Below are 57,671 nucleotides of genomic sequence, written 5' to 3'. Positions count from 1 at the left end.
TTGGCGGTTACTTGAGCAAAGATGTGGAGAATTATGGTCTACTGAAGGTAACGGAAGAAGGACACAAATTCCTGAAGAAACCAAAATCATTCAAGATTACTGAAGATAATGATTTTGAAGAAACGGAAGAAGAAGTACCGGCACGTGGCGGTGGTTCTTGTGCGGTGGACCCGGCTCTTTACTCAATGCTGAAGGACTTGCGGAAGAAGCTTTCCAAGAAGCTGGAGGTTCCTCCATATGTTATTTTCCAGGATCCGTCGTTGGAAGCAATGGCTACCATCTATCCGGTGACACTGGATGAACTGCAGAATATCCCGGGCGTAGGTGCCGGAAAAGCAAAACGCTATGGTGAAGAGTTTTGTAAACTGATCAAGCGTCATTGCGAAGAGAATGAAATTGAACGTCCGGAAGATTTGCGTGTACGTACGGTTGCTAATAAATCGAAAATGAAAGTGGCTATCATTCAGGCTATTGATCGTAAAGTGGCATTGGACGATATCGCTCTTTCCAAAGGAATTGAGTTTGGTGAGCTATTGGATGAGGTGGAAGCGATCGTTTACTCCGGAACCAAACTGAATATTGATTACTTCCTGGAAGAAATTATGGATGAAGACCATATGCTCGATATCTATGATTATTTCAAGGAATCTACGACAGACAAAATTGATGATGCTCTTGATGAACTGGGTGATGAATTTACCGAAGAGGAAGTCCGACTGGTGAGAATCAAGTTCATCTCTGAAATGGCTAATTAAAAAAGCGAAAAAAATAGGCGTGCAGGTATGCTGTTTTGAATAAAAACCGTATGTTTAGATTGGGTACTGTTTGTCAGTAACTTACAAAGTTAGTTCCTCAAATTTGTACTTATCTTGCCTTGTTTGAACGACACAAAGATAGGATTAATTATGTATAAGGCATAATTTTGAGATTAGAATTTTAGTCTGCATTTAGATGTGACAATTCATATTTAGATAAAAAGCCAGCTATCATCTCGATAACTGGCTTTTAATTTTTAATCATTTATTTGCTTAGTATATCTTCATAATACTCGGCAAAGTTCTCTGCATAATTCTTAGCTTCGGGACTTCCTTTAGTTTATGTACATCTTTATCCATTATTCTGCTTATACGCTATCTACCACCTTGACATTTTCTTCCAATACAAACACATACCTCAATAATCCAGAATGTATCTTTTACATTAGATTGGACAGATTCTTATCAGTACCTTTGCTGTAGATAAATCAATTACCAACCTATTTATTTCCACACAAATATGCAAGTAGCACCAAAGAAGACTAACACAATTCATTATTTACCACAAGAGATTAGAGAAACTAGATTAACAGAGGTTACATACCTACCTATTACAAGGGAAATGTTAGAACAACTATTCTCAAATTCAGCTAAGAAGAATAAACATAACTTAGTTAAGAAGAGAAGAAGATGAACTAAAAAGGCGACATATGATAGATAGTTCAAATGCCGCCTTCTTGTATAATAGATAATTAGTTGAATCAGTTTTTAAGGGTGCAATTAATTTGTCCCCTTTTTATTCGTTCATATATTAATGCATCTATTAAATCTAAGTTTTTTGATAAAAAGATATTATTCATATAATTAATAATTATTATATTTGTAATTGAATTAGTAAAACAGAAGCGTTATGCTACCTTGTTGCAAAATGTGGGAAATTATTCAAAGGGGCAAAGATAGCATTACAGTTTCACGCTTCGATGTATTGTATTGATGTTCTTGTAGAAACTGAAGAACGGAAAATTTTGATAATATGAAAAAACTACTATCAATTACAATGTTGCTCATATCTTCAATAGTGATTTATGCGCAAGAAGACGTTACTAAATTTCTAGGTATTCCTGTGGATGGGAGTAAATCTGAAATGATTCAGAAATTAAAAGCTAAAGGTTATACAAGCAGTCAACACAATAAGGATATTCTAGTTGGTGAGTTTAATGGTACGGATGTCAATATACATATTGCCACAAACAACAATAAGGTTTGTCGAATAATGGTTTGCGATGCTAATAACATTGATGAAAGGTCTATTCAAATAAGGTTCAATAAACTTTGTGAGCAGTTTAAAAATAATTCTAAGTATCTTTCATTGGAGGAGAATCAGACTATATCCGAAGATGAAGATATTTCTTATGAAATGACTGTGCATAAGAAACGTTATGAAGCTATTTTTTATCAAAAAACAGATACTATTGCTGTTGCGAAAATGTTAATGTCAGCTCTATCGCCTAAATATACAACCGAGCAGCTTGCAAATCCAACAGAAGAATTACAATCAGAAATGGTTAAACTTTCCATAGAGTATTTAATGAAGAGACCTGTTTGGTTTATGATTTCTGATTTTCAAGGAAAATATTACATAACAATGTACTATGATAATGAATACAATAGGGCAAATGGTGAAGATTTATAATTAGATTATGAAAAAGGTATTAATATTTATTGCAGGCATTGTTACAGGTGCTATTTTAATGCTTGTTATTGCTGCACTTATTGGAAATTCGTCAAATGGAGAATCTTCAAATAATGGAATGACATTCTTTGAAAAAGAAGGGGATTGCATTAGTGAAAATAATTTTGAGGTCTTTCAGGTTCTTGATTCAGGTGACGCTTTAGCTAATGAAATTGACGAACTCTCAATATCAACAGGACTAATGGTTTTATTTTTGTGTGATGAAGGGAAATCGTATTATGACGACCAAGTTATCAAAGTTCCTGAAGGAAAATGTGCAAAGCAGATTGGGACATTCAAATACTCAACAAAGGCAGGTTTTGATAAGACTGTTCCTATTGTAAGCATACTCAATAAATAGGATAAAAAAATAAAGCGTGTATGAGGGGCATTAATTTGCACCCTTCTGTAAAAAAAAGCAGCAAATGAATGTTACTTCAAATGCTGCCTTTCTTCTTTTTGATTATATGTTATTGTTTACCTTCCCCATTTAGGATTTGTTCTTTGGTAGGATTATAGCCATTAGAATATGTTAAGAAAGTACCTTGATATGAAGTTAATGCTTGCTTTAAAGGAGTGAAATCTTTTAACTTGTAACACCCTTTTATTTTGAATTCACTACCTTCTACAGTTTCTAAATTTGTTAACGCACTAATATCAGATAATCCCCAAAAACTATCTTCAATTTCAATAGTGAAATCACCTTTTATTTGTCTCAAATTCTCCAATCCTGCAAAAGATGTAAACTTGGAAAAATCACCATAGTTAATACTCATTCGAAAACCACCAATGGATGATAAATTGTTGAAGCCTTGAAAGGATTGTATATTGCTAAAACTGGTATAAGTGCTAACACTACCAGCAGAACTCACACCTGTTCCCCATATTAATCTTCCACCAATTGTAGTCAAACTTTCGAATCCTGTGAAAGATTGCAAATTATTTCTTTCACTTCCACCAATATCAAATATCAAATCTCCTCCCACAAATGACAAATTTCTAAGAGGTTCAAAAGATTCTATACCAGAACAGTCGATTCTTAAATCCTTACCAACATAAGTAATCGCAGAAAGACCATTCAGAATTTCTTGTGCATTTATACTCCCAACTTTTGATGCCGCTACTCCAATATATAATTTTTCATCAATCCTTTTTAACTTGGGGGCATTGAGGATTGTATAGGATTTACATTCAAAACCTCCCAATTTTTCAAGATTTTCAAGAACAAGATTCATCCGATTTCTATTTCCCATATAGAAACCATTTCTCATATAGATATAACCATTTATCTGCTTTAGGGTAGGTAATTCAATTGTATTTAATTGAGCAATTTCGTACTCTGGAGCATATATTTCAAAGTTACCACCTATGCTTGCTAGATTAGTTAAATTGTTTAAAGAGGAAAGTTTCTTAAATGATATATACTTATCATTTCCTTCAGAAGAAATTTTAAAGTTCCCTCCAATAGTAGTTAATCTTTCCAACCCTTCAAATGATTCTAATTCGTTAAACGAAGTATAGTAATAAGGAGAATTTTGATATCGAAAATATCCTAATCCAATGAGTTGGAAATTGCCACCTATCTTCTTAAGATTTTCTAATCCTTTAAAGTCCTTTAGCTGTGAAAAATTACTATTTACAGTAGATTTTTCACCGTTATATGGTAATCTGTCTTTCATTATAAAATCTCCACCAATCTCTTCAAGATTATCTAGCCCATTAAAAGACTCTATTCTATTGAAATTATTCAGCGATTCAATCACAAAATCCCCTTGTATTTTTCTCAATTGATTCAGTCCATTAAAGTTCTCAATATCACAATTATTGAGTAGTAAGTCTCCATTAATTTGTGTAATTGAGTTTAAAACCTCTAAAGAGGTTATCATATCTTCTTTGTTATTATTAAAACAAAGAATATCAAGATTTCCATTTATTTGTTTATATCCTCTTTCCCCTATCTCTTGCAATTTCCGATTTCCCCGAATAGAAATATTTCCTTCATGAATGTATGATTCTTGTTCAACTGTAATAATTGATTCCGTTTCTTCATTTTCACTAATAATTTTTATTTCTCCAGTCCGCTTATCACCATTGTTTTCAGATATAAAGAAAGATAAGATATCTTCTCTAAAGCCTCTTGTTTGTGGTTGAGTTATCCATTCTTTTGCATCTCCAAGAATTTCCACTGTATAATTAGTATTGGTGGACAAGGAAACGGAGATTTCTCCACCTTTAGGATAAGTATGATATGTTTTGCTGCTAGGCGACAAGCTTGGTACACCTAATTGACTAATGAATACAGTGTCCGCTACATTACTCTGTGTATGTTTGATTGCAACTTTGGCAGAACGTTCATAAGTAGAGGTATTCTCATTTATTTTTAGATAGACTTTATGAGAAGTAAGACCTCTAGTTTGAGTAGTAGTTATATTCTCTATCCATTTACTTGCAGCACTGGGAATAGAAACATTAAAATCAATATTTGAGTTTACTTCAAATTCAATTGTATTTTCTTTTGAGTTTACTTCATATTCTTTCTTAGATATGATAATAGCATCCTTTTGCGCTTGTATAATTTTTAATGTATCTGCAAGTTTGACATTGCTCTTATCATAAAAAATGATTTCACTTTCACGACTATCATATTCTTCATTTGGACTGATTATATAATAAAGAGTGTGGCTGGACATTGATTTGGTTGAAGGTGCAATAGAAATCCAATCCACATTAGGCATTTTAACCTCAAAATTAAAATTGCTTTTTATGTCTACAGCAATAGTTTGCTCCTTATCACTTATAAAGTATTCATTTTTAGTCAACATGACAACTCCACCACTAGCTTGGTAGACGTGTACAGTCTCTGTTAGCTCACCATTTGTAATATAAATTACTCCTTCTCGTTTTTCATATTCTTCATTGGGAGATATATCAAAGGTTAACGTGCTACTTGATAAAGCTCTAGTATTACTACCTACTTGTTTTATCCACTTTTTGTCTGTTTCATTTATTGTAACAGTATAGTTGACATTGGTTTTTACCTCCAAATTAATCTTGCCACCTTTATTGTCTAACTCATATTTGTTCGCAGTCAGCAATATAGCATCCTTTTGCTTTTGAGTTACAACAATTGTTTTCTTTATATTTCCAACAGTGAGAGTTATGGTAACATTTCTATCATCATATCCTTTATTCTCAACTATATTCACAGTAAACCCACCTTCTCCTGCTTTGCCATTTGCAGGAGTAACAGTGCACCATGTCTCTCCTCCAATTGTATTAGCTACAGAAACGTTCCAGTCTCCATTACAAGTAAATTCTATATTTTCACTTCCAGATTGTGAAGTAAAAGTTAGCCCATTATCGAAATATCTTTGAGAATTTCCCAAAGGGGTAATAGTAATGACTTCATCATTTTTCTTATTGCTATCATCGTTACTACAAGCGATGATACTCATACATGAGATAATGCTCAATAAGGTTATTGGTAAAAAATGTAATGCTTTCATAATCTGTTACTCTTTATTTAAAATACATTTCTCCATTAAATTAAAGACTTCTTTTTCATTCTTGTCATCGTAAACAATTTCTCCATTTGTAAGTACACCTAATTTAAGCCTTTCAAGCTCTGCTATAAAATGAGCTAACGCTTCTGCATCACACCGTTCTGGGGAAATTATTAGTTTGAATTTCTTTTCCATGTAATCATAGTTATCTGTAATCTTCTCATTCCCTTTAAAGATAATAGTTTATTGATAAAGTGGGGAATTCACAGCAAAACACTGTCACTTTATATTAAATCATTGATTCCACTGCATTTAAGTGTTGATAAGTAATAATTGTTTTTCTTTTTGTGTCTATAGAATATTTATTATAGCCAGAGTTCCCTGCTGACTGTTATACAATACAAAAAAGCGTGGAAACTATTGAATATTACCGTTATGAGGCTCTGGACTGCCCAAGAATGAGTAATAAACAATAGCCCACGCCAGAAAAATATATAGTTCATCCCTTAAGATGAATATATAACACTGACGTGAGCGTTCTTGCCTACTATCCTCATTCTTTGAAATTGTCCAGATTTCATAACAGGATAATATATCAAACGCTCTTCGTTAACTATGTCCTTTCAGAACTATCTCCATAGAAGTCTGAAATTGCTACAAAGTTACTAAAAGCTGTTTAATTTGCAAGAACTATTGTTTATTAAAAGTTGAGAGCTGTCTCTACTCAATAATTCAGGATTGGTATGAAACTTGTCAAATCTCCATATAAGTAGAAATTCTGAATTTTCATACCAACCCAATTATCATTATCAGAAGCTAAGGCAATCATAGGTATTTAATAATTCCTCTTGCCTTAATCCCAAGTATCTCTTAGTAATTGACACACTGGAATGATTGAATAGCTCCATGAGCTTAACAAGTGCAAGCTCTGAATTATCGTTATTCATGTTGTAGACCTGTCTGCCAAAGGTCTTCCTAAGAGAATGGCAACTGAAATTGCCTATATGCAACTTGTACTTCTTCTTTATCTCCTTCAACATGACATTGATTCTCTGAACTGTGTACACTGTCCCCTTCTGACTTATCAATGCAGGAGCATTTATGCCAACTGGATTTATATGCTCATAACAATCTCTGATATGTTGCTGTAGCTGCATGTTAATCCTAATTGTCCTCTGCTTCCCTGTCTTAATCTCTGTAATGGTAAACTCTTCCGCATCTAATATCTGATTCCACCTTAAAGCGAGAATATCAGAAATTCTTAGACCTGTGAAGCAACCTAAAGCAATAAGAAGTGACATCTTATAATTATTATCCCTTGCCAATTTTCTTACTAAGTTCATTGCTTCGCTCCATTGCAGATAATCTGCTGTTGTACTTGAATATTTAAGTGACATAACGTTCTGTTTTATAGTGAAACTAATATAAGTGAATATTAATTTTGAGTTGGAATATCTAACCTACTGATTATTAGCTAAACATTCACTAATTAACAAAGTGAATATTATAAAGCAAGGACACTAAGCAAATAATGTCCTTACTTCATTCAACCTATATAAAAGGTAGGTGAGCTTCATCTAATACGCCACTGTCAACTATTCGTTGACAGAGTTCGTGTGATGCCTGATTCCTAAGGTCTGTACCATAGTCCTTACTACCAACCATGCGGATAATCTCCACAATGGTCTTTATTAATTCCTGCTGTAGTGTACGGTGATAACACCTTGTACTCTCTGCAAACCTTTGGGGATTCCAACTATAATCGTTCAAGGCTCTTTCAAGTTCTTGCGCTGCCTTGTATTCGCGACTGCCTTCTATTACCATATTCTTTAATATTTAAGAGGTTTATAAATAAAAAGAGCACCTGTATGGATGCTCTTTGTTTTTTCTGCATTTTAATGTACTACTTCACCGTAATAATCTTGTATATAGTCCAGATAATCATCAAGAAGAATACAATAGGTGAGATTGCACACGCAATAAAGTACATGATAATCCAAAATGTAACGACTACTAACGTTTGTAACATAAATCTTTGATTATTAATAAGTGATAGAATAAAGAAAGGACACCTATACTTTATTATATAGATGCCCTTTTTCTGTATTTGACAATCCTATGTATTCTCAAATACCACTAACTAAGAAACCACTGATATTTGTCATCTATTCCACGTAAAACGTTGTTAATTCCAACACTGATTTCCGTTGCATTAACTGCCCGTTGCAAATAAGTGTCCACGTAACTATTTTTGTTGGATTGGGTAAGCAAATTGTGAAAATCGAAAAGAGAAATAGCATTATCTTTCATTCCAAACGCTTCGTTGTGATAGAAGTCACGGCAAACACTGTTTATCTGGCTGTCAGTTATCAATAGTTTAGGTATTGATTTCTGATAACCAATTGGCAATGCTTGATAGCAACGACAACGACCAATGATTTGTGCAAACTGTGATTCACTAAGTGAAGTGTTGGATAAAGTTTGCATCAAATGGATTTCTTTGGCAGGATTGAAATTGTTAAACAAGTCAAGCACATTTCTATAGAGTTCACCAATATTTGAAACTTCCATAGAGAACTTAACTCCTTCTCCTGTGAGTACCTGATTACTACAAATGCGAACACGCCACCCAATAAAGCAAGAGAATTTCTCCAAACCTTTTGTTGAACGATAGAGGTTCAAGTCTGAATAGTTCCTTACTCCACCCACGCACAATTCAAGTTTCTGCCTATTTATTGTCTCATAAATAGTTGGAATGGTAAAGGCAAAAGCAAGTCTTTGATAGAATTGTGTTTTTTCACATTCCAACAGTTCAGAAGCTTTCTTGCCCAAACTTTGGGGAGTTCTGCCACGTACAATATGACTGCAACGAATATCAGGCGCATTTACTGTCTCCCCTGCATAAAAAGAACTGGCTGCATCATGCACACATGATATAAAATCCTGATGTGCGATTGTCAACTCTTGGTTTGCCCATGTAGGTACAACGCATTGAGTTGTCAATTCTTCCAATGTAACGGGATTTGTGTTAGCATCTAAAAACGATACACTTGATTTAACAACAGGCTCTTCTACTACTATAGTTGCATCTTCTGCAAATTCACCAAAGTTTCTACTAGTTCTTTGTACTGGCATAATCTGTAATGTTGATTCCATAATCTGTAATTTATTAAGTTAATATTAGAAATTCCTCTGTCTGAAAGCTAAGCAAGCCACAATCAGTATTAATAATCCAATAAAGAACTGTGGCATTAAGACTACTGGCACAATTAGAATTATTCCAAACGTCAATAAAATCTTTAAATTCTCCATACGCATAATAATAGATTAGTAAATAGTGTATTTAAGGACAAAATGAGGGCTTGACATGAAGTACTATTCATTCACTTTCCTTTGTGCATCTTTATATGTAGACATATACCAATCGTTGATAAGTCCGCACATTTCAGAAGTTCAAAAGGTTTGTGGGCTGAATGGCAATTCATGTTATCCTTTCATTTTTCCTAATAATGGGTAAGGGGGTGTTAGTAGTTACACCGCTATAGAGTGCATAATATATACCTCATGCTCACTGTCTGACTAATAAATCCATTTTATCAAAGCATAGTATCTCAATAAGATGGATTTTCTAAAATTAAAGAGAGGGGAATAATAGTAGGTATTCTATCTATATGCCCAAATAAGTACTGTGTTTTTTATTTTGATTTAGAACAGTTTGGCTTAGTTCTTTTCCAATAAATGTACTATATTTGTGTGTTAGATATTAAATGAATTCTTATTACATAAGGGAAAGCAATAAATGAAACTAACAGACAAAAGATTGTGGTGGTTTGAAGGCATAATGTTAATATGCGGTATCTTATCTTCATATTTGTATGCTTTGAATTTTGGTATATGTATTTCACAAATACCAAGCATTGTTGTATTCTATACATTAAGTTGTTTACTAGGTAGTATAATAGCTTGGAAAGTTTATAAAAATAATGGTGTTTGGAAACTGCTCTGTTACGTTTTCTTGTTCTCCACCATTATATATTGTACTATCGACATGATACTAAGGGTTGTATATCCCAATCCCTATGGAAATTTATTTATGTTATTTGCAAACGGACTTCTTTATTGGTGCTTGTGTTCCATATTTCCAATAATTATTCTTGTATTTGGGGCTAAAAGAATCTTAAGGCTATGAAACTAACTGATAAAAATATCTGGAAGTATGAGGGTATAATATTACTTTGTTGTATAATTGCGATGTTACTTCATCCTCTTTCATTCATGGAAATTACTTGGCTGATAGAGGGTTCTGTTATTCCAACCTATCTATGCTCATACTTATTGGGTAGTATTATTGCATGGTTATTTTACAAAGGTAATTCTTGGTGGAAGTTGGCTTTACTTACATTTTTCTCCATAAACATTTTGTTCACATGTTTAATGCAAATAGAAGTCTATGACTGTGGGGATGCAATGACATGGCTCATGTTTACAACAATGAATATTTTTAATACATTGCTATCTGCTGTATTAATATGTGGGTGTTGTTACTATATCCAAAAACGATATAATATATGGAATTAACGGGTAAAAGATTCTGGATATTAGGATTACAATTGATAGTTATTGTATCAATCCTGTCATGTACAACAAAGAAAATAAGCTCTCCTGTTGCTTTAGGGAATATATTTACACCTGCGTTTTTTCAAACAGAGGAATACTTATCTGTAATAGACTATTTAGGTAAGAACTTGTGTTTACAGGATGAAATGGAACGATATACATACAAAATTTGTGTAAAGATTGATAGTTTGGGATTTGTTAAACAAGCTACGTTAATAGACGTAGTTCAACATTCGCATAATGATTCTATTTTATTATATACACTACTCAATATGCCCCAATGGCAACCTGCTAAAGAAAACGGTAAGAATATTCATTCGTCTGTTAAATTTCTCTTGCACTTATCTCCAAATCACTAAAAATAAGTATGAATTGTTATTTTAGGGGATTAATAGATTAAATATTTCACTTTATCAAAGCATAAACTCCAAATAAAAAACACTTCCTCAATAAAAGGGGGGGGATGAATTTCAGGTACCTATATTCTTGGGTGGGGGATATACATAAAAAGCCCCAAACCTGATTAATGGTCTGGAGCTTTATTCTTGTCCTGTTCTGTCATATTGGTAGATTCTTATTCAAAGGTAAATATCATCTTGCCAAGTTCATAGCCACTAACAGTTTTTCCATCTATCTTCCTGCTTGCCTTCTCCACATTGTAAAGAGTACAATTCTCTATCAGGGTAGCTTTGGGGGATAACTTGATTCCCAATCTGCCAAACTCATCCTTCAATTTGCTTTTCAAATCCTTATTGCTGATAAAGCCAGGCTGATATATAGCCAAGAAAACTTTATCAACTTGTTTCTTGTCCTCTACAGCTTTTAGCATCTTCTCCCTGTTCCATCTAAGAGTATTCATTTCAGATTCCTTCAAATATCTTTTGATTAGTGGAAATTCTGGATATTCCTGTTCATAAGATTCAGAAGGGGAATCCAGATAATCTTTTAGTAATTGCTCATAACTGACAGTCATAGCCTTTGCCAGTTTTATGTTGAAATCTTTCCATTTATTCTGGTTGGTAAGCTCAAATTTCTCTGATTGCATAAAACTGTCCCTGATGCTGATTCCATCCTTGTATGTCTTCCTTAGTGCCTGCTTATAAATGAAGGATTGTTTTTTCAGATTGTTATACACCATCTTGCCATTAATGATGGAGACCAGTTCAGTGTCTAGGTTCATCCTCTTAATATAGGTCTGTCTCTCTTCCTTATCCAGCTTGCTCCATCCGCTTAGCAACTTGTCAGCTTCCTTCTCTTTGTCCTGCATCAACATCTCAAACTCTTCATCGCTCATAACATTCTTATTGGTGGAGAACAGATGGACTATTACATTCCTAAAGATGTTCTGGTATTCATCATTGATTCTGATTCTGCCTGCTATCTGTTCCATAGTAGTACTTATATCCACCAAAGTCTGTGTTCTGTATGCGTCACTGGCTACTATTATCAGCCCGTTATTGGTGAAAAGGTTGCATCCCTGAAAGCATTTCTTTGTAAAGAAATTAATCTTCTTATTGTGACTACTGACTGATTCAATCTGGTATTCGCCCAACAGTTTGTTATTTCTAATCCTGTCAGCACAACATATCTTCACATCATCTGGATTCAGTTTCAACGTATCTGCTATCTGCTTGATACTGGTCACAGAATTGATAAAAATATATAGTTCTTCCACTTTGCTGACATTGCCGTTTATGTCTGGGAGTGATATGCCTTCATCCAAAAATATCTGTATGAATCTAGCCAGTCCTTTGGTTAATTGCGTGACCTTGTATCTGATAGGGGTTATTTTCGTCACTCCATTCCATTGGACTTTGTAATGTGGAAGCTGTTTCAGGAAATCTATCTCAAAGTCAAGGTCAATTGGAGTGGCAGACAGAAAAGAATAATGCCTGAACTTCTGTATTTCTTCCATCAAGCCGTTAATTGCATCATATCTGAAATCCATGTCTTCCAAAATTAAATGGTATTCATCTACCAAGACTTTCCACCCTTCTGTACCGCTCAACCATCCAATTAATTTTGGCAGGCTGTCATAGGTCACGGCTATCTTATATGTGGTATTGTTTTTGATATATTTCCTGAACTGGTATTCTCTTACACCACCATAACATTTGAATACCTCATACCTGTTATTCTTATCTGCTGCTATGCTATCCACCAAATCCTTGAATGGGCATACGATAATATAGTTACTACTGCAATTTGCAGCCACATAAGTGCCACCTACATCTGTCTTTGTCTTGTTTACGATGCCAAAAGGAATACCATCTTTAAATCTTTCTAATTCGCCCAAATATCGGGCATTGCCACCATTAATGATTTCTTGTTTCATTGTGTTTAGATTAACTTAGATTTATAAAATTGTAATCTGTGTATTTGAAATATCTGACTTTAGATTAAGTTTAAGTAGGGTTATTTTTTTCTTCCTATATAGGGACGCTTTGAAGAAAAACTCGTCCATAAGAATAAAATAATAAGCGTATTACTACGCCTATTACTTTACCGCTGACTTAGCATAGTCAAGCAATCTAAATGTTATGTCTTGTATTATATCGTTTATGGCGGAAGCGTCTTTTAAAACTTTAGTTTAAAAGTTTTATGAAGAAAACACCTCTTATTATGTTAGCTTGGCAACAGGGTTAGAACTAAAAAATCATTCCTGTTCCTGTTTATGATGCGGTAGGTAGATTGTGTAGGTCTTGCCTTGAACCATTTTGCGCTTTTTGATGTATCGGTCAGTAGCCCAAAGTCCAATGTGCAGCCTTGTGTCCTTGATACCGTGCTCTAGTGCCACTTTACGAATGTCTGCGTAGGTCAGTTCTTTCATTTGAAGTAGATTTAGGTTTGTAGTGGTGAATCTGGGTGATGAGAAACTCGGTCATTTCTGACTTTCAATCACATTGCAAAGGTATAAAGTCCCGACCGCATCACCAAACGACAAGTCGAAATTGTGGAATATTTGAGTTGAGGATGCAATAAAGCAAAAATTCTCCCCTTAACCGTAGCTGTTCGGGGAGAATATGATGTTCAGGCTTACCAGAAGCCTTGATTTCCAAAAAAGCTTGTCAGCCCTGATTCCTTTTATCCAATAAGGCTGTAGTGATTTCTTTTATATTGGTGAATCTTTCCTTATCCAACAAGCCTATTTCCAAAGCCTTATTGATAAATTGCATAATTGCATCCTTACTGATACCAATCTTAACACACTTGATAATCATTTCTCTAAAACAGTCATGCAAGTCTGACTGCTTCCCAACAGATAACTGTTTCACATATTGTTTTGCCACATCAGAATCAGGAGTGGAAGATTGGGAGAATTTTTCTATCTCGCTTATAAGGGACGTGATTTCATTGTCATAGCTACACAGTTTCCCATTTTTCAAATGACCTACCTGTGATTGTAGTTCAACAGCCTTATTGATTTTAGATGCAAAAAATTGAGTGTCCAACAGAGTATCGAAGGTGATATTATTAGTTGCATCGTTTGTAGGCTTTGCTTCATTGAGAGAATTTGTCTCCATCTTGCCCATATTAAAAATGCCATTATTTAAACTTTTGAAAGCATTAGAGACTTTCTTTGCTTTATCTTTACTGTTTAAATGAGAATAAACTTTGTCTATCATTTTTGTATCTTCATGTCCTGTCGCTATAATAACAGTTTCCTTTGGGATGCCTTTTCTACACAATATTGTGATAAAAGTATGCCTTGCTGTATGTGTATGCAGTAATTTATAAAGAGGTTGGGTTTGTTTAATCCCGTTTTCTTCATAAGTGATAGGCTCGTCTAATCCTGCTTGTTCTGCTACTTCTTTTAAGGCTTCATTGACAATGGACTTTCTTTCTTTATAATATAATAATTCTTTATTCTCATATTTGGATATAATTTCTTTGGCTAATGGCAATAGTGGAATTATAGCTCTGGCTTTTGTCTTTTGTTGTATAATGGAGATGGTTCCTGCTTCTTCGTCCATTTCATTATCTCCATTAAAGAATTTTTGCATATCGCCAATTCGTTGCCCAACTAAACATTGTAGTATGAATAAGTCTCTGATTTCTGTGTATTTCTTTATTTGTCTTTCTGTTCCTGTGATGATATGCTTGTAGAATTTATTCAGTTGCTCTTCTGTTAATGAAACTTTTTTGTTGTCTGCTAATTCTTTGTTGGACTTATCTTTCACGAACTCAAAACTGTTTAAATTGCTGTCAGACCATTTGAAAGGAATATCCAGTCTTTTATCTGCTATCCCTAGTAAATTAAATATAGTTCCTTTGATTATGTTACGTAAAGTGTTATGAGGATGCAATGGGTTTTCTTTTATGATTTGCTTTTGGTAGCGATTGATAGTATCTAAATTCATGCTCTCCCATGTATTGGGAATTTCATTCTCTTTGAGAAAACGCTCAAACTTGTCTATGTTAGAACGATATTGTTTCTTACTGCTTTCTGCACAAGTCTTTGCTTCTATAATTTGTTTCATTATAAAAGTTGCGGGTTTCTGTAATTCTTTCTTCATCCTATCTTTATATATGTGTTGTTTTAATAGTTTCATACTTTCTCCAATCTCGTCTGGATGCATACAAAGATAATGCTTAAATTCGATGAAATATTCTTTTAGTTTTGTGATTTTCTTGTTCACTATAGTGTTATTTATATTATCTATCTCTGATAGGCGTACGCTGATATATGCTTCTTGTCTTTTTTCATTCCAGTGGTCTGGATATATCTTTACCCCTGTAGATAGTTTAACTTGTTTGTTGTTTATTCTGCATACTAAATAGAGATTGGTTGGCTTCTCGCTACGTGGTTTTCTTAAATTGAAACGAGCTTGCATCTCATTAATAAAAATCTGCCTTTCCATAATCTTGTTCTTTAAAGTTGTTCTTTAATTCGGTTCTTTGAATGTGTTCTTTTAAGGCAATTCTTTCTGATAAGTATTAATTAGCTCCCCTCATTAAATATTCTGGTGCACAGTTTGCGCATTTTGAATAAAAACCGTATATTTGCACGCAATAAATTTTTAAACGCACAGCCCTATGTCATTTATTGCTGATAAGATTGTAATGGATGGGTTAACTTACGACGACGTATTGTTGATCCCCGCTTATTCTGAAGTTTTACCGCGCACTGTCGATCTCTCGACAAAGTTTTCAAGAAACATTGAGTTAAAAATTCCTTTTGTGACGGCTGCCATGGATACGGTTACCGAAGCGAAAATGGCTATTGCCATTGCCCGTGAAGGTGGTATCGGTGTGATTCACAAGAATATGTCTATTGAGGAGCAGGCAAGACAAGTTGCCATTGTAAAGCGTGCTGAAAATGGTATGATTTACGATCCTGTTACTATTAAGAGAGGTTCTACTGTTAGCGATGCTTTGGGAATTATGGCTGAATATAAAATCGGCGGTATTCCTGTGGTGGATGATGAAGGTTATCTGGTAGGTATCGTTACCAACAGAGATTTGCGTTTCGAAAGAGACATGACCAAACATATTGATCTGGTTATGACTCCCAAAGAAAGATTGGTGACTACCAATCAGTCTACAGATTTGGAGTCTGCAGCACAGATTCTTCAGAAACATAAGATCGAGAAATTGCCGATTGTCGGAATGGATGGGAAATTGATCGGTCTTGTTACTTATAAAGATATAACAAAGGCAAAAGATAAACCGATGGCTTGTAAGGATGCCAAAGGTCGTCTGCGTGTAGCTGCAGGTGTGGGCGTTACTGCCGATACGCTGGATCGCATGCAGGCATTGGTAGATGCCGGTGCGGATGCTATCGTGATCGATACAGCTCACGGACATTCTATGTTCGTTATTGAAAAACTGAAAGAAGCAAAGAAACGCTTCCCGAATATTGATATTGTAGTAGGTAATATTGCTACCGGCGAAGCTGCGAAGGCTTTGGCGGAAGCTGGTGCTGATGCAGTGAAAGTAGGTATCGGTCCGGGTTCTATCTGTACGACTCGTGTTGTTGCAGGTGTGGGTGTTCCTCAGTTATCGGCTGTATATGATGTAGCCAAAGCACTGAAAGGTACAGGTGTTCCTTTGATTGCTGATGGTGGATTACGTTACTCCGGTGATGTGGTAAAAGCATTGGCTGCCGGTGGATATTGTGTGATGATCGGATCATTGGTTGCCGGAACTGAAGAGTCTCCGGGTGATACTATTATCTTTAACGGACGTAAGTTCAAGTCATATCGTGGTATGGGCTCATTGGAAGCGATGGAAAATGGTTCGAAGGACCGTTACTTCCAGAGCGGAACTGCCGATGTGAAGAAGTTGGTACCGGAAGGTATTGCTGCACGTGTTCCTTATAAAGGTACGCTTTATGAAGTAGTTTATCAGCTGTCCGGCGGTTTGCGTGCAGGTATGGGATATTGCGGTGCTGCTAATATTGAAAAACTGCATGATGCGAAGTTTACTCGTATCACAAATGCCGGAGTGATGGAAAGTCATCCGCATGACGTGACGATTACCAGTGAATCGCCTAACTATAGCCGTCCGGAATAATTTATATAAACGGTAAACGATTAGCGGTGAACGGTGAACAGGCTGTATGGCACATGTTCGTTGTTCACCGTTTGTCGTTTTAAACAAAGAATCAATGATGAAAAGAAGTCTGCTTTTAGGATGGATAAGTCTCTTCGGAATATGGGTTTCCGCTCAGGAAGATCCCGTAGTAATGCGGATTAACGGAAAGGAAATACCTCGTTCGGAGTTTGAATATTCCTATCGCCGTCATGTGGATGGTGAGGGTGAGAAATTGTCTCCTAAAGAATATGCGGAGCTTTTCATTCAGGCTAAGTTGAAAGTGGAAGCGTCCAGAGCGGCAGGGCTCGATACTACTTCGGCTTTTCGTAAGCAACAGGAAGCTTATCGGACAAAGTTGTTGAGGTCTTATCTGCCGGGCAGCCAGGAAATGGATGGCAATGCCCGTATTCTATATCAGAAGATGAAAGGAAATGTACGTAACGGACAAGTACAGGTACAGCAGATTTTCAAATATCTGCCTCAAACCATTACTTCCAGGCATTTGCAAGAGGAGCAAGCACGTATGGATTCTATTTATCAGGTGATACAGAATCAGCCAAGTATTGATTTTACCAGTTTGGTGGACCGGTTTTCAGATGATAAACGTTGTGTGTGGATCGAAAACTTACAGACAACTTCCGAGTTTGAGGATGTCGCTTTTTCTTTGGCGAAGGGTGAAATATCGAAACCTTTCTTTACACCGGAGGGGCTTCATATTCTGCAAGTTGCTGACCGGAAAGAAGTATCTGCGTATGAGATAGTTAGTGATAGCCTTTTGAATCGTTTACGGCGTCAGCCACTGGATAAAGGAACGGAAGCAATAGTGGAGCAATTGAAAAAAGAATACCAATATGTTCCGAATACGGAGGCTTTGGAGGAATTGCTGCAGAAAGGTGAAACAGATAGAACTTTGTTTACTGTCAATGGGCAGACATATACGGGAGAGATGTTTAAGTGGTTTGCTTCATCCCATCCCCAGGCTGTAAAACGTCAGCTGAATGGTTTTATAGCCAAATCTTTGCTGGATTACGAGAATCGGCATGTGGAAAAAAAGCATCCGGAACTTCGTTATACTTTGCAGGAGTATGCTGAAAAATGTCTGGTTGCGGAGATCACGCGTCAGAAAGTAGATTTACCGGCTGTTAACGATCGGGCAGGATTGGCTACTTATTTTAAGTTTCATTCATCGGATTACCGCTGGGAACATCCTCGGTATAAAGGAGTGGTATTGCATTGTGTGGATAAAAAGACTGCCAAACAGGCTAAAAAGCTGCTGAAGAAAGTACCGGAGAAGGAATGGGAAGACATACTTCGCAAAACTTTTAATACATCCGGTGACGAAAAAATTAAAATCGAACAGGGGATTTTTGCCGACGGAGATAATAAATATATAGATAAATTGGTCTTTAAGAAGGGTGGTTTTGAGTCTGTAATGTCGTATCCTTTTACTATTGTTGCTGGCAAAAAACAGAAGGGTCCGGATGATTACAGAGAGGTAATTGAGCAGGTGAGAAAAGATTATAGAAACTATCTTAACGCATATTGGGAGCGGGAATTGGAGGAGTCAGGTAAGGTTGAAATAAACCAAGAGGTTTTAAAAACAGTTAATAATAACTGATGTAACCGATTATTCACTATCTTCGTACCTTAAATAAGTAGATTTGAATTGACGATGCGAATATTAGTCCTCTTACTAATTACCCTTCTTTGTTGTGGAGCGTGCAAAGAGCAGTACGACCACAAAGGCAAGACTGCATTAGTGGAGGTAGATGGTAACTTTTTATATAAAGAAGATTTGATGTCTGTGCTACCGGTCGGATTGTCAAAAGATGATAGTATTCTTTTCGCCGAGCATTACATTCGTAGCTGGGCGGAGGAGATTTTGTTGTATGAAAAAGCAGCGAATAATATCCCGGATAATGTGGATGTAGATAAGCTGGTGGAGAATTACCGGAAAGCTTTGATCATGCATACTTATCAGCAGGAACTGATAAACCAGAAACTGACGAGTGATATTTCGGAGCAGGAGATTGCGGATTATTATGAGAAAAACAAGGATTTGTTTAAACTGGAATCTCCGCTGATTAAGGGACTGTTTATTAAAGTTCCGTTGACAGCACCTCAGCTGAACAATGTTCGCAGATGGTATAAGACTGAGAAACAGGACGCTGTGGAGAGCCTGGAAAAATATAGTTTGCAGAATGCGGTGAAGTATGAATACTTTTACAATAAATGGGTTCCGGTAACGGATGTGCTGGATCTGATTCCATTGAAAGAGGCGGCACCGGAAGAATACATAAACAAGCATCGGCAAGTGGAGCTGAAAGATACGGCATTTTGTTATTTCCTCAATGTGAGCGATTATCGCGGAGCAGGCGAAGAAAAACCGTATGAGTTTGCACGGTCGGAAGTGAAGGATTTACTGGTCAATCAGAAACGGGTGAACTTTATGGAACAAGTGAAGAACGACCTGTATCAGCAGGCTGTGAACAAAAAGAAGATTATATACAATTATTAAATACAAAGAATGAAGAAGTTTGTGAACTTTAGATTTATTGTTACCCTTGTCCTGGCAGTATTTGCCAACGTGGTAACTTATGCACAGGACAATGTAATTGATGAGGTAGTTTGGGTAGTAGGTGACGAAGCTATTTTGAAATCAGATGTGGAAGAGGCACGCATGGATGCCCTGTATAATGGACGCAGATTTGAAGGCGATCCTTATTGTGTAATACCCGAAGAAATCGCTGTGCAGAAATTATTCCTGCATCAGGCAAAGCTGGACAGTATCGAAGTTTCCGAAGCGGAAATCATTCAGCGCGTAGATATGATGACCAATATGTATATTCAGCAGATTGGTTCTAAAGAGAAGATGGAGGAATACTTCAATAAGACTGCCACTCAAATTCGTGAAACGTTGCGCGAAAATGCCCGGGATGGATTGACGGTACAGAAAATGCAGCAGAAACTGGTAGGAGAAATCAAGGTGACTCCGGCAGAAGTACGCCGCTATTTCAAAGATCTTCCTCAGGACAGTATCCCTTATATTCCCACTCAGGTAGAAGTGCAGATTATCACCCTGCAACCTAAAATTCCTATTGCGGAAATAGAAGACGTAAAGAGACGTTTACGTGATTATACGGATCGTGTGACAAAAGGGGAGATTGATTTCTCTACGCTGGCACGTCTGTATTCTGAAGATAAGGCTTCTGCTATCAAGGGTGGTGAACTTGATTTTATGGGACGTGGTATGCTTGACCCGGCTTATGCCAATGTAGCATTCAGTCTTCAAGACCCGAAGAAGGTTTCCAAGATTGTAGAATCGGAATTTGGTTATCATATTATTCAGCTGATCGAGAAGCGCGGTGACCGTGTGAATACCCGTCACATTCTGTTGCGCCCGAAAGTTTCTGAAAAGGAATTGACAGAGGCTTGTGCCCGTCTGGACTCTATCGGTGATGATATTCGTCAGAATAAGTTTACGTTTGATGATGCTGCTTCTGTGATTTCACAAGATAAAGATACTCGTAATAATCACGGTATTATGGTGAATACGAATGAGCGTACTGGCATCACTACTTCTAAATTCCAGATGCAGGATTTGCCGCAGGATGTTGCGAAAGTAGTGGATAAGATGAATGTGGGTGAAATATCCAAAGCCTTTACGATGATCAACGAGAAAGATGGAAAAGAAGTTTGTGCCATTGTAAAACTGAAAGCAAAGATCAACGGTCATAAAGCTACCATTGCGGAAGACTATCAGGATTTGAAGGAAATAGTGATGGATAAGCGTCGGGAAGAGATGTTGCAGAAATGGATTTTGAACAAACAGAAACATACGTATGTACGTATTGATCCGAACTGGCAGAAGTGTGACTTCAAGTATCCGGGTTGGGTAAGGAATGATTGATGTTTAAACAGCTTGACTTTATATGCTGAAACAAAACAAGAAAGATAAACAGCAAGACGGGCATAGATGGCTTCTTATAGGCTTTCTATGCCTGTTTGCCGTATGCCTTGTGGCGCAGGTGAAGCCCACCGGACAGAATAAAAAGACGGAGACCCCGGCTGTAAAACCTGAGGATGGAACAAAGCAAACTGCCAAAGGTACAAAGAAAGAACCGGAAAATAAAAAGACGAAAGTGTATTTGTTGCATGCAAACCAAGGACAGGCTGACAAGCTTGCCCGACCGGATGTTCAAGTGTTGATCGGAAATGTAAAGCTGCGTCATGACAGTATGTATATGTTTTGTGACAGTGCTTTGATTTACGAGAAAACCAATTCGGTAGAAGCATTCAGTAATGTACGTATGGAGCAGGGAGACACTCTGTTCATCTATGGTGATTATCTTTACTATGATGGAATGACGCAGATTGCGCAGATTCGTGAGAACGTAAAAATGATCAACCGGAACACGACACTGCTGACTGACAGTCTGAATTATGACCGTCTTTATGATCTCGGTTATTATTTTGAGGGAGGGACTTTGATGGATGAAGAGAATGTATTAACCTCAGACTGGGGAGAATACAGTCCGGCTACCAAACAATCGGTGTTCAATCATGATGTGAAATTGGTGAATCCTAAGTTTGTATTGACATCGGATACATTGAAATATAATACCTTCTCTAAGATTGCTACCATTCTCGGTCCTTCGAATATTGTGAGTGATAATAATCATATCTATTCAGAACGAGGCTTTTATAATACATTGAGTGAACAGGCAGAATTGTTGGATCGTTCTATTCTGACGAATGACGGAAAGAAGTTGATTGGTGACAGCTTGTTTTATGACCGGAAAGTGGGATATGGTGAAGCGTTCGATAATATACGAATGACAGATACCATCAATAAAAATATGCTGACGGGCAATTATTGTTTCTATAATGAATTGACCGATTCTGCTTTTGCCACCAAACGTGCCGTTGCTATTGACTATTCACAAGGTGACAGCCTCTTTATGCATGGAGATACGTTGCAGCTTGTTTCCTATAATCTGAATACGGACTCAGTATTCCGCCTGATGAAAGCTTATCATAAGGTCCGTATGTATCGTACTGATGTGCAGGGTGTTTGCGACTCACTGGTCTATAATTCAAAAGATTCTTGCCTGACCATGTATACGGACCCGATTCTTTGGAATGAAGGTCAGCAACTGCTCGGTGAGGAGATCAAGATTTATATGAATGACAGTACCATTAACTGGGCGCACATTATCAACCAGGCACTGACGGTAGAGATGAAAGATTCCATTCACTATAACCAGGTGTCCGGTAAAGAAATGAAAGCCTATTTCGAAAACGGTGATATGCGGCATATTGAAGTGATAGGTAATGTGATGACTGCTTTCTATCCGGAAGAAAAAGACAGTACAATGACCGGTTTTAATAACATGGAAGGAAGTGTACTTCATCTTTATCTGAAAGAAAAGAAGATGGAAAAGGGTATGTTTGTTGGTAAGTCCAACGGAACATTATATCCAATGGATCAGATACCTCCCGATAAGCTGAGGCTGTCTACATTTGCCTGGTTTGACTATGTCCGTCCTTTAAATAAAGAGGATATTTTCAATTGGAGAGGCAAGAAGGAAGGGGAGACACTGAAACCTACCACCGACCGGCGGCCAAAGACTGATAGGCGAAAGTTAATTAATATGGATTTTCCTGATTTGAAATAGCGTATGGGAATGTTTTTTAATTCGATGAGGAAACCTCGGGGCTTTAATCATCAATACATTTATGTGAACGAGCGGAAAGAGAAGCTCGATAAGATGGAGGAGAAAGCGAAGCGTGAATTGGGAATGCTTCCTGAGAAAGAGTTCAGTCCCGAAGATATTCGCGGTAAGTTTGTCGAAGGAACTACGCATCTGAAGCGCAGAAAGGCAAGCGGACGTAAACCTGTATCCTTTGGAATCATATTGATAATCATAGCTTTCCTTTTATATTTGTGGCATTATTTGGCGACGGGAAGCTGGTCATTTTAACTACTTAAGTAAACTATGAGCGATATTATTCATTTGTTGCCTGATTCGGTAGCTAATCAGATTGCTGCCGGTGAAGTGATACAACGTCCGGCATCTGTTATTAAAGAGCTAGTGGAAAATGCAATCGATGCAGATGCTCAAAATATACATGTACTCGTCACGGATGCTGGTAAGACCTGCATCCAGATTATAGACGATGGAAAAGGAATGTCCGAAACGGATGCACGACTTGCTTTCGAACGTCATGCGACTTCTAAAATTCGCGAGGCATCGGATTTGTTTGCTCTGCGTACGATGGGATTTCGTGGGGAAGCACTGGCTTCCATCGCAGCTGTGGCGCAGGTTGAATTGAAAACACGGCTGGAATCCGAAGAATTGGGAACCAGATTGGTGATTGCAGGTTCTAAAGTAGAAAGCCAGGAAGCTGTTTCCTGCTCAAAGGGAAGTAACTTTTCTGTGAAGAATTTATTCTTTAATGTGCCTGCCCGTCGTAAGTTCCTAAAAGCTAATTCAACAGAACTAAGTAATATTCTGGCTGAATTTGAACGCATTGCTCTGGTTCATCCTGAGGTATCCTTTTCACTTTACAGCAATGATTCCGAATTGTTCAATCTGCCTGTATCTCCTTTGCGGCAACGTATTCTTGCTATCTTTGGCAAGAAACTGAATCAACAGTTGTTGAATATCGAGGTGAATACTACGATGGTGAAAATCTCGGGCTACATAGCAAAGCCGGAAACGGCCCGTAAGAAAGGTGCACATCAATACTTCTTTGTCAACGGACGCTATATGCGCCATCCTTATTTTCATAGGGCAGTGATGGAAGCTTATGAACAGTTGATCCCTGTTGGCGAGCAAGTTTCCTATTTTATTTACTTTGAAGTAGACCCGGCTAATATTGATGTGAATATCCATCCTACAAAGACGGAAATCAAGTTTGAGAATGAACAGGCCATTTGGCAAATACTTTCGGCATCAGTAAAAGAGTCATTGGGTAAGTTCAGTGCCATTCCTTCCATTGATTTCGACACGGAAGACATGCCGGAGATTCCTGCATTTGAGCAGAATCTTCCTCCTGCACCTCCGAAAGTTAACTATAACTCAGATTTTAATCCGTTCAAAGTATCCTCCGGAGGAAGTGGCGGTGGGTCATATACTCGTCCGAAAGTGGAATGGGAAGGATTGTATGGTGGATTGACTAAGGCAAGTAAGATAAATGAACCTCAGCAAGAGCCGGAAATGGACTGGGAGAATTCTCCTTTCGAAGAAGAATCGGTGGTTGCTGAAGAGAAAACTATTTCGGCTGTATCTGCCGCTTCATCCACTTTTTCATCCGCTTCATCTACATTATATGCTAATGAGCCTGTGATTGAAAAGGGAAATCTGCATCTGCAGTTTAAAGGCCGCTTTATTCTGACTTCAGTGAAATCCGGATTGATGCTGATTGACCAGCATCGTGCGCATATCCGCGTACTTTTTGATCGCTATATGGTGCAGATAAAACAAAAGCAAGGCGTTTCACAGGGAGTGCTTTTTCCCGAAATATTGCAGTTGCCTGCTTCAGAAGCTGCTGTCTTGCAAGGAATCATGGATGATTTATCGGCAGTTGGTTTTGATTTGAGTGATTTGGGTGGCGGTAGCTATGCTATCAACGGTATTCCTTCGGGGATAGAAGGACTGAATCCGGTTGAGTTGGTACGGAATATGCTACATACAGCTATGGAAAAAGGAAATGATGTAAAGGAGGAGATCCAGCATATCTTAGCTTTAACATTGGCGCGTGCTGCAGCGATTGTATATGGTCAGGTGTTGAGTAATGAGGAAATGGTAAGTCTTGTAGACAGTCTTTTTGCCTGTCCTTCACCTAATTACACTCCGGATGGCAAAACAGTCTTGACTACAATAAAGGAAGAGGACATCGAAAAATTATTCAAATAAAACAAATAAAATCATCATTTTATAAAACCTTTTAGTTCAGTTCGTGTTATTTAAATAGTTCAACAAAGAAAAGATTATAATAACCACTTAACTATTAGGTATATGAAAAAGATTCTAATGTTGCTGGCTTTTGCCGGCGTTGCGTCTGCCGCTTCTGCGCAGCAAACCGTGACTGTAACTGAATACGAGGTTGTTCAGGTACAAGATAAATATCAGGTAATAACTAACCCATTCTGGAGTAACTGGTTCTTCTCAGTAGGAGGTGGTGCACAGGTATTATTTGGTAATAATGACCATATCGGAAAATTCAGAGACCGTATTGCCCCCACATTGAATGTATCAGTTGGTAAATGGGTAACACCCGGTTTTGGAGTGCGTATGCAATACAGTGGACTACAATCTAAAGGATTCACTACTAACGAATCTGCAAATTATGTAGTCGGTGGTCCGAGAGAAGATGGCTCTTACAAGCAGAGATGGGACTATATGAACTTGCATGGTGATTTGATGATCAACCTGAATGCGCTTTTCGGTGGATACAACCCGGATCGCGTATATGAAATTATCCCGTATATCGGTGCCGGCTGGGCTCATTCATATTCCAAACCTCATACCAATGCTGCTACTTTCAATGCAGGTATTATCAATCGTTTCCGTTTGTCAAATGCTGTTGATTTGAATCTTGAATTGAGTGCAACTGGTCTGGAAGGTAAGTTTGACGGTGAACATGGTGGTAAACCCGATTATGACGGTATTTTAGGTGCTACTCTCGGTGTAACTTATTACTTCCCGACCCGTGGATTCCAACGCCCTGTTCCACAGATTATCTCTGAACTGGAATTGAGACAGATGCGTGATCAGATGAATGCTATGGCAGCCGCTAATATGCAGTTGCAGCAACAGTTGGCTAATGCACAGCAACCTGTAGTGGAAGAAGCTGAAGAAGTTGTTGTAACAGATGCTAACATCGCACCGCGTACAGTATTCTTCAAGATTGGTTCAGACAAGTTGTCTCCACAAGAAGAAATGAACTTATCTTATCTTGCCAGCAAGATGAAAGAATTCCCGAACATGACATATACAATCAACGGATATGCAGACTCTGCAACCGGTACTCCGTCTATCAACCAGAAGTTGAGTATGGAACGTGCACAGGCTGTTAAAGACTTGTTGGTTAAGAAGTACGGCATCTCTGCAGACAGATTAACCGTTGCAGCAGGTGGTGGTGTCGATAAGTTCGGTCAACCGATTTTGAACCGTGTTGTATTGGTAGAATCAACTCAGTAATACGCTCATCTAGCTCGGTATATATTTTGTATAGGCTGGATTAGTTTAATAAAACATAGTCTCCTTATTTTCTTGCTTCCTTATTTTATGGATAAGGCGGGAAAATAAGGAGACTTTTTTGAATACATAAAACTTCTTCTTTATCGTTCTAATATATTATATGAATCAGCCGATTTTATAAATTAACTCTTTTACAGCATCATTCTCAGACAAACATCCATTCTATGTAATAAAGTTTTGTATATTTGTAATACATAACTCAAATCTAAGACATTATGGGTGATTTTTATGGCGTATGTGCATTACTTGCTGCACTGATGTTCTTCGTCTTGATACAAAAGTTTGATAAGAAGTTTGGGAAGGTAGAGAAAGAACTGGACGAAATAAAGAAACGAATGGATGCTTTTCTCAAAGCTCAGGAGAGAATAGCTTCCGATCATGTACAATCGAAGGAAAATGTATCGGCTGAAGCCGTGGAAGACACATGTATCCCGCCTCATGCGGCAAATGAAATCCCTGTTCTGAAAAAAGAACTGTTGCGGAAAGAAGAACAGCTTGAAGCTCCTCAGGGTATGATGGCAGAGAATAATGTAACTTCTGAAATACCTGTCGTCACACCGTCTGTACGGAAACAGAAGAAAGTTAACTATGAGAAGTTTATCGGTGAAAATCTGTTTGGCAAGATTGGTATTCTTGTATTCGTAATTGGTGTTGGCTTCTTTGTGAAATATGCCATTGATAAAGACTGGATTAACGAGACATTACGTACTGTACTCGGTTTCCTGACCGGCTCTGCATTGCTGGTTGTTGCCGAACGTCTGCAAAAGAAGTACCGTACATTCAGTTCCTTGCTTGCGGGTGGAGCTTTCGCTGTCTTTTATCTTACGGTAGCTATTGCCTTTCATTTTTATCATCTCTTCCCTCAGACTGTCGCCTTTATTATTCTGATAGTTATAACACTGTTCATGTCGATTCTGTCTGTCCTGTACGACAGGCGCGAACTGGCCATCATTTCATTGGTCGGAGGATTCCTGGCACCTTTTATCGTCAGCAGTGGCGATGGTAACTATATGGTACTGTTCACTTATATAAGTATATTGAATCTTGGGATGTTCGGACTTTCTATCTATAAGAAATGGGGAGAACTTCCGGTGATAGCCTTTGTCTTTACCTACCTAGTGATGGGACTATTCCTGCTGACCGGCTATTCTACCGGAACGGCAATCATTTCCGTACATCTGTTCGCATTTGCTACCTTGTTCTATTTTATATTCCTGTTGCCGATCTTATCGATACTCCGGATAGAAGCCATAAAGAAGAACAGGGGATTATTACTGGTTATCATAACCAATAACTTCATTTATCTGTTATTGGGAATCCTGTTCCTGCGAAATATGGAACTGGCATTTAAGTCCGAAGGTTTGCTGAGCTTGTTCATTGCAATCATCAATTTAGTTTTGGTTATCTGGCTGCGAATGAGTAAGAAAGATTATAAGTTCCTTATTTATGCCATGTTGGGACTTGTACTGACATTTGTTTCCATCACCATACCTATTCAACTGGACGGAAACTATATAACCTTATTCTGGGCAGCGGAAATGGTACTGCTGTTATGGCTTTATGTCAAATCGAAGATCTGGATATATGAACGTGCTACCTTGGTATTGATGGGGCTGACACTTATTTCATATCTGATGGATGTATCTGCCGTGATACTATCTTCCTCTTCCTCCGATACAGTTTTCCTGAACAGCTCTTTTGCGACTTCCCTGTTTGTCGGTTTGGCTGCGGGCGCATTTGCTTTGATGATGGGACATTACCGCTCTCTTTTCTCTGAATCCCGCTGCCTGAGATATGTTCCTTGGAATCCGGTCATGCTTCTTACATCTGCTGCTATACTCTATTATACATTCATGGCAGAGTTTTCCTTGCATCTGGCAGGAGCTACAAGGAGCGGGATGATGCTGGTATTCACTTCCGCTGCCATCCTTATCCTCAGCTATGCTTTCAAGAAGCGTTTCCCGATAGAGCAATGTACGATTCCTTATCTGGCAGGTCTTGGAATTAATGTTTTGATATATGCGATCAATATATGGGGAGACCAATGGGCACACATGAGTCTGTCTCCTGTTTTACTCCGATGGCTGGCGGCAGCATTTATTATAGTTAACCTATACTACGTTGCCCGTCAATACTATACTATTATAGGACTGAAAACTCACTCCACTGTCTATTTGAATGTGTTGGCACTTCTCCTTTGGCTGACGATGGTGCGTTCTTTCCTCTGGCAGGCGGGAGTCGAAGATTTCGACGCCGGTTTCTCCGTTTCATTGAGCATTGCGGGATTTGTCCAGATGGCATTGGGGATGCGTCTGCACCAGAAAGTGTTACGTATCATTAGTCTTTCAACTTTTGGAATCGTTCTGCTGAAACTGATTCTGAAGGACTTATGGGCAATGCCTACTATCGGTAAGATCATAGTATTTATCATTTTGGGCTTGATATTGCTGGTACTTTCTTTCCTTTACCAGAAGCTGAAAGGAGTGCTCTTCAAAAATGATGAAGATGAAACGGATTGAGCCGGTCATGCAATAAAACTCTCTTTATATAAATACAAATAAGAAAGCACCCGCGTTACAGTTGTCTGTGGCGTGGGTGCTTTCTTATTTATAAAGGATGTGTCGTACACCCTATTTTTTATTCTGTTTATTCCTGCGAAGAGGCAAAGCGTTTCACTTGTTCTTCAATCAGTTCTTTATCATCGAAGTAGTTGATCTTCATCGCTTTCTTTACATCTGCCAATGTTTCGGCAGCGGCAGCTCTGGCTACTTCGCATCCTTCCTGCAACATTTTGTAAATAGCAGGAATATCTTTACTGAATTCTTTGCGACGGTTGCGGATCGGTTCCAATGTTTCCTGCATAATAGCGTTCAGGAAGCGTTTTACTTTTACGTCGCCCAGTCCGCCACGCTGATAGTGAGCTTTCAGTTCTTCCAGATTCGGATAATCCGGCAAGTAACGTTCGAAATGTTCCGGACGGCAGAAAGCGTCCAGATAAGTAAATACGGTATTACCCTCTATCTTACCCGGATCTTGTACGCGGAGGTGTCCCGGATCGGTGTACATACTCATGATCTTCTTCTGGATTTCTTCCGGTTCTTCGGACAGATAGATGCAGTTTCCGAGTGATTTACTCATTTTAGCCTTTCCGTCAGTTCCCGGCAGACGAAGGCAGGCAGCATTGTCCGGCAACAGGATTTCCGGTTCTACCAGCGTTTCACCATAAATATAGTTGAAGCGACGAACGATTTCGCGCGCCTGTTCCAGCATCGGTTCCTGGTCTTCACCTACCGGAACAGTAGTGGCACGGAAAGCAGTAATGTCCGCAGCCTGGCTGATAGGATAAGTGAAAAAGCCTACAGGGATGCTTGCTTCGAAGTTACGCATCTGAATTTCAGACTTCACAGTCGGATTGCGTTGCAAACGGGATACGCTTACAAGGTCCATATAATAGAAGCTAAGTTCGCACAATTCCGGTATTTGCGATTGGATGAAGATAGTGGCTTTGGTCGGATCAATGCCGCATGCCAGATAGTCGAGGGCAACTTCAATCACATTCTGACGTACCTTTTCAGGATTGTCTATATTGTCCGTCAACGCCTGTGAATCGGCAATGAAGATAAACATTTTACTATAGTCACCTGCATCTTGCAAGTCCACTCTGCGTTTCAACGAACCTACATAATGTCCGATATGGAGTCTTCCGGTAGGACGGTCACCCGTCAATATGATTTTCTCTTTTTTCATTGTTATAGCCTTATTATAATAGATTTAGCGACAAAGATAAGGATAAAAAATGAAAGATGCGTCAAAATGAAGCCTCTTCGTTATTTATGCTTACTTTTCTCGACTTTTAGTATAAAAAGAGAATATTCTTCTTCAAATTCTTTGTAATTTTAGAAATATGTCGTTACTTTGCACAAATTTTGAAATCGACAATGAATCAACAAGAAATTAGAAGTAAGTATTATCTACATTCGGATGTTTTTCACCCGGAATCAACAGGCTTCTTCTTTTTTCTCCAAAAACGATATTTTAGTTCTTTGGTAATGCGTTAATCCTTTTACGAGGGTAACGCATTTTTTTTATAGACGAAACTTAGAAAACTTATTATAACAACAAAAGAAATGGAAAAGGAAATCAAGAAAGTTCTCGTTTTGGGTTCTGGAGCACTCAAAATCGGACAAGCCGGAGAATTTGACTACTCAGGCTCACAAGCACTGAAAGCTTTGAAAGAAGAAGGTATCAGCTCAGTATTGGTAAACCCGAACATCGCAACCATTCAGACTTCTGAAGGAATTGCCGATAAAGTGTATTTCCTTCCCGTAACTACTTATTTCGTAGAAGAGATTATCAAGAAAGAACGTCCGGACGGTATCCTGCTGGCTTTCGGCGGACAGACTGCATTGAACTGCGGTGCCGAACTGTACACACAAGGTGTTCTTGATAAGTATGGAGTGAAAGTACTGGGTACATCGGTAGAAGCTATCATGTACACAGAAGACCGTGACCTGTTCGTGAAGAAACTGGATGAGATTCAGATGAAGACTCCGGTGAGCCAGGCTGTAGAAAGCATGGAAGATGCTATCGCTGCTGCCCGTAAGATCGGTTATCCGGTGATGGTGCGTTCGGCCTATGCCTTGGGAGGTCTTGGTAGCGGTATCTGTGCTAACGAAGAAGAATTCCTGAAACTGGCTGAAAGTTCTTTCGCTTTCTCTAAGCAGATTCTGGTAGAAGAATCTCTGAAAGGTTGGAAAGAAATCGAGTTTGAGGTGATTCGTGATGCCAACGACCACTGCTTTACAGTGGCCAGCATGGAAAACTTCGACCCGCTGGGCATCCATACCGGTGAATCCATCGTTGTAGCTCCTACTTGCTCATTGGATGACAAAGAACTGAAGTTGTTGCAGGAACTGTCTACGAAGTGCATCCGTCACCTCGGCATCGTAGGTGAATGTAACATCCAGTATGCGTTCAACTCTGATACGGACGACTATCGTGTGATTGAAGTAAATGCCCGTCTGAGCCGTTCTTCCGCACTGGCATCCAAAGCTACCGGTTATCCGCTGGCATTCGTGGCCGCTAAGATTGCATTGGGGTACTCACTCGACCAGATCGGTGAGATGGGAACTCCGAACTCTGCTTATCTTGCTCCGCAACTTGATTACTATATCTGTAAAATCCCTCGCTGGGACTTGACGAAGTTTGCCGGTGTATCCCGTGAAATCGGTTCAAGCATGAAGTCGGTAGGTGAAATCATGTCTATCGGTCGCTCTTTCGAAGAAATCATTCAGAAAGGTCTTCGTATGATCGGTCAGGGTATGCACGGGTTTGTAGGTAACGACGATGTACACTTCGACGACCTCGATAAAGAACTTTCACGTCCGACTGACTTGCGTATCTTCTCCATCGCACAAGCTATGGAAGAAGGATACAGCATCGACCGTATCCACGAACTGACTAAGATCGATCCCTGGTTCCTCGGCAAGCTGAAGAACATTGTAGACTATAAAGCCAAATTGTCTACCTATAACAAGGTGGAAGATATCCCGGCTGACGTAATGCGTGAAGCTAAGGTTCTTGGTTTCTCTGACTTCCAGATTGCCCGCTTCGTTCTGAATCCGACCGGAAACATGGAAAAAGAAAACCTTGCGGTACGTGCTCACCGTAAAGCCTTAGGTATTCTTCCGGCTGTAAAACGCATCAATACTATCGCTTCCGAACATCCGGAACTGACTAACTACCTGTATATGACTTATGCAGTGGAAGGTTACGACGTAAACTATTATAAGAATGAAAAATCAGTAGTAGTACTGGGATCGGGCGCTTACCGCATCGGTAGCTCGGTTGAATTTGACTGGTGCTCGGTGAATGCGGTTCAGACTGCCCGCAAGCTGGGGTACAAGTCTATCATGATCAACTACAACCCTGAAACAGTTTCTACTGACTACGATATGTGCGACCGTCTGTACTTCGACGAACTTTCTTTCGAACGTGTGCTTGACGTGATCGACCTTGAACAACCGCGTGGTGTGATCGTATCCGTAGGCGGACAGATTCCGAACAACCTGGCTATGAAGCTGTATCGCCAGTCGGTACCTGTACTGGGTACTTCGCCGGTTTCTATCGACCGTGCCGAAAACCGTAACAAGTTCTCTGCAATGCTCGATCAGCTCGGTATCGACCAACCGGCATGGATGGAACTTACCAGCCTCGAAGAAGTGAAAGGATTCGTAGAAAAAGTAGGTTATCCGGTATTGGTTCGTCCTTCATACGTACTCTCGGGTGCTGCAATGAACGTTTGCTACGATGACGAAGAACTGGAAAACTTCTTGAAGATGGCTGCTGAAGTATCTAAGGAGTATCCGGTAGTTGTTTCTCAGTTCCTTGAAAATACAAAGGAGATAGAGTTTGACGCTGTAGCTCAGAACGGTGAAGTGGTTGAATACGCTATTTCCGAACACGTAGAGTTTGCCGGTGTACACTCCGGTGACGCTACTCTGGTATTCCCGGCACAGAAGATTTATTTTGCAACTGCCCGCCGCATCAAGAAGATCAGCCGTCAGATTGCTAAAGAACTGAATATCTCCGGTCCGTTCAACATCCAGTTCCTTGCCCGCAACAACGAAGTGAAGGTAATTGAATGTAACCTGCGTGCTTCTCGTAGCTTCCCGTTTGTATCTAAGGTGCTGAAACGCAACTTCATCGAAACGGCTACCCGCATCATGCTGGATGCTCCGTATAGCCAACCGGACAAAACTGCGTTCGACATCGACTGGATTGGTGTAAAAGCCTCTCAGTTCTCTTTCTCCCGTCTTCACAAGGCTGACCCTGTTTTGGGTGTGGACATGTCTTCTACCGGTGAAGTCGGTTGTATCGGTGATGACTTCTCTGAAGCATTGCTGAATGCGATGATCGCTACAGGCTTCAAGATTCCGGAAAAGGCAGTGATGTTCTCTTCGGGTGCAATGAAGTCTAAGGTTGACTTGCTGGATGCAAGCCGCATGTTGTTTGCCAAAGGATATCAGATTTACGCTACTGCCGGAACCGCTGCATTCCTGAATGCTCATGGTGTAGAAACGACTCCGGTTTACTGGCCGGATGAAAAACCGGGAGCAGAAAACAATGTGATGAAGATGATCGCTGATCATAAGTTCGATTTGATCGTTAACATTCCGAAGAACCACAGCAAGCGTGAGTTGACGAATGGTTACCGTATCCGTCGTGGCGCTATCGATCATAATATTCCGTTGATTACGAATGCTCGTCTGGCAAGTGCTTTCATTGAAGCATTCTGTGAACTGAAACTGAGCGATATTCAGATTAAGAGCTGGCAGGAATATAAATAAACTGCTTTATATAATAAGGAGACTCTCTCTTTGGCATACCAAGGAGGGAGTCTCTTTTTTTATGTATGGCTTGGTTTATTTTCTCTCTTTATTTCTCTCTCTGTGAATCAACATACGTTTTGCTCTCATGCTCTCACTTTCTGCCTGTATCGCTTTATCCATCGTAGTTACAGCTATGGTAGCAAGTGTGGTAGCAGTGTGGTAGCAAGCGTTTGCTCTCACTTTTTATCTATCCGCAATCCGTGTTTTCTTTCTGTTATGGTTTTATATTCAGTGTGTTAACATCTGATCTGTCAACTGTTAATGATTGTCGTTTCATCTATTAATAATTGAGAATTCAGGTATTAATGGCTGATACCTCCTCTGTTATTGCCTGATAAATGCTTTGTTCTGACTTATCGCCAGGTGTTTCAAACGGGTTTCCATCGCTTGAAACCACAGTTTCCATTACTTGAAACTAGAGTTCCCATTACTTGAAACTTTAGTTTCATACGCTCGAAACTTTTGGTTTCAAACCTTTGGAACTACAGTTTCACACCGATGAAACTAGAGTTCCAAGCTGTGGAAACTGCGGTTCCAAATGGAGAGAATGTTAAACTCTCAGGTAGAGGGTTCTAAGACTATTAATTGCTCTCTTACATCCTAAGTGAAATAACTGATAGTGAATGGTACCTGTATTTTATGGCTTACTCACGCAATAATTGTAGACTTTCAGATTCTGTACCTTACTGTTGAAGTTTCCAGCCTTTTCCAGCGGGAAGACTAGTGTACGTACATAACTCATCGAATCTTTCCCTGCGTTAAAGTAGAGTTTCTGCGTATTCATTTCTTCAACCACCTTTCCGTTGACCCTCAGCGTAGTGCTTCGGTTGTTTCCTTCTATCTGAATAGTTGCTTTTTCTCCCGGATTCACTTTGTAGGGGAAGGTATTCAGGTAACCGTCGCGGGCAAATCCCATCATTCCCCGGATGGGGTCGGACAGGTAGAATACAGCATTAGGAGAACGGAATAATTCGGTTCCTTTGTTCTCTTCTGCTCCGGTGATGTCGAAGCTCACAGTGTAGTTATAACCGATTTCCGGATAATCGGAAGTGCTGCCGGGGGCAACCGTGGAACGTTCGTATACTAATCCCGGCTTTGTGCCGATTCTCGCCAGCTGATTGACTCCGGGTGCTTCGCTGAGGAGCGCTCGTTTCTCATTAAATGTTTCATAAGGAATACCCGTTTGGGCACCTGTCCACATTTTTACGGACAGAGTCTGCAAAGGTGAGAATATACGGTGATGGATGTCTTTTACTGAAATTCCGTTGCCGGCATGGTCGTTCCAGATAGCAAACATACCACCGAGAATGGAAGGGTGCTTTTCTTCAAATACCGATTTTCCGATATGGGCTGGAGTCCATTCCTTATATAAGTATGGTTCGTTGAGGTAGTCCTGATAATATCCGGCTACCGGAACGATATAGACCATTCCGTCCGGAATACAGATTAACTTGTATCCGTCTTTTATCATGGTTGCCGGGTCGGCATACCCGTTGTACCAGGCATTCATGATGACGTCTTCTGATTTGACAGGGGTATCACCTTTGGCATGGCTGAGAGCGCCCCATACCACTGCTTGCTTGCCAAAACCTTCGACAAAACGAATGTAATGATCGGTGAAAGCCCGGAATTTTTCTACCACGTCTTTCTTTGCATTTGAGTATTCGTCTGTACCGATATGTACCCGTTTGCCAACAAACACCGGATTGTCGCCTTCCAGATATTCTTTGAACAGAGCATCTACAAATTCATACGTTTCCGGCTTGAATAAGTCGAGATGATCCATTCCATACTCTTTGCTGCCGATTTCCGGTTTGTAATGAGTAAGTGCCAGTGAATGGGCAGGAACATCAATCTCCGGAATGATTTCCACGAAGTTGGATGCAGCCTGTTTCTGGAAGTCGATGAACTCTTTCTTGGAATAAGAGCCGTCACGGGCAGCCAATCCCGGATAAGTATCCGACTCCAGACGGAAAGCAGCATACGTCTTATCCCAGTTGTGCTCGAAATATTGCTTGAATCCGTTATCGTTCAGATGAACTTGCAGCGTATTCATTTTGTAGTAAGCCATGATTTTTACCAGGTCTTGCAGATAAGACATCGGTATGAACTTACGACCGCAGTCTATCATGAAGCCGCGAAGCGGATAGTCGGGATAATCTCGGATTACTCCTTGCGGGAGTGAACGTTCCTGATTCTGCTCCGCCAGTTGCAGGAGGGTGCGTGTGCTCCAGTAAAGGCCGGTTGTGGTAGGGGCGGAGGCAGCTACGCGGTCGGTTATCTTAATGGCATAACCTTCTTCGCCTAATTTCTTGTCTGTCGATAATGCTAAGACAAAATCACCGGAGGCAGCCTTGCCTTGTACTACGCTTAATGTCTGCCCGAACATCTGCCGATAATCGTCGGCAAACATCTTGGCTATTCGCAGTAATTCGGGATTTTGGGAGGTACAGACAATCCGGGCATCTTTTCCCGGAATAAAGTTGCCGTCTTTTCCCGTCCATTGTTTGAGTTCGGGAATAACGAACGGTTTCGGGTTGACAGCGGCACGGGATAAACTACCCGTCAGACAAAAGATGACCAATAAGGCCAAAGCTTTCAGCGATACAAACTTGTTTCTCATAAGGGGGATTTTTGTGTTTTTGTTAATTAATAAATGATTATAGTTAATTATTGGCTGAAAGTAGGCATAATTTGGATATCTGTCAACAAGTAAAGCTATTTATTTTTTATTTTTGTGATTTCCAAAATGATAAAAACCGATTAAGAATGTTAGTACTTCTATCTTGCGCCAAGACGATGAGTGCGGTGTCGAAGGTGAAAGTTCCTTTGACTACGAGCCCCCGCTTTCAGAAGGAAGCGGCGGAAATAGCGTTGCAGATGTCTCAGTTTTCTGTTGACGAATTGGAACGTTTACTGCGTGTCAACGCTAAGATTGCTGTGGAGAATTATAAGCGTTACCAAGCTTTTCATGCGGAAGCTACTCCGGAATTACCGGCTTTGCTGGCTTATACCGGAATCGTATTCAAGCGCCTCAATCCGAAAGATTTCTCTGTGGAGGACTTTGAATATGCGCAGGAACACTTGCGGCTGACTTCGTTCTGTTATGGGCTGTTGCGTCCTTTGGATGTAATTCGTCCTTATCGTCTGGAGGGAGATGTCTTATTGCCGGAATTAGGGAATCAGACAATGTTTTCTTACTGGCAGTCGCGTTTGACGGATGTGTTTATACAGGATATCCGGCAGGCAGGAGGAATCTTGTGTAACCTTGCCAGCGATGAGATGAAAAGCCTGTTTGACTGGAAACGGGTGGAGAAGGAGGTGCGTGTGGTAACTCCCGAATTTCATGTCTGGAAGAATGGAAAACTGGCTACGATTGTGGTCTATACCAAAATGTCTCGTGGCGAAATGACACGTTTTATCTTGAAGAATAAGGTCGGGAATCCGGATGACCTGAAGGGATTCTCGTGGGAAGGGTTCGAGTTTGACGAATCCCTTTCGGATGAAAGAAAATTTGTATTTACGAATGGTAAGGGGGAATAAGGAATATGACAGAAGTCGAGAAGATGCGTAGCAGCCAGTTGGCTGATATGTCTGCACCGGAGTTGCAGGAACGTTTTGAACATGCAAAGAAGTTGCTGGCTGTTATGCGTGGATTGAGCACGTATGATGACGGTTACAGGGAATTGTTGGAAGAGTTGGTGCCGGGTATTCCTGAAACTTCGGTGATCTGCCCTCCTTTCCATTGCGACCACGGAGACGGGATCAGGTTGGGCGAACATGTATTTGTCAATGCCAATTGTACTTTTTTGGATGGAGGATATATTACAATCGGTGCTCATACGCTGGTAGGGCCTTGCGTGCAGATTTATACGCCGCATCATCCGATGAATTATCTGGAACGTCGCGGTTCGAAAGAATATGCCTATCCGGTTACGGTCGGTGAAGATTGCTGGATTGGTGGCGGAGCAATCATCTGTCCCGGTGTGACGATTGGCAACCGATGTGTGATAGGAGCGGGAAGTGTCGTAACGAAAGATATTCCCGACGACAGTGTCGCAGTCGGGAATCCGGCCCGTGTGGTCCGTAAACAGGTTTAACCGGGAAATTTATTTCCCGGATTTGAGTGTTCCCGCATTGTTGTCTTCGTTATGAAGGCGTCTTTCGGCGGACTCGTATTTGCGTCCGAAATTGAAATTCCACGAAAGTGTGAGAGCGAATACTCTGGAACTTTCTTTGATGTACATCCAGTTTTTGGAAGGAGCTAACGGACTGAAGTTCTCACTCCCTATTCTGTAGTTACTGCCGAAAGGGTTGAGAGACATGACTCCTACATTCAGCTGCTTGTAGCGGTAGCTGACGCTTAAAAGATGGTAGTTCTCTCCGTAACTCAGAGTCTCTCCGTAAAAATCATTTCGGTGGTTCCGTATCTCGAAATACGCGCTCCATTTTTTATAGGCTGCCGTTGCGCTGGCACAATAGTACCAGTTGGTATAAGTGTGATGATAGTTGTGTCCGCGGCTGTCGAAATAGTTGATACCTGTCGATATGGACAAACTTAAGATATCTTTTATAGGGCCTACCTTGATTTCTACTTCCGGATTGAGCTTTTGCCAGCTCCGCTGGTTGGCGGTGGTGCGCACAAAAAGTTCGCCTTCTCTGAATGTTTCTTCCATATTGGGCTTGTGCTGATACTGATACAGGAGATAAAGGCTGCTACTGAATAGTCCTTTACGGAAGTCTACGTTCAGCGTATTGTTGTAGACCGTTGACATTTTCAGGGTCGGATTTCCCCGGCGTATTTGTAAGGAGTCAATCAGTTGCTCTACGTTGCTCAGGTCGGAGAGGGCGGGGGTGCTTCTGGAAATCTGTCCCTGGTAGCGGATAAAAGCTTGGTCCGAGAAATTGTAGGTAAGCCGTATACGGGGTAAGACTGAATATTTCTGATATCCTTCACCTTCCTGGTTGAACCATGAGCGGCTGCCCTGTACCCCGACGGAATAATTAAACCTTTTTATTTTGCTGCTGTATTCTATATAAGTGGAAGTGTGTGCTTCCTGCATCCGCGTTTCCGCCGAAGAAGTGCCGGCGTACTTGTTCTCCGTCAGTGATTGCTGGTGGCGGATACCTGCACTGAGCTTGCTGTTGGTGAATTTCTTTTCGTAGATGCCTTCGCCGATAAATGAGTATTTCTTTCCGCGGATAGCCGAATAGATATCGGTAGCAAGGATGGAATGCTTCTTTTCTTCGTAGGTGCGGTCGTCATAAGTATGTATATAAGTGCCTACCGTGTTCAGGATGATGGCCTGGTTGTTTTTGAGGTTACGTTGCAGATAAATATCGATGGAGGGAGATTTGCTGTCTGAGGCCGTGTGGTCTTTCATGGCTACACTATTATCCGGATTGTCGATGGGGTATAATGTGCTTTGGGTGTTCAGTTTGTTATAACGGAAACTTCCCCGAAGGGCTACACTGACGAACCACTTTTCGGCTTCCTGGTAGCTGTAATTCATTGTCAGATAATCCCAGCGCATTTTCATTTTGTCAGGGACACCGTCTTCCAGTCTTGTAAAAGAAGGCTTGTCCGAGAAATGAAACGTTTCGGAATTCTCCCGCCAGTAGTTCTTGAATGAGCGATAACCTTCATGGTAATTGATTCCCCATTCGGAATTTTTATGGTTGATTTTGGCTGTTGCATTGTTGTTTCCCAAAAGTGTGTTGACTGATGTACTTGTGTCAAATCCTACGTAGCCACCTGTCTGATGACGGCGGACGATATAGTCTATGACAGCCGCTGCGTTATCTCCATACCGTAAACCCGGTTCGTCATGGTATTCGATGCGGATCACATCTTCCGGCTGCAAAGCCAGTATCTCCTGTATCTCCACTTTCGCTCCGTTGATACGTAGCTGTACGTCTCCCTGATTGGAAGAAGTAATCGTTTGCCGGATGAGGTCGACTTGTATGCGGCTGAGTTGTAAACGTTGTAACAGGCTAAGCCCGTTCGTTGAAGTTTTTAGCTGACGGGCACTGGGAAGAATGATCTTCCGGTCGGGCTGGTTGATAACAGGATTGGCGGTAATGGTCACTTCTTCCAGTGCGATGGCTGCCGAATCAATGGAGATCGACCCCAAGTCGAGTGTGGCTGTAAAATCATTCAGGTTGATTTGTTGTGTTTGATAGCCTAGCCCGGATATCCGTAATTGATAATTTCCTTTTTGTAAGTTGTTCATGTTGAATCGTCCCCGTTGGTCGGTAATGCCTCCGGAGATGAAAATAGAATCTTTTGTCTGTAAAATGACATTGGCAAATTCTACCGGCTCTTTGCCGGATACGATTCTTCCTCTTAACTGTAAGTCTTGTGCAATAAGCAACATACACAGACATAGAAATGCTGCGGTTGTAGTGATTCGTTTCATATCTTATTATTAATGGCAGAGAAAGAGTCGCGACTGTCTTTATCTTGTTGTGTTTATTAGACGGACCTGGAGAAGTGAAAGTTGCATGAAAAAAAACTTTTTTCATTATTTGCTGATAATCAGATAATTTCTGATTGTGATAAAAACTTTCTTGAAAAATAATACATGAAATGTTTGGAGGTTTCGAAAAAAGCCGTACCTTTGCATCGCTTTTGAAACGGAAGTGTACGGGCGCTTAGCTCAGCTGGTTCAGAGCATCTGGTTTACACCCAGAGGGTCGGGGGTTCGAATCCCTCAGCGCCCACCATAAAAACCGAAACACTTCCGCCAACAAAAGGGCGCTTAGCTCAGCTGGTTCAGAGCATCTGGTTTACACCCAGAGGGTCGGGGGTTCGAATCCCTCAGCGCCCACAGAAATGGAAGTCTTGCGAAGAGGTTCGTGAGGCTTTTTTTATTTCTTACCGCTTTTATACAAACTTTCTTTGTCCTTTTGGCTTATAACTCAGGAAAAAGAGTTAATTTTGCAGTCTGATAATTATCTAAGAAAACGTATGGAACTTGATGTATTAACGGCCATATCTCCGATTGATGGTCGATATAGAGGCAAAACTAAAGCTTTGGCGGCTTATTTCTCTGAATTTGCACTGATTAAATACCGTGTACAGGTAGAGGTGGAATACTTTATCACCTTGTGTGAACTTCCTTTGCCGCAGTTGAAAGGAATCGATAGCAGCGTGTTTGAAACTTTACGGAATATCTACCGTAATTTTTCGGAAGCAGATGCGCAACGCATTAAAGATATCGAGAGTGTAACCAACCATGATGTAAAAGCTGTAGAATATTTCCTGAAAGAAGAATTTGACAAGCTGGGTGGAATGGATGACTATAAAGAATTCATTCACTTCGGACTGACTTCTCAGGATATTAACAATACGTCTGTGCCTCTTTCTATCAAAGAAGCGTTGGATAAAGTTTATTATCCGTTGATTGAGGAACTGATTGCACAGTTGAAAACTTATGCAACGGAGTGGGCTGACATCCCGATGCTTGCTAAAACTCATGGACAGCCGGCTTCTCCGACTCGCCTGGGTAAAGAGGTGATGGTATTCGTTTACCGTCTGGAACGCCAGCTGGCTATGCTGAAGGCATGTCCGATCACTGCTAAATTTGGTGGGGCTACCGGTAATTACAATGCTCATCATGTTGCATATCCTCAATATGACTGGAAACAATTCGGCAATCGTTTTGTTGCAGAGAAACTGGGACTGGAACGCGAAGAATATACCACTCAGATTTCGAACTACGATAACTTATCTGCTATCTTTGACGCGATGAAACGTATCAATACCGTGATGGTAGATATGAACCGTGACTTCTGGCAGTATATTTCTATGGAATACTTCAAACAGAAAATCAAGGCCGGAGAAGTCGGATCAAGCGCAATGCCGCACAAGGTAAATCCGATTGACTTTGAAAATGCGGAAGGTAATCTGGGTATCGCGACATCTATTCTGGAGCACTTGGCTGTGAAGCTTCCTGTTTCCCGCTTGCAGCGTGACCTGACAGATTCTACAGTACTCCGTAATGTCGGTGTGCCTTTCGGGCATATCGTGATTGCCATTCAGAGTTCACTGAAAGGACTTCGCAAGTTGCTGCTGAACGAACCGGCTATTTACCGTGACCTGGATAATTGCTGGAGCGTAGTGGCTGAGGCTATCCAGACTATTTTACGCCGCGAGGCTTACCCGCATCCGTATGAAGCTTTGAAAGCTTTGACCCGGACAAACCAGGCTATTACAGAAAGTTCTATTAAAGAGTTTATCGAAGGCTTGAATGTAAGCGAAGATATTAAAAAAGAGTTAAGAGCAATTACTCCGCATACTTATACGGGACTTTAATTGTTTACTTATACAATAAACGTGTTTTTTAAATAGGCCGTGAGGCCAAAGTCTAATTTTATTCGAATAAAAAAATGAGCACAGAAAACGAAGAATGGCGCGAAAATTCTTTCAATGAGGAGAATACAGGTGCCGGCCGTGATGGTAACAAGTCTTACAACAGAGAAGGTGGAGAACGTCCGTATCGTCCTTCTTACAACCGTGAAGGTGGGGATCGTCCGTATCGCCCGCGATTTAATACCAACAATGAAGGTGGAGAACGCCCGCAGCGTTCTTATGGTGACCGCTCTTATGGCGATCGTCCGCAACGTCCTTCTTATAATCGTGAAGGTGGAGACCGTCCGTATCGCCCTCGCTTCAATAGCAATAATGAAGGAGGCGAACGTCCGCAACGTCCTTACAACCGCGAAGGTGGAGAGCGTTCTTATGATCGTCCTCAACGTCCTTCTTACAACCGTGAAGGTGGTGACCGTCCGTACCGTCCGAGATTTAACCCGAATGGCGAAGGAAGCGATCGTCCGCAGCGTCCTTACAATCGTGAAGGCGGCGAACAACGTTCTTATGGCGACCGTCCGTACCGTCCCCGTTTCAATAGTGGTGAAGGTGGTGACCGTCCTCAGCGTCCTTACAACCGCGATGGTGGTGATCGTCCGTATCGTCCTCGCTTCAATAGTGGCGAAGGTGGCGGTTATCGTAATAACAATGCTGGCGGCTATCGTCCGAGATTTAACAATGACCGTTCGCAGGGGGGCTATCGTCCGCGTCCGCGTACCAGTGACTATGATCCGAATGCTAAATATAGCATCAAGAAACAGATTGAGTACAAGGAACAGTTTGTTGACCCGAATGAACCGATTCGTCTGAATAAGTTCCTGGCTAATGCCGGTGTTTGCTCACGTCGCGAGGCTGATGAGTTTATCACAGCAGGTGTGGTTTCTGTAAACGGTGAAGTCGTAACTGAATTGGGTACAAAGATCAAGCGTTCGGATGTTGTGAAGTTCCATGATGAACCGGTTAGCATTGAACGCAAGGTATACGTACTGTTGAATAAGCCGAAAGATACGGTTACTACATCGGATGATCCGCAGGAACGCCGTACGGTAATGGACCTGGTAAAAGGCGCTTGCAACGAGCGTATTTATCCGGTAGGACGTCTTGACCGCAACACGACTGGTGTACTTCTGCTGACCAATGACGGTGACTTGGCTTCAAAGCTGACACACCCGAAATTCTTGAAGAAGAAAATTTATCATGTTCATCTGGATAAGAACCTGACAAAAGCGGATATGGATCAGATTGCAGCTGGTGTACAGTTGGAAGATGGTGAAATCCATGCAGATGCTATCAGCTACACAGATGATTTCAAGAAAGACCAGGTAGGTATCGAAATTCACTCCGGCAAGAACCGTATCGTTCGCCGTATTTTCGAATCACTGGGATATAAAGTAGTAAAACTCGACCGTGTATTCTTTGCCGGATTGACCAAGAAAGGTCTGCGCCGCGGAGACTGGCGTTATCTGTCGGAAGCAGAAGTAAACTACCTCCGCATGGGTTCGTTTGAGTAATATATAATATTGTATTAAAAAAGTTTTATGGAAAAGATTGGTAGAACAAAAATTGTTGATCTGTTGAAGCGCGAAGACTTTGGCGCTATGGTCAATGTGAAAGGATGGGTTCGCACCCGTAGAGGTAGCAAACAAGTTAACTTTATCGCACTGAATGACGGTTCTACAATAAATAATGTGCAGATCGTAGTGGATCTGGCTAATTTCGATGAAGAGATGCTGAAACTGATTACTACCGGAGCTTGTATAAGCGTGAACGGGGTAATGGTGGAATCGGTAGGTTCCGGTCAGAAAGCGGAAGTGCAGGCTAAAGAAATCGAAGTGCTGGGTACTTGCGACAATACATATCCATTGCAGAAAAAAGGTCACTCCATGGAATTCTTGCGCGAGATCGCTCACTTGCGTCCGCGTACCAATACCTTTGGTGCAGTGTTCCGCATTCGTCACAACATGGCGATTGCTATTCACAAGTTTTTCCATGAAAAGGGATTTTTCTATTTCCATACACCGATTATCACAGGGTCTGACTGTGAAGGTGCCGGACAGATGTTCCAGGTAACTACCATGAGTCTGTATGACTTGAAGAAAGACGAAAGAGGTTCTATCTCTTATGATGACGACTTCTTCGGCAAGCAGACAAGTCTGACTGTATCCGGCCAACTGGAAGGTGAATTGGCTGCTACGGCGATGGGTGCTATCTATACATTCGGTCCTACATTCCGTGCTGAAAACTCCAATACTCCCCGCCACTTGGCAGAGTTCTGGATGATTGAGCCGGAAGTGGCTTTCAACGACATTGCTGACAATATGGACTTGGCAGAAGAGTTCATTAAATATTGTGTGAAATGGGCGTTGGATAACTGTGCGGATGATGTGAAGTTCCTGAACGATATGTTCGACAAGGGCTTGATTGAACGTCTGCAAGGTGTGTTGAAGGATGATTTCGTTCGTCTGCCTTATACAGAGGGTATCAAGATTCTGGAAGATGCTGTTGCTAAAGGACACAAGTTTGAGTTTCCGGTTTACTGGGGAGTAGACTTGGCTTCCGAACACGAACGTTATCTGGTGGAAGAGCACTTTAAACGTCCGGTGATTCTGACTGATTATCCGAAGGAGATCAAGGCCTTCTATATGAAGCAGAATGAGGATGGGAAGACGGTGCGCGCAATGGATGTTCTTTTCCCGAAAATCGGTGAAATCATTGGTGGTTCTGAACGTGAAGCGGACTATAACAAATTGATGACTCGTATTGAAGAGATGCATATCCCGATGAAGGATATGTGGTGGTATCTGGATACACGTAAGTTCGGTACTTGTCCTCACTCCGGTTTTGGACTCGGTTTTGAGCGTCTGTTGCTGTTTGTAACAGGTATGTCAAATATCCGTGACGTGATACCGTTCCCGCGTACACCGAGAAATGCTGAATTCTAATATTTCGGTATATTTATGTAAAACTCGCATAATCTTTCGATTGTGCGAGTTTTTTTATGCCTTTGATTGTTATTTTCTCAAAATAAATCTTTATATTTGGACATGCGCATTCAAGAGTGTTAACTAAAATCATATTGTCATGAAAAAGCTCTATTTCTTTACCATGCTTTCAATTATGTTGTTAGCGGTAACAGGTGCGATGGCCCAGAAGAAAACTAAGTTTAAACCGGCCGATTTGAAAGGGATTTGGCAGTTGTGCCATTATGTATCAGAATCTCCCGATGTTCCGGGATCGTTGAAACCCAGTAATACATTTAAGGTATTGAGTGATGACGGCAGAATCGTGAATTTTACCATTATTCCCGGTTCTGACGCGATTATTACCGGATATGGTACCTATAAACAGTTGACTGATGATTCTTATAAGGAGAGTATCGAGAAGAACATCCACCTTCCGATGCTCGATAATCAGGACAATATTCTGGAATTTGAGATTAAAGATAATGATTACCTGCATTTGAAATACTTCATCAAGAACGATTTGAACGGAAATGAGTTGAATGCCTGGTATTATGAAACCTGGAAACGGGTGGAAATGCCGGCTAAGTTCCCGGAAGATATTGTGCGATAAATGAGATTGCAATATAGATTCTTTGTTGTTTTTTTGACCTCCCCGGTATAAATCCGGAGGAGGTCTTTTTATTTTCTTCACCTTATCTGTAAATATAGTAAGTTCCCCTTGTCATTCAACCCGATAAATCCAAAAAAAGCTAGAAATAGTTTGCCAATTCAAAGAAAAGCCGTACTTTTGCAAGCCGATTATTATCACAAAATGATAAGAGATTAATTCATAGCAAGTTAGTCCTCCTTTGTCCGGGGAGGTTAATATGTGGTGAAGAAAATTTTTAGTAGTAACATTTAAAAAACAAATTTAAGAGTGGATACTTTAAGTTACAAGACCATTTCTGCAAACAAAGCGACTGTAACCAAAGAATGGGTTATCGTTGACGCTACAGACCAAACACTAGGTCGTCTGGGAGCAAAAGTTGCAAAATTGCTGAGAGGAAAGTACAAACCGAACTTTACTCCTCACGTAGACTGCGGTGATAACGTTATCATCATCAATGCAGACAAAGTAAAACTGACTGGTAACAAATGGAATGACAGAGTTTATTTGTCATACACAGGTTATCCTGGTGGTCAGAGAGAAATGACTCCTGCCCGTTTGATCACTAAACCGAACGGTGAAGAGAGATTACTGAAAAAAGTAGTGAAAGGCATGCTGCCCAAGAATATTCTGGGAGCTAAATTGCTGGGTAACTTGTATGTTTACGCTGGTAGCGAACACAAACACGAAGCTCAGAGCCCGAAAATGATTGATATTAATTCATATAAATAAGATATAATGGAAGTAGTAAATGCATTAGGCAGACGTAAACGTGCAATCGCACGTGTATTCGTAAGCGAAGGTACAGGAAAGATTACTATTAACAAGAGAGACCTTGCAGAGTACTTTCCATCAACTATACTTCAGTATGTTGTAAAACAACCATTGAACAAGCTGGGTGCTGCTGAGAAGTATGACATCAAGGTTAACTTGTGTGGTGGTGGTTTCACTGGTCAGTCTCAGGCATTGCGTTTGGCAATCGCTCGTGCATTGGTTAAGATGAACGCTGAAGATAAGGCTGCACTTCGTGCTGAAGGCTTCATGACTCGTGACCCACGTTCTGTAGAACGTAAGAAACCGGGACAGCCGAAAGCTCGTAGAAGATTCCAGTTCAGCAAGCGTTAATGTGCTGCCTGACCGAGGAATATGTTTAGTATCTAAACTACTGGGACTCTGCTTATAGACTACCCGGCGGTTGGTTTAGAAAAAACAAAAAAGAAAGTAAACGATTTAAAGAAAAAACAAGATGTCAAGAACAAATTTTGATACTTTATTGGAAGCCGGTTGCCACTTCGGACACCTTAAGAGAAAGTGGAACCCTGCAATGGCTCCTTATATTTTCATGGAACGCAATGGTATTCACATCATTGACCTCCACAAAACAGTTGCAAAAGTAGACGAAGCTGCTGAAGCTTTGAAACAGATTGCCAAATCAGGCAAGAAAGTTCTTTTTGTTGCTACTAAAAAACAAGCTAAACAAGTTGTAGCTGAGAAAGCTCAATCTGTTAATATGCCTTATGTAATCGAGCGCTGGCCGGGTGGTATGTTGACCAACTTCCCGACTATCCGTAAGGCTGTGAAGAAGATGGCTACTATCGATAAATTGACTAACGATGGTACATATTCTAACCTTTCTAAGAGAGAAGTTCTTCAGATCTCTCGTCAACGTGCAAAATTGGACAAGACTTTGGGCTCTATCGCTGACCTGACTCGTCTGCCGTCTGCATTGTTCGTTATCGACGTAATGAAAGAAAATATCGCAGTTCGTGAAGCTAACCGTCTGGGTATCCCTGTATTTGGTATCGTTGATACTAACTCTGATCCTACAAACGTTGACTTCGTAATTCCTGCTAACGATGACGCTACTAAGTCAGTAGAGGTTATCCTTGACGCTTGCTGTGCTGCAATGATCGAAGGCTTGGAAGAAAGAAAAGCTGAAAAGATCGACATGGAAGCAGCTGGTGAAGCTCCTGCTAACAAAGGCAAGAAAAAATCAGTGAAAGCAAGACTTGACAAGTCTGACGAAGAAGCTATCAATGCAGCGAAAGCTGCTGCCTTCATCAAGGAAGACGAAGAGGCTTAATTATATAATGTGCCAATTTGCTAATGTGCAAGAGTATGCTTATACACTTGCATCTTGATTGGCAGATTGGCACATTTTTTGTTTTGAAAATTATTATTCATTTAAATAAAGGAAATTATTATGGCTGTAACTATGGCTGATATTACCAAGCTGCGTAAAATGACCGGAGCTGGTATGATGGACTGTAAGAATGCATTGACAGAAGCTGAAGGCGATTACGACAAGGCAATGGAAATTATCCGTAAGAAAGGACAAGCTGTTGCTGCTAAGCGTTCAGAACGTGATGCTTCTGAAGGTTGTGTTTTGGCTAAGACTACTGGTGAATATGCCGTTGTCATTGCTTTGAAGTGTGAAACTGACTTTGTTGCTCAGAATGCTGATTTTGTGAAACTGACTCAGGACATTCTGGACCTTGCTGTGGCTAACAAATGCAAGACATTGGATGAAGTAAAAGCATTGCCGATGGGTAACGGTACTGTACAGGATGCAGTGGTTGACCGTAGCGGTATTACTGGTGAGAAAATGGAGCTTGATGGTTACATGACTGTAGAGGGAGCAAGCACTGCTGTTTACAATCACATGAACAGAAACGGTCTCTGCACAATCGTTGCTTTCAACAAGAACGTTGACGAGCAGTTGGCTAAACAAGTAGCTATGCAGATTGCTGCAATGAATCCGATCGCTATTGATGAAGATGGCGTTTCTGAAGAAGTAAAAGAAAAGGAAATTGCTGTTGCTATCGAGAAAACAAAAGCAGAACAGGTACAGAAAGCTGTAGAAGCTGCTCTGAAGAAAGCCAACATCAACCCTGCTCATGTAGATAGCGAAGAGCACATGGAAAGTAATATGGCTAAGGGCTGGATTACAGCTGAAGATATAGCTAAGGCAAAGGAAATCATTGCTACCGTTTCTGCTGAAAAGGCTGCACACCTGCCGGAACAAATGATTCAGAACATCGCTAAGGGTCGTCTGGGTAAGTTCTTGAAAGAAGTTTGTCTGCTGAATCAGGAAGATATCATGGACGCTAAGAAGACTGTAAGAGAAGTATTGGCAGCTGCTGATCCTGAACTGAAGGTTCTTGATTTCAAGCGTTTCACTTTGAAAGCTGAATAATCTATCTCAAAAAGATAATAAGCTAAGGGCGGAATTCTAATGATTCCGCCCTTTGTCATTATCCTCCGACACCTTTGGTCTTTGTATATCCTTCTTTTATTAACAGGTCTATTACTTTCTGCTTGAAATCTCCTTGTACGATGATTTCTCCGTCTTTGGCCGAACCTCCGACTCCACATTTGCTTTTCAGTAGTTTTCCAAGTTCTTTCTGGTCATTCTCCGTACCTACGAATCCGGTGATGAGTGTAACGACTTTACCTCCACGATTTTTCCTGTCGAGAGAAACCCGAAGATTTTGTTTGTTTTTATCCAGCGTCACTTGTTCCTGATCATCATCCATATCATAGTTAAAATCAGGATTTGTAGAATAAACCACATTCAGCCTGTCTTTCCAATCATTATTTTTCATATTCTTCTGCTTTTATTGTGTCAAAAGTAATATTTTGTGGGGAACTTTGCAATCTTTTGTCTATTTTGCCGTCTAATAATAAAACGAAATAAGACTAATAAACCGAAAATGATGAAACGATATATAGCGTTTGTTCTTATATGTTCTTTTACTATCTCTCTTTGGGCACAAACATTTAAAGGCAGAGTGGTTGACTTTGCGGGAAATCCGATACCCTACGCGGCACTTTATCTGAAAGAACTTAAAACAGGCTTTACTACCGATGATAATGGTTGTTTTCAGACTTCGCTCCAACCGGGACAATATACTTGTGAGGTTTCTTCTCTGGGATTCGCAGGACAAACGTTTTCCTTCTCCATATCTACCGGAGATTTGGAAAAGAATATCGTACTCTCGGAGCAGGTATACAGTTTGCGGGAAGTCAATGTAGTAAAAGGGGCGGAAGACCCTGCCTGTTCTGTGATGCGCAAAGCGATTGCCAATGCTCCTTATTACCGTACGCAGGTGAAAGGATTTAGAGCCGGTACCTATCTGAAAGGTACGGGAAAAATGAAGACCATTCCCGCTATTTTAAAGCTGTCAAAGGAAGTCAGGAAAGAGTCGAAGGAGCTTTTGGGTAAGTTGTTTGTGATGGAGGAACAGAGAGTGGTAACTTTCAAAGCTCCCTCTACCTGGGAGAATCAGGTAAAGGCTTATTCCAATTCTTTTCCGGAAGAGATGGAGGTCAGAATTGGTCTGACTACAATCAACTTTTACGAACCTGTTATTTTTGATAAGGTATCACCATTGAGTGCCGGAGCTTTTTCCTATTACCGTTTTAAGTTGGAAGGGTGTTATAGTGAAGGCAACTACCTGATCAATAAGATAAAAGTCATCCCTAAACAAGACAGCCCACGTCTGGTATCCGGAGATTTGTACATTGTGGAAGACCTTTGGTGTGTTTCTGCGGCTGAGCTTTCTATTCATATGGGTGGTTTAAAGGCTAAGGTTAAGGTTACTTGTAAAGAAGTTCAGTCCGCTGTTTTTCTTGCTACTTCCACAAGTATGTCTTGTGAAATCAAGATGATGGGATTTTCGGCAGAGGCTTCTTATCTGGCGGCGGTACATTATACGAATGTAGAAGTTGCAGACCGTCAGCAGGTAATGAATAGGGGGCTGTCTTCTTCTGATACTTCACTGAAGCAAAACCGAAAGCAGCAGAAGCTTGCAAGGCAGATAGAAGAACTGGCGGCAAAAGATGATTTGACTTTGAAAGAAGCCTATAAATTATCTAAGCTGATGGAAAAGAACATAGCTGAATCCGACTCTACACGTTCTTCGCATAAATATGAGCGCAAAGTGAGAAAAAGAGAGGTGAATGTGAAGACTGATTCGCTGGCAGGTGAAAAGGATTCGCTTTATTGGGCGGCTGTCAGGAGTGTTCCTTTGCGCCCGGAAGAAATACAGAGTTATGTTCATAAGGAAAAGTTATCCCTTTCCAAAGATTCACTTCAAGAGGATGATTCGATAAAGACATCCGTTGGAAAAAAGATCATTCAGACATTTCTTATGGGGAAAACTTTTCGTAGTCCTAATAAAAATGCATGGATCTCTTGGACCGGCCTGCCTTCCTATGTGCCTGAATATAATTTTGTAGATGGTTTTTGGCTGGGAGCCAAGTTTGAAACAGGACTGAAACTATCGGAAGCCTCTGTTTTACAATTTACTCCATCTGCATACTATACCTCTGCCCGTAAAGCGTTGGCAGGACAAGGTGAACTCTCCCTGAGCTATGCTCCGAGGCGACGAGGGTATATGGTACTGTCCGGTGGAATGCTTTCTGCCGATTATAATGGAGAAAGTGGAGAATCACGTCTGATAAATGGCGTTGCTTCTTCTTTCTTCGGACGAAATGATGTGAAACTTTATGAGAAACGTTTCCTGTCCTTACATCATCAGATTGAATTGGCAAACAGTTTGTTGTTTTCTACCTCACTTTCCTGGCAGCGTCGGCAGATGTTGGAGAATCATATACACCGGAGTTGGTTTAAGAAAGAGGCAGAACCGAATATTCCGGATAGCCGGGCATTCTATCCGATGCCTGAAAATGAACTATTAAAAGCTTCGTTTGCTTTGGAATATACTCCGGTCCATTATTACCGGATGCAGAAAGGGAAAAAAGTGTATGAAGAATCCAGGTATCCTACTTTTACATTACGTTATGACCGGGCTTTCCCTTTGAAAGGTACGTTGTCTTCTCCATCCTATCATTTAGCGGAATTTTCCGCCAGACAGAACATAGAGTTCGGAATGTTTAATACGTTGGACTGGGCCGTTAATGCCGGAACTTTTTGGGATAAGAAAGGTATGCAGTTCCCCGATTTCAAACATTTTGCGACAACTGGTTTACCGGTGACCGAGCGCTCGTTTGACACAGGATTTTCTTTGTTGGATAATTATGCATACTCTACCAATACCCGATGGGTACAAGCTAATATTTCCTGGTACACTCCCTATTTATTGCTGAAATTTCTACCTTTCCTGAAAAAGAAGAATCTGGATGAAGCATTGCATCTCCGTACGCTTGCAGGATATGACCGGCGTCCCTATTCGGAAGTCGGTTACTCCATCGGATTCCTGAAACTGGCACGGTTAGGCGTCTTCGTTGGCTTCGAGAGTCTGAAATACCGTTCGACCGGAGTTTCCGTCAGCATTCCTTTGTCTATGTTTGCGGGAGAATAGCACCTGTGTAGAAATAGTATGAATCATTCTTGCAATTCCGAAAAAAAACGTATTTTTGTCAATCTTATAACCTGAATAAATAAAAGAAATGGCCGAGAACCAAAAGATACAGCAGATAGATTGTACGAAAGTGCCGGAGCCTACTTTGCGCAGACTGCCTTGGTACTTGTCGAATGTCAAGTTGCTGAAGCAAAGAGGCGAACGCTTTGTCTCTTCTACGCAGATATCTAAGGAAATAAATATTGACGCTTCACAGATAGCAAAAGACTTGTCGTATGTGAATATCTCCGGACGTACACGTGTGGGGTACGAGGTTGATGCGCTCATCAGGGTTTTAGAGCACTTCCTGGGGTTTACGGAGATACATAAGGCTTTTCTTTTTGGAGTCGGTAGTCTGGGAGGCGCACTTTTGCAAGACTCCGGTCTGAAGCATTTCGGACTTGAGATTGTGGCTGCTTTCGATATTGACCCGACGTTGGTCGGCACTCACCTGAACGGAATTCCTGTTTACCATTCGGACGACTTTCTGAAGAAGATGGAAGAAAATGACGTACAGATCGGTGTGTTGACTGTTCCTATCGAGATTGCCCAGTGTATCACGGATATGATGGTGGACGGAGGAATCAAGGCTGTCTGGAATTTTACCCCTTTCCGTATCCGTGTTCCGGAAGATATCGTGGTACAGAATACATCCCTTTATGCTCATCTGGCGGTTATGTTCAATCGCCTTAATTTTAACGAAATCAAATAATGAAGATTATTGCCGTAGGAATGAACTATGCCCTGCACAATCAGGAGCTGGGACATACATCTATAAATAAAGAACCGGTTATTTTCATGAAGCCCGATTCGGCTATTCTGAAAGATGGCAAACCGTTCTTTATCCCTGATTTTTCAAATGAAGTACATTATGAGACGGAGCTTGTTGTACGCATCAACCGTCTTGGAAAGAATATTTCTCCCCGTTTTGCCCATCGATATTATGACGCATTGACAGTTGGCATTGACTTTACTGCTCGTGACCTTCAGCGTAAATTTCGTGAAGCTGGTAATCCGTGGGAACTTTGCAAAGGTTTCGACTCTTCTGCCGCTATCGGCACTTTTGTTCCGGTAGAGCGCTATAAAGACATTCAGAATCTGAATTTCAATCTGATGATTGATGGCAAGGAGGTGCAACGTGGTTGTACAGCGGATATGCTCTTTAAAGTGGATGATATCATTGCTTACGTCAGCCAGTTCGTAACACTCAAAATAGGAGATTTACTATTCACGGGGACACCTGCCGGGGTAGGTCCGGTTAGTATCGGCCAGCATTTGCAGGGATATCTGGAAGGAGAAAAGTTGCTGGATTTCTATATACGTTGATCCGTATATTCTTTATTTGACTCATTTATTAAATAGTTTATGAAAATAAGAGTAGGTTTTGGCTTCGACGTACATCAGCTGGTCGAAGGCCGTGAATTGTGGTTGGGTGGTATTCGTCTGGAGCATGCTAAAGGATTGCTGGGACATTCGGATGCTGATGTATTACTGCATACGGTTTGCGACGCTTTGTTGGGAGCCGCTAATATGCGCGACATCGGCTATCATTTTCCGGATACTGCCGGAGAGTATAAAAATATCGATAGCAAGATTCTTTTGAAAAAGACAGTAGAACTGATTGCGACCAAAGGATACCGTGTCGGGAATATTGATGCGACTATTTGCGCGGAACGTCCCAAGCTGAAAGCTCATATTCCGTTGATGCAGGAGACGATGGCAGCCGTAATGGGTATTGATGCGGAGGACATCTCGATTAAAGCGACTACAACCGAAAAGCTGGGCTTTACCGGACGTGAAGAAGGTATTTCCGCTTATGCTACCGTGCTGATAGAGAAGGACTGATAAGAATTGCAGAACTTCTGAATGGCTGGCTATATGGGGGCCGCTGATAGGTGGGCTTTCGTGTATTTGCTGTCTGTTTATGGTCAGTCCGTTATAAAGAAGATTACTAACCCCCTAAAACAATAAATAGTATGAACCGATCTTTAAAATTGTTCTTGGCACTGGTTTCTTTGTGTATGACCACCTTCTGTTTCGCTCAAAAGAGTGAATTACAGTTTAACAAAGATGGCAAGTTTAAAATAGTACAGTTCACTGACGTCCATTTTAAATATAAGAATCCCGCTTCCGACATAGCGCTGGAACGTATCAATCAGGTACTCGATGAAGAACAGCCTGATTTTGTAATCTTTACCGGTGATGTGGTTTATTCTGCTCCGGCAGACAAAGGCATGTTGCAGGTATTGGAACAGGTATCGAAGCGTAAACTACCTTTTGTAGTCACTTTCGGCAATCATGATAATGAGCAGGGAATGACACGGGAGCAATTATACGATATCATCCGTCAGGTACCGGGCAATCTGATGCCGGACCGGGGCTCGGCCCTTTCTCCGGATTATGTATTGACAGTAAAAGCATTTTCCGATGCAAAGAAGGACGCGGCTGTTCTCTATTGCATGGACTCCCATTCTTATTCTCCGTTGAAGGATGTGAAAGGTTACGCATGGCTTACGTTCGACCAAATCAATTGGTATCGTCAGCAGAGTGCTGCTTATACCGCACAGAACGGTGGGCAACCATTGCCGGCGCTTGCTTTTTTCCACATTCCTCTGCCGGAATATAATGAAGCGGCTTCTGATGAAAATGCCATTTTGCGCGGAACCCGTATGGAAGAAGCATGTGCGCCCAAACTGAATACGGGTATGTTTGCTGCAATGAAAGAGTCGGGTGATGTGATGGGAATGTTTGTTGGTCACGATCATGATAATGATTATGCGGTGATGTGGAAAGGAATCCTGTTGGCTTATGGTCGTTTTACTGGTGGAAATACAGAATATAATCACCTGCCGAATGGTGCCCGTATCATAGTGCTTGATGAAGGTGCCCGTACTTTCACTTCCTGGATTCGCCAGAAAGACGGTATCGTTGATAAGGTTAGCTATCCGGCAAGTTTCGTTAAGGACGATTGGACCAAACGTTAGCGATAGCCAGTTTCACATTGCTGAGGCGGGTATATTTGGAACCGTAGCTTTCGAACAGGCGTGATACCCGCGCCGATGCAACATATATAATTTCTCCCGGTCGATATTCATGCTCTATTCCGGATAGGGTACATGATATCGCACTGGGAGTTTTTGATGGGATGCTCATTGTCACTAGGTTGCCGCTGGCATCGTTTAACGTCAGTATTTGCTTCACGAAGAATTGCGGAGTTGTTCCATTTATTCTTGTCTTGTAGGGGTCATCTTCCAAACGCACCCGCATGACTTTCAGCTTTAAGTCTGTCAGCTTCTCGTTCACTTCTCCCAAATAGCGACTCGCCCGGCGTGTCTCTTTCGTTTTCCGCAGCATTATGTCCAGATGTACCGAATGGTAGGCCTGTGCTATTTTGACGAAACGTTCCTGTTTGGGAATCTTCGGGGTAAACTTGTAGGCGATCCAGCTCAGATAGGCGGGATCGATCTTTAGGATTTCGTGCAGGAAGTGTCCCCTGTATTTGCCGAAAAAGATGAGATCGTCACCATTGCTCTGCATTCTTTTCTCATTATAATCTACAAGAATGAGGCACCGTCGCGAATAATAAAATAGGGTGCTGGCCATTCGCAGAGACTCATTGATATCCGGAGACAAATCATGTATATAGAGAATCGATTGCTTTTCGGGCAGGGGAGAGTAGAGCCAAAGGGAGTAGTTGGGTTTTCCCGGTCGGGGCAACACCACCAGATAAACTCCTGCCTCTTTGAAAGAGGATCTGCCTCGGTTGTATTCATTCAGTTTGGCATACAATAAGGCTTGCTCGCTTTCGGAAATTCCCGGTAATTTTGGGTTAGCCATAATTGTTCTCGCTTTTGGTATAATTCAAATATACGGATTTTCTTTCAAAGAAGCAAGTCTCTCTGCTGTATAGATAGGGCTGTTAACGATCTTTTTTGTTTCTTTCTGTACGGATTTGAATGAAGAATTCCTGATTTCAATATCAGTTTCAACCGTTGAAACACTTTGTTTCATGCCTTGAAACTAAAAGTTTCATTGCTTGAAACCATTTGTTCCAAGGCATGAAACTAAAAGTATCAAGCGGTTCTTATGATTGAAAAAGCAGATTCTTTCGGCTATAAAAGAAGGAAGTGGAGGAATTAATTTATTTTCTCTTTGAAATCTTGTACATTTGTATTCTTGTAATTATAGGAAATTCGGATGAAAGAACGGAATAAAAGAGTATTAGTCGGTATGAGTGGCGGTATAGATAGCACTGCTACTTGTCTGATGCTACAGGAACAGGGATATGAAATAGTAGGAGTCACGATGCGTGTTTGGGGAGATGAGCCTCAGGATGCACGCGAGCTTGCCGCACGGATGGGAATTGAACATTATGTGGCTGATGAACGTATACCTTTCAAGGAGACTATTGTGCGGAATTTTATCGATGAGTACAAGCAAGGGCGTACCCCGAATCCGTGTGTGATGTGTAACCCCTTATTTAAATTCCGTGTATTGGCAGAATGGGCTGATAAACTGAATTGTGCTTACATTGCGACCGGACACTACTCTCGTTTGGAAGAGCGGAACGGGCACATTTATATTGTAGCGGGAGACGATGATAAAAAAGACCAGTCGTACTTCCTTTGGCAGTTGGGACAAGATGTGCTGAGGCGGTGTATCTTTCCATTAGGAGACTACACGAAAATAAAGGTGCGTGAGTATCTGGCAGAAAAAGGATATGAAGCGAAATCCAAAGAAGGTGAAAGCATGGAAGTCTGTTTCATCCAAGGAGATTACCGTGACTTTCTGCGCGAACAGTGTCCGGAATTGGATACAGAGATCGGCCCCGGGTGGTTTGTCAGTTCCGAAGGGGTGAAGCTGGGACAACACAAGGGAGCACCTTATTACACAATCGGCCAGCGGAAAGGGCTGGAGATTGCTTTGGGTAAGCCTGCTTATGTGTTGAAAATCAATCCGCAGAAGAATACCGTGATGTTGGGTGATGCCGAACAATTACAGACGGAATACATGCTTGCGGAACGAGACCGCATAGTAGATGAACAAGAGCTACTAGCTTGTGAAAGCCTTGCGGTGAGAATCCGTTATCGCAGCCGTCCGATACCTTGTCGGGTGAAGCGTCTGGAAGATGGACGCTTGTTTGTGCATTTCCGTGAGATAGCTTCGGCGGTGGCTCCCGGTCAGTCGGCGGTATTTTATGATGGACGGCGGGTGCTTGGCGGCGCGTTTATCGCTTCGCAACGCGGGATTGGTTTGGTGATCATAGAGAATAAGGATGAATTGTAGAATAAAATAAACAGAGAGATTCAGATGAAAAGATTAGTATTAGCAGCATTGATCCTGACTACAGCGGTGGGAGCATCTGCTCAATTTACCTCTACCGATACCTTGAAGTATCGGATCAGCCTCACAGATAAGGCTGCAACCACATATTCCATCAGGCAACCGGAGAAATTTCTTTCCAAGAAATCAATCGACCGCAGATTGAGACAGAAATTGGCTATTGACTCTACCGACTTGCC

At 40.9% G+C, this 57,671-nt stretch carries 45 protein-coding genes and 2 tRNA genes (2 of these 47 only partly in view); 33 read left to right on the top strand and 14 right to left on the bottom strand.

The features are described from left to right. The 3 genes from recQ to BLW31_RS01695 all read left to right on the top strand — a co-directional run. A protein-coding gene (gene recQ, locus BLW31_RS01705) for a DNA helicase RecQ (protein WP_008764112.1) crosses the window boundary here: on the top strand, positions 1 to 755 show its end. 1,426 nt of this gene lie to the left of the window's left edge; 755 of the gene's 2,181 nt are visible here — the last part of the coding sequence; its start codon lies off the left edge, out of view; it ends in the stop codon at positions 753 to 755. A gap of 1,033 nt (positions 756 to 1,788) precedes the next feature. Next, positions 1,789 to 2,448, top strand: coding sequence for a hypothetical protein (locus tag BLW31_RS01700; protein ID WP_010536482.1), 660 nt, complete (start codon positions 1,789 to 1,791; stop codon positions 2,446 to 2,448). Positions 2,449 to 2,455: 7 nt separating this feature from the next. Next, complete coding sequence (locus tag BLW31_RS01695) at positions 2,456 to 2,848, top strand: hypothetical protein (protein ID WP_010536483.1); 393 nt, start codon at positions 2,456 to 2,458, stop codon at positions 2,846 to 2,848. 109 nt (positions 2,849 to 2,957) lie between these two features. Here BLW31_RS01695 and BLW31_RS01690 read toward each other — a convergent pair whose 3' ends face one another. The 5 genes from BLW31_RS01690 to BLW31_RS01670 all read right to left on the bottom strand — a co-directional run bounded on the left by BLW31_RS01690 (position 2,958) and on the right by BLW31_RS01670 (position 9,146). Beyond that, a complete protein-coding gene (locus tag BLW31_RS01690; RefSeq protein WP_004321165.1) occupies positions 2,958 to 5,993 on the bottom strand; it encodes a BACON domain-containing protein in 3,036 nt (1,011 codons plus the stop codon). A gap of 6 nt (positions 5,994 to 5,999) precedes the next feature. Further along, positions 6,000 to 6,185: a hypothetical protein gene (locus tag BLW31_RS01685; RefSeq protein ID WP_004321167.1), complete on the bottom strand. Its 186-nt coding sequence runs from the start codon at positions 6,183 to 6,185 to the stop codon at positions 6,000 to 6,002. 614 nt (positions 6,186 to 6,799) lie between these two features. Then, a complete protein-coding gene (locus BLW31_RS01680; RefSeq protein WP_010536484.1) occupies positions 6,800 to 7,387 on the bottom strand; it encodes a tyrosine-type recombinase/integrase in 588 nt (195 codons plus the stop codon). A 154-nt stretch (positions 7,388 to 7,541) separates the two neighbouring features. Beyond that, positions 7,542 to 7,814 carry a hypothetical protein gene (locus tag BLW31_RS01675; RefSeq protein WP_010536485.1) on the bottom strand — a complete coding sequence of 91 codons (273 nt, stop codon included), beginning with the start codon at positions 7,812 to 7,814 and terminating at the stop codon, positions 7,542 to 7,544. Positions 7,815 to 8,126: 312 nt separating this feature from the next. Then, on the bottom strand, positions 8,127 to 9,146 hold the full coding sequence (locus tag BLW31_RS01670; protein ID WP_010536486.1) for a DUF3871 family protein: 1,020 nt from the start codon (positions 9,144 to 9,146) through the stop codon (positions 8,127 to 8,129). A 1,412-nt stretch (positions 9,147 to 10,558) separates the two neighbouring features. Here BLW31_RS01670 and BLW31_RS01655 point away from each other — a divergent pair. Further along, positions 10,559 to 10,966 carry a hypothetical protein gene (locus BLW31_RS01655; RefSeq protein ID WP_004296535.1) on the top strand — a complete coding sequence of 136 codons (408 nt, stop codon included), beginning with the start codon at positions 10,559 to 10,561 and terminating at the stop codon, positions 10,964 to 10,966. A 215-nt stretch (positions 10,967 to 11,181) separates the two neighbouring features. Here BLW31_RS01655 and BLW31_RS01650 read toward each other — a convergent pair whose 3' ends face one another. The 3 genes from BLW31_RS01650 to BLW31_RS01645 form a co-directional block, all read right to left on the bottom strand. Further along, complete coding sequence (locus BLW31_RS01650; RefSeq protein ID WP_010536487.1) at positions 11,182 to 12,942, bottom strand: DEAD/DEAH box helicase family protein; 1,761 nt, start codon at positions 12,940 to 12,942, stop codon at positions 11,182 to 11,184. A gap of 321 nt (positions 12,943 to 13,263) precedes the next feature. Next, positions 13,264 to 13,437 carry a hypothetical protein gene (locus BLW31_RS24290; protein ID WP_004321017.1) on the bottom strand — a complete coding sequence of 58 codons (174 nt, stop codon included), beginning with the start codon at positions 13,435 to 13,437 and terminating at the stop codon, positions 13,264 to 13,266. A 238-nt stretch (positions 13,438 to 13,675) separates the two neighbouring features. Further along, positions 13,676 to 15,469: a site-specific integrase gene (locus tag BLW31_RS01645; protein ID WP_010536488.1), complete on the bottom strand. Its 1,794-nt coding sequence runs from the start codon at positions 15,467 to 15,469 to the stop codon at positions 13,676 to 13,678. A 175-nt stretch (positions 15,470 to 15,644) separates the two neighbouring features. Between BLW31_RS01645 and guaB the strand changes: the two genes are divergently transcribed. From guaB to BLW31_RS01600, 9 genes are all read left to right on the top strand, one after another. Further along, complete coding sequence (gene guaB / locus BLW31_RS01640; protein WP_010536489.1) at positions 15,645 to 17,123, top strand: IMP dehydrogenase; 1,479 nt, start codon at positions 15,645 to 15,647, stop codon at positions 17,121 to 17,123. 97 nt (positions 17,124 to 17,220) lie between these two features. After that, positions 17,221 to 18,762 (top strand): peptidylprolyl isomerase, encoded by a 1,542-nt coding sequence (locus tag BLW31_RS01635; RefSeq protein WP_029425271.1) that lies wholly within the window; start codon positions 17,221 to 17,223, stop codon positions 18,760 to 18,762. Between the two features lie 54 nt (positions 18,763 to 18,816). Continuing rightward, on the top strand, positions 18,817 to 19,662 hold the full coding sequence (locus tag BLW31_RS01630) for a peptidylprolyl isomerase (RefSeq protein WP_029425272.1): 846 nt from the start codon (positions 18,817 to 18,819) through the stop codon (positions 19,660 to 19,662). A gap of 9 nt (positions 19,663 to 19,671) precedes the next feature. Beyond that, entirely contained in the window at positions 19,672 to 21,054 is a 1,383-nt protein-coding gene (locus BLW31_RS01625) for a peptidylprolyl isomerase (protein WP_010536492.1), read from the top strand. 22 nt (positions 21,055 to 21,076) lie between these two features. Further along, positions 21,077 to 22,822, top strand: a complete 1,746-nt coding sequence (locus tag BLW31_RS01620) for an OstA-like protein (RefSeq protein WP_010536493.1) — start codon at positions 21,077 to 21,079, stop codon at positions 22,820 to 22,822. A gap of 3 nt (positions 22,823 to 22,825) precedes the next feature. Next, complete coding sequence (locus BLW31_RS01615; RefSeq protein WP_010536494.1) at positions 22,826 to 23,128, top strand: hypothetical protein; 303 nt, start codon at positions 22,826 to 22,828, stop codon at positions 23,126 to 23,128. Positions 23,129 to 23,143: 15 nt separating this feature from the next. Continuing rightward, the gene (gene mutL, locus BLW31_RS01610; protein ID WP_010536495.1) at positions 23,144 to 25,066 is read left to right on the top strand and encodes a DNA mismatch repair endonuclease MutL; all 1,923 of its coding nucleotides are present in this window, start codon (positions 23,144 to 23,146) and stop codon (positions 25,064 to 25,066) included. Positions 25,067 to 25,168: 102 nt separating this feature from the next. Beyond that, positions 25,169 to 26,353, top strand: a complete 1,185-nt coding sequence (locus tag BLW31_RS01605; protein WP_022301206.1) for an OmpA family protein — start codon at positions 25,169 to 25,171, stop codon at positions 26,351 to 26,353. 275 nt (positions 26,354 to 26,628) lie between these two features. Further along, positions 26,629 to 28,932, top strand: coding sequence for a DUF2339 domain-containing protein (locus BLW31_RS01600; protein ID WP_010536497.1), 2,304 nt, complete (start codon positions 26,629 to 26,631; stop codon positions 28,930 to 28,932). A gap of 127 nt (positions 28,933 to 29,059) precedes the next feature. Here the strand turns inward: BLW31_RS01600 and trpS are convergent, their stop codons facing one another. Then, complete coding sequence (trpS, locus tag BLW31_RS01595; RefSeq protein WP_010536498.1) at positions 29,060 to 30,160, bottom strand: tryptophan--tRNA ligase; 1,101 nt, start codon at positions 30,158 to 30,160, stop codon at positions 29,060 to 29,062. 380 nt (positions 30,161 to 30,540) lie between these two features. Between trpS and carB the strand changes: the two genes are divergently transcribed. Beyond that, positions 30,541 to 33,762: a carbamoyl-phosphate synthase (glutamine-hydrolyzing) large subunit gene (gene carB / locus BLW31_RS01580; protein ID WP_010536499.1), complete on the top strand. Its 3,222-nt coding sequence runs from the start codon at positions 30,541 to 30,543 to the stop codon at positions 33,760 to 33,762. Between the two features lie 75 nt (positions 33,763 to 33,837). On the opposite strand, the gene BLW31_RS24285 is transcribed toward carB, so the two are convergent. Beyond that, positions 33,838 to 33,984: a hypothetical protein gene (locus BLW31_RS24285; protein ID WP_157998586.1), complete on the bottom strand. Its 147-nt coding sequence runs from the start codon at positions 33,982 to 33,984 to the stop codon at positions 33,838 to 33,840. 457 nt (positions 33,985 to 34,441) lie between these two features. Further along, positions 34,442 to 36,427 (bottom strand): beta-N-acetylhexosaminidase, encoded by a 1,986-nt coding sequence (locus tag BLW31_RS01575; RefSeq protein ID WP_010536500.1) that lies wholly within the window; start codon positions 36,425 to 36,427, stop codon positions 34,442 to 34,444. 146 nt (positions 36,428 to 36,573) lie between these two features. On the opposite strand from BLW31_RS01575, the gene yaaA reads away from it, so the two are divergent. Beyond that, positions 36,574 to 37,347, top strand: a complete 774-nt coding sequence (gene yaaA / locus BLW31_RS01570) for a peroxide stress protein YaaA (RefSeq protein WP_010536501.1) — start codon at positions 36,574 to 36,576, stop codon at positions 37,345 to 37,347. Positions 37,348 to 37,352: 5 nt separating this feature from the next. Continuing rightward, a complete protein-coding gene (locus BLW31_RS01565; protein ID WP_010536502.1) occupies positions 37,353 to 37,904 on the top strand; it encodes a sugar O-acetyltransferase in 552 nt (183 codons plus the stop codon). Between the two features lie 9 nt (positions 37,905 to 37,913). On the opposite strand, the gene BLW31_RS01560 is transcribed toward BLW31_RS01565, so the two are convergent. Further along, positions 37,914 to 40,223, bottom strand: a complete 2,310-nt coding sequence (locus BLW31_RS01560) for a carboxypeptidase-like regulatory domain-containing protein (protein ID WP_029425273.1) — start codon at positions 40,221 to 40,223, stop codon at positions 37,914 to 37,916. A 229-nt stretch (positions 40,224 to 40,452) separates the two neighbouring features. Here BLW31_RS01560 and BLW31_RS01555 point away from each other — a divergent pair. The 10 genes from BLW31_RS01555 to tsf all read left to right on the top strand — a co-directional run bounded on the left by BLW31_RS01555 (position 40,453) and on the right by tsf (position 48,980). Next, a tRNA-Val gene (locus tag BLW31_RS01555) sits at positions 40,453 to 40,530 on the top strand. A 29-nt stretch (positions 40,531 to 40,559) separates the two neighbouring features. Beyond that, positions 40,560 to 40,634: transfer RNA gene (locus tag BLW31_RS01550), tRNA-Val, on the top strand. 140 nt (positions 40,635 to 40,774) lie between these two features. Beyond that, positions 40,775 to 42,121, top strand: coding sequence for an adenylosuccinate lyase (purB, locus tag BLW31_RS01545; protein WP_010536504.1), 1,347 nt, complete (start codon positions 40,775 to 40,777; stop codon positions 42,119 to 42,121). A 74-nt stretch (positions 42,122 to 42,195) separates the two neighbouring features. Continuing rightward, positions 42,196 to 43,686: a pseudouridine synthase gene (locus tag BLW31_RS01540; RefSeq protein WP_010536505.1), complete on the top strand. Its 1,491-nt coding sequence runs from the start codon at positions 42,196 to 42,198 to the stop codon at positions 43,684 to 43,686. 27 nt (positions 43,687 to 43,713) lie between these two features. Further along, complete coding sequence (gene asnS / locus BLW31_RS01535; protein WP_010536506.1) at positions 43,714 to 45,117, top strand: asparagine--tRNA ligase; 1,404 nt, start codon at positions 43,714 to 43,716, stop codon at positions 45,115 to 45,117. Between the two features lie 139 nt (positions 45,118 to 45,256). After that, positions 45,257 to 45,748 (top strand): DUF4488 domain-containing protein, encoded by a 492-nt coding sequence (locus BLW31_RS01530; protein WP_010536507.1) that lies wholly within the window; start codon positions 45,257 to 45,259, stop codon positions 45,746 to 45,748. Between the two features lie 306 nt (positions 45,749 to 46,054). Further along, positions 46,055 to 46,516: a 50S ribosomal protein L13 gene (gene rplM, locus BLW31_RS01525; RefSeq protein WP_008760800.1), complete on the top strand. Its 462-nt coding sequence runs from the start codon at positions 46,055 to 46,057 to the stop codon at positions 46,514 to 46,516. A gap of 6 nt (positions 46,517 to 46,522) precedes the next feature. Continuing rightward, positions 46,523 to 46,909, top strand: coding sequence for a 30S ribosomal protein S9 (gene rpsI, locus BLW31_RS01520; RefSeq protein ID WP_008760801.1), 387 nt, complete (start codon positions 46,523 to 46,525; stop codon positions 46,907 to 46,909). Between the two features lie 121 nt (positions 46,910 to 47,030). Continuing rightward, positions 47,031 to 47,867 (top strand): 30S ribosomal protein S2, encoded by an 837-nt coding sequence (gene rpsB / locus BLW31_RS01515; RefSeq protein WP_008760802.1) that lies wholly within the window; start codon positions 47,031 to 47,033, stop codon positions 47,865 to 47,867. Between the two features lie 120 nt (positions 47,868 to 47,987). Next, complete coding sequence (gene tsf, locus BLW31_RS01510) at positions 47,988 to 48,980, top strand: translation elongation factor Ts (RefSeq protein WP_010536508.1); 993 nt, start codon at positions 47,988 to 47,990, stop codon at positions 48,978 to 48,980. 58 nt (positions 48,981 to 49,038) lie between these two features. Here the strand turns inward: tsf and BLW31_RS01505 are convergent, their stop codons facing one another. After that, positions 49,039 to 49,389, bottom strand: a complete 351-nt coding sequence (locus BLW31_RS01505; RefSeq protein ID WP_010536509.1) for a translation initiation factor — start codon at positions 49,387 to 49,389, stop codon at positions 49,039 to 49,041. Between the two features lie 111 nt (positions 49,390 to 49,500). Here BLW31_RS01505 and BLW31_RS01500 point away from each other — a divergent pair, with 111 nt between their 5' ends. The 5 genes from BLW31_RS01500 to BLW31_RS01480 all read left to right on the top strand — a co-directional run bounded on the left by BLW31_RS01500 (position 49,501) and on the right by BLW31_RS01480 (position 55,133). Further along, positions 49,501 to 52,110, top strand: a complete 2,610-nt coding sequence (locus BLW31_RS01500) for a DUF5686 and carboxypeptidase regulatory-like domain-containing protein (protein WP_029425275.1) — start codon at positions 49,501 to 49,503, stop codon at positions 52,108 to 52,110. Positions 52,111 to 52,198: 88 nt separating this feature from the next. After that, a complete protein-coding gene (locus tag BLW31_RS01495) occupies positions 52,199 to 52,861 on the top strand; it encodes a redox-sensing transcriptional repressor Rex (RefSeq protein ID WP_010536511.1) in 663 nt (220 codons plus the stop codon). Then, positions 52,861 to 53,475, top strand: coding sequence for a fumarylacetoacetate hydrolase family protein (locus tag BLW31_RS01490; protein ID WP_010536512.1), 615 nt, complete (start codon positions 52,861 to 52,863; stop codon positions 53,473 to 53,475). Before BLW31_RS01495 ends, BLW31_RS01490 begins: the two co-directional genes overlap by 1 nt. A 39-nt stretch (positions 53,476 to 53,514) precedes the next feature. Then, positions 53,515 to 53,994: a 2-C-methyl-D-erythritol 2,4-cyclodiphosphate synthase gene (ispF, locus tag BLW31_RS01485; RefSeq protein ID WP_010536513.1), complete on the top strand. Its 480-nt coding sequence runs from the start codon at positions 53,515 to 53,517 to the stop codon at positions 53,992 to 53,994. A gap of 131 nt (positions 53,995 to 54,125) precedes the next feature. After that, positions 54,126 to 55,133, top strand: coding sequence for a metallophosphoesterase family protein (locus tag BLW31_RS01480; RefSeq protein WP_010536514.1), 1,008 nt, complete (start codon positions 54,126 to 54,128; stop codon positions 55,131 to 55,133). Here BLW31_RS01480 and BLW31_RS01475 read toward each other — a convergent pair. Next, the gene (locus BLW31_RS01475) at positions 55,108 to 55,986 is read right to left on the bottom strand and encodes an exodeoxyribonuclease X C-terminal domain-containing protein (RefSeq protein ID WP_010536515.1); all 879 of its coding nucleotides are present in this window, start codon (positions 55,984 to 55,986) and stop codon (positions 55,108 to 55,110) included. The genes BLW31_RS01480 and BLW31_RS01475 overlap by 26 nt on opposite strands. Positions 55,987 to 56,346: 360 nt before the next feature. Here BLW31_RS01475 and mnmA point away from each other — a divergent pair, with 360 nt between their 5' ends. Together mnmA and BLW31_RS01465 are read left to right on the top strand one after the other, a co-directional pair. Continuing rightward, positions 56,347 to 57,435 carry a tRNA 2-thiouridine(34) synthase MnmA gene (gene mnmA, locus BLW31_RS01470; protein ID WP_022300866.1) on the top strand — a complete coding sequence of 363 codons (1,089 nt, stop codon included), beginning with the start codon at positions 56,347 to 56,349 and terminating at the stop codon, positions 57,433 to 57,435. A gap of 24 nt (positions 57,436 to 57,459) precedes the next feature. Further along, on the top strand, positions 57,460 to 57,671 hold the beginning of the coding sequence (locus tag BLW31_RS01465) for a S8 family peptidase (protein ID WP_010536517.1). 1,144 nt of this gene lie beyond the right edge of the window; 212 of the gene's 1,356 nt are visible here — the first part of the coding sequence; it begins with the start codon at positions 57,460 to 57,462; the stop codon falls past the right edge of the window.

It is taken from the genome of Bacteroides faecis MAJ27, from assembly GCF_900106755.1.
Taxonomy (GTDB): domain Bacteria; phylum Bacteroidota; class Bacteroidia; order Bacteroidales; family Bacteroidaceae; genus Bacteroides; species Bacteroides faecis.
The sequence above is the reverse complement of the archived record's forward strand: the minus strand, read 5'-3'. Positions and strand labels throughout refer to the sequence as shown.

Excerpts from the sequence above, each read along its gene's own strand:
- BLW31_RS01655 (WP_004296535.1), top strand. The coding sequence starts at position 10,559 with ATGGAATTAACGGGTAAAAGATTCTGGATATTAGGATTACAATTGATA.
- carB (WP_010536499.1), top strand. The coding sequence starts at position 30,541 with ATGGAAAAGGAAATCAAGAAAGTTCTCGTTTTGGGTTCTGGAGCACTC.
- ispF (WP_010536513.1), top strand. The coding sequence starts at position 53,515 with ATGAAAATAAGAGTAGGTTTTGGCTTCGACGTACATCAGCTGGTCGAA.
- BLW31_RS01530 (WP_010536507.1), top strand. The coding sequence starts at position 45,257 with ATGAAAAAGCTCTATTTCTTTACCATGCTTTCAATTATGTTGTTAGCG.
- BLW31_RS01565 (WP_010536502.1), top strand. The coding sequence starts at position 37,353 with ATGACAGAAGTCGAGAAGATGCGTAGCAGCCAGTTGGCTGATATGTCT.
- BLW31_RS01695 (WP_010536483.1), top strand. The coding sequence starts at position 2,456 with ATGAAAAAGGTATTAATATTTATTGCAGGCATTGTTACAGGTGCTATT.
- BLW31_RS01690 (WP_004321165.1), bottom strand. The coding sequence starts at position 5,993 with ATGAAAGCATTACATTTTTTACCAATAACCTTATTGAGCATTATCTCA.
- rpsB (WP_008760802.1), top strand. The coding sequence starts at position 47,031 with ATGTCAAGAACAAATTTTGATACTTTATTGGAAGCCGGTTGCCACTTC.
- BLW31_RS01700 (WP_010536482.1), top strand. The coding sequence starts at position 1,789 with ATGAAAAAACTACTATCAATTACAATGTTGCTCATATCTTCAATAGTG.
- mnmA (WP_022300866.1), top strand. The coding sequence starts at position 56,347 with ATGAAAGAACGGAATAAAAGAGTATTAGTCGGTATGAGTGGCGGTATA.
- BLW31_RS01635 (WP_029425271.1), top strand. The coding sequence starts at position 17,221 with ATGAAAAGAAGTCTGCTTTTAGGATGGATAAGTCTCTTCGGAATATGG.
- BLW31_RS01625 (WP_010536492.1), top strand. The coding sequence starts at position 19,672 with ATGAAGAAGTTTGTGAACTTTAGATTTATTGTTACCCTTGTCCTGGCA.
- BLW31_RS24290 (WP_004321017.1), bottom strand. The coding sequence starts at position 13,437 with ATGAAAGAACTGACCTACGCAGACATTCGTAAAGTGGCACTAGAGCAC.
- BLW31_RS01605 (WP_022301206.1), top strand. The coding sequence starts at position 25,169 with ATGAAAAAGATTCTAATGTTGCTGGCTTTTGCCGGCGTTGCGTCTGCC.
- BLW31_RS01490 (WP_010536512.1), top strand. The coding sequence starts at position 52,861 with ATGAAGATTATTGCCGTAGGAATGAACTATGCCCTGCACAATCAGGAG.
- BLW31_RS01575 (WP_010536500.1), bottom strand. The coding sequence starts at position 36,427 with ATGAGAAACAAGTTTGTATCGCTGAAAGCTTTGGCCTTATTGGTCATC.
- asnS (WP_010536506.1), top strand. The coding sequence starts at position 43,714 with ATGGAAAAGATTGGTAGAACAAAAATTGTTGATCTGTTGAAGCGCGAA.
- guaB (WP_010536489.1), top strand. The coding sequence starts at position 15,645 with ATGTCATTTATTGCTGATAAGATTGTAATGGATGGGTTAACTTACGAC.
- BLW31_RS01540 (WP_010536505.1), top strand. The coding sequence starts at position 42,196 with ATGAGCACAGAAAACGAAGAATGGCGCGAAAATTCTTTCAATGAGGAG.
- tsf (WP_010536508.1), top strand. The coding sequence starts at position 47,988 with ATGGCTGTAACTATGGCTGATATTACCAAGCTGCGTAAAATGACCGGA.
- BLW31_RS01505 (WP_010536509.1), bottom strand. The coding sequence starts at position 49,389 with ATGAAAAATAATGATTGGAAAGACAGGCTGAATGTGGTTTATTCTACA.
- BLW31_RS01680 (WP_010536484.1), bottom strand. The coding sequence starts at position 7,387 with ATGTCACTTAAATATTCAAGTACAACAGCAGATTATCTGCAATGGAGC.
- BLW31_RS01645 (WP_010536488.1), bottom strand. The coding sequence starts at position 15,469 with ATGGAAAGGCAGATTTTTATTAATGAGATGCAAGCTCGTTTCAATTTA.
- BLW31_RS01560 (WP_029425273.1), bottom strand. The coding sequence starts at position 40,223 with ATGAAACGAATCACTACAACCGCAGCATTTCTATGTCTGTGTATGTTG.
- rpsI (WP_008760801.1), top strand. The coding sequence starts at position 46,523 with ATGGAAGTAGTAAATGCATTAGGCAGACGTAAACGTGCAATCGCACGT.
- BLW31_RS01650 (WP_010536487.1), bottom strand. The coding sequence starts at position 12,942 with ATGAAACAAGAAATCATTAATGGTGGCAATGCCCGATATTTGGGCGAA.
- trpS (WP_010536498.1), bottom strand. The coding sequence starts at position 30,160 with ATGAAAAAAGAGAAAATCATATTGACGGGTGACCGTCCTACCGGAAGA.
- BLW31_RS01685 (WP_004321167.1), bottom strand. The coding sequence starts at position 6,185 with ATGGAAAAGAAATTCAAACTAATAATTTCCCCAGAACGGTGTGATGCA.
- mutL (WP_010536495.1), top strand. The coding sequence starts at position 23,144 with ATGAGCGATATTATTCATTTGTTGCCTGATTCGGTAGCTAATCAGATT.
- BLW31_RS01500 (WP_029425275.1), top strand. The coding sequence starts at position 49,501 with ATGAAACGATATATAGCGTTTGTTCTTATATGTTCTTTTACTATCTCT.
- BLW31_RS01480 (WP_010536514.1), top strand. The coding sequence starts at position 54,126 with ATGAACCGATCTTTAAAATTGTTCTTGGCACTGGTTTCTTTGTGTATG.
- BLW31_RS01600 (WP_010536497.1), top strand. The coding sequence starts at position 26,629 with ATGGGTGATTTTTATGGCGTATGTGCATTACTTGCTGCACTGATGTTC.
- purB (WP_010536504.1), top strand. The coding sequence starts at position 40,775 with ATGGAACTTGATGTATTAACGGCCATATCTCCGATTGATGGTCGATAT.
- BLW31_RS01475 (WP_010536515.1), bottom strand. The coding sequence starts at position 55,986 with ATGGCTAACCCAAAATTACCGGGAATTTCCGAAAGCGAGCAAGCCTTA.
- BLW31_RS01675 (WP_010536485.1), bottom strand. The coding sequence starts at position 7,814 with ATGGTAATAGAAGGCAGTCGCGAATACAAGGCAGCGCAAGAACTTGAA.
- yaaA (WP_010536501.1), top strand. The coding sequence starts at position 36,574 with ATGTTAGTACTTCTATCTTGCGCCAAGACGATGAGTGCGGTGTCGAAG.
- BLW31_RS01495 (WP_010536511.1), top strand. The coding sequence starts at position 52,199 with ATGGCCGAGAACCAAAAGATACAGCAGATAGATTGTACGAAAGTGCCG.
- BLW31_RS01670 (WP_010536486.1), bottom strand. The coding sequence starts at position 9,146 with ATGGAATCAACATTACAGATTATGCCAGTACAAAGAACTAGTAGAAAC.
- BLW31_RS01630 (WP_029425272.1), top strand. The coding sequence starts at position 18,817 with ATGCGAATATTAGTCCTCTTACTAATTACCCTTCTTTGTTGTGGAGCG.
- BLW31_RS01620 (WP_010536493.1), top strand. The coding sequence starts at position 21,077 with ATGCTGAAACAAAACAAGAAAGATAAACAGCAAGACGGGCATAGATGG.
- BLW31_RS01615 (WP_010536494.1), top strand. The coding sequence starts at position 22,826 with ATGGGAATGTTTTTTAATTCGATGAGGAAACCTCGGGGCTTTAATCAT.